The 57,671-nt window shown below is 44.6% G+C and carries 55 protein-coding genes (1 of these 55 running past the window's edge); 28 read left to right on the forward strand and 27 right to left on the reverse strand.

Going from position 1 to position 57,671, the window contains the following annotated elements; translation table 11 throughout:
- Window positions 1-351: 351 nt before the first annotated feature.
- Window positions 352-1,050 (reverse strand): uracil-DNA glycosylase, encoded by a 699-nt coding sequence (locus F6K51_RS10570; RefSeq protein WP_293020146.1) that lies wholly within the window; start codon window positions 1,048-1,050, stop codon window positions 352-354.
- Window positions 1,051-1,213: 163 nt separating this feature from the next.
- On the opposite strand from F6K51_RS10570, the gene F6K51_RS10575 reads away from it, so the two are divergent.
- Both F6K51_RS10575 and F6K51_RS10580 read left to right on the forward strand, forming a co-directional pair.
- Window positions 1,214-1,936 carry a phosphoribosyltransferase family protein gene (locus F6K51_RS10575; protein WP_293020147.1) on the forward strand — a complete coding sequence of 241 codons (723 nt, stop codon included), beginning with the start codon at window positions 1,214-1,216 and terminating at the stop codon, window positions 1,934-1,936.
- A 16-nt stretch (window positions 1,937-1,952) separates the two neighbouring features.
- Entirely contained in the window at window positions 1,953-2,258 is a 306-nt protein-coding gene (locus tag F6K51_RS10580; protein ID WP_293020149.1) for a hypothetical protein, read from the forward strand.
- Here the strand turns inward: F6K51_RS10580 and F6K51_RS10585 are convergent.
- A complete protein-coding gene (locus F6K51_RS10585; protein WP_293020150.1) occupies window positions 2,255-2,803 on the reverse strand; it encodes an RNA 2'-phosphotransferase in 549 nt (182 codons plus the stop codon). The genes F6K51_RS10580 and F6K51_RS10585 overlap by 4 nt on opposite strands.
- 223 nt (window positions 2,804-3,026) lie before the next feature.
- On the opposite strand from F6K51_RS10585, the gene F6K51_RS10590 reads away from it, so the two are divergent.
- Entirely contained in the window at window positions 3,027-3,272 is a 246-nt protein-coding gene (locus F6K51_RS10590) for a hypothetical protein (RefSeq protein WP_293020151.1), read from the forward strand.
- On the opposite strand, the gene F6K51_RS10595 is transcribed toward F6K51_RS10590, so the two are convergent.
- The 4 genes from F6K51_RS10595 to F6K51_RS10610 all read right to left on the reverse strand — a co-directional run bounded on the left by F6K51_RS10595 (window position 3,191) and on the right by F6K51_RS10610 (window position 6,018).
- A complete protein-coding gene (locus F6K51_RS10595; protein WP_293020152.1) occupies window positions 3,191-3,751 on the reverse strand; it encodes a 3'-5' exonuclease in 561 nt (186 codons plus the stop codon). The genes F6K51_RS10590 and F6K51_RS10595 overlap by 82 nt on opposite strands.
- 429 nt (window positions 3,752-4,180) lie before the next feature.
- Window positions 4,181-4,321, reverse strand: coding sequence for a hypothetical protein (locus F6K51_RS10600; RefSeq protein ID WP_293020153.1), 141 nt, complete (start codon window positions 4,319-4,321; stop codon window positions 4,181-4,183).
- Window positions 4,311-5,795: a sodium:solute symporter family protein gene (locus tag F6K51_RS10605; RefSeq protein WP_293020154.1), complete on the reverse strand. Its 1,485-nt coding sequence runs from the start codon at window positions 5,793-5,795 to the stop codon at window positions 4,311-4,313. Before F6K51_RS10605 ends, F6K51_RS10600 begins: the two co-directional genes overlap by 11 nt.
- A gap of 4 nt (window positions 5,796-5,799) precedes the next feature.
- Window positions 5,800-6,018 carry a hypothetical protein gene (locus tag F6K51_RS10610; RefSeq protein WP_293020155.1) on the reverse strand — a complete coding sequence of 73 codons (219 nt, stop codon included), beginning with the start codon at window positions 6,016-6,018 and terminating at the stop codon, window positions 5,800-5,802.
- A gap of 592 nt (window positions 6,019-6,610) precedes the next feature.
- Between F6K51_RS10610 and F6K51_RS10615 the strand changes: the two genes are divergently transcribed.
- Together F6K51_RS10615 and F6K51_RS10620 are read left to right on the forward strand one after the other, a co-directional pair.
- Window positions 6,611-7,975: a DNA cytosine methyltransferase gene (locus F6K51_RS10615; protein WP_293020157.1), complete on the forward strand. Its 1,365-nt coding sequence runs from the start codon at window positions 6,611-6,613 to the stop codon at window positions 7,973-7,975.
- A gap of 196 nt (window positions 7,976-8,171) precedes the next feature.
- Window positions 8,172-8,378: a hypothetical protein gene (locus tag F6K51_RS10620; protein ID WP_293020159.1), complete on the forward strand. Its 207-nt coding sequence runs from the start codon at window positions 8,172-8,174 to the stop codon at window positions 8,376-8,378.
- A 368-nt stretch (window positions 8,379-8,746) separates the two neighbouring features.
- Here the strand turns inward: F6K51_RS10620 and F6K51_RS10625 are convergent, their stop codons facing one another.
- The gene (locus F6K51_RS10625; protein ID WP_293020161.1) at window positions 8,747-9,028 is read right to left on the reverse strand and encodes a hypothetical protein; all 282 of its coding nucleotides are present in this window, start codon (window positions 9,026-9,028) and stop codon (window positions 8,747-8,749) included.
- Here F6K51_RS10625 and F6K51_RS10630 point away from each other — a divergent pair.
- Window positions 9,016-9,207 carry a hypothetical protein gene (locus F6K51_RS10630; protein ID WP_293020163.1) on the forward strand — a complete coding sequence of 64 codons (192 nt, stop codon included), beginning with the start codon at window positions 9,016-9,018 and terminating at the stop codon, window positions 9,205-9,207. The genes F6K51_RS10625 and F6K51_RS10630 overlap by 13 nt on opposite strands.
- Here F6K51_RS10630 and F6K51_RS10635 read toward each other — a convergent pair.
- Window positions 9,137-12,634 carry a filamentous hemagglutinin N-terminal domain-containing protein gene (locus F6K51_RS10635; RefSeq protein WP_293020285.1) on the reverse strand — a complete coding sequence of 1,166 codons (3,498 nt, stop codon included), beginning with the start codon at window positions 12,632-12,634 and terminating at the stop codon, window positions 9,137-9,139. The genes F6K51_RS10630 and F6K51_RS10635 overlap by 71 nt on opposite strands.
- A 183-nt stretch (window positions 12,635-12,817) precedes the next feature.
- Here F6K51_RS10635 and F6K51_RS10640 point away from each other — a divergent pair, with 183 nt between their 5' ends.
- Both F6K51_RS10640 and F6K51_RS10645 read left to right on the forward strand, forming a co-directional pair.
- On the forward strand, window positions 12,818-12,943 hold the full coding sequence (locus F6K51_RS10640) for a hypothetical protein (protein ID WP_293020165.1): 126 nt from the start codon (window positions 12,818-12,820) through the stop codon (window positions 12,941-12,943).
- Between the two features lie 827 nt (window positions 12,944-13,770).
- Window positions 13,771-13,923 carry a hypothetical protein gene (locus F6K51_RS10645; protein WP_293020166.1) on the forward strand — a complete coding sequence of 51 codons (153 nt, stop codon included), beginning with the start codon at window positions 13,771-13,773 and terminating at the stop codon, window positions 13,921-13,923.
- Between the two features lie 84 nt (window positions 13,924-14,007).
- Here F6K51_RS10645 and F6K51_RS10650 read toward each other — a convergent pair whose 3' ends face one another.
- Entirely contained in the window at window positions 14,008-15,702 is a 1,695-nt protein-coding gene (locus F6K51_RS10650) for a hypothetical protein (protein ID WP_293020167.1), read from the reverse strand.
- A gap of 463 nt (window positions 15,703-16,165) precedes the next feature.
- Window positions 16,166-16,312: a hypothetical protein gene (locus F6K51_RS10655; protein WP_293020168.1), complete on the reverse strand. Its 147-nt coding sequence runs from the start codon at window positions 16,310-16,312 to the stop codon at window positions 16,166-16,168.
- 669 nt (window positions 16,313-16,981) lie between these two features.
- Between F6K51_RS10655 and F6K51_RS10660 the strand changes: the two genes are divergently transcribed.
- Both F6K51_RS10660 and chrA read left to right on the forward strand, forming a co-directional pair.
- Window positions 16,982-17,992, forward strand: coding sequence for a sulfotransferase (locus F6K51_RS10660; protein ID WP_293020169.1), 1,011 nt, complete (start codon window positions 16,982-16,984; stop codon window positions 17,990-17,992).
- A 10-nt stretch (window positions 17,993-18,002) separates the two neighbouring features.
- Window positions 18,003-19,241, forward strand: coding sequence for a chromate efflux transporter (gene chrA / locus F6K51_RS10665; protein WP_293020170.1), 1,239 nt, complete (start codon window positions 18,003-18,005; stop codon window positions 19,239-19,241).
- A 38-nt stretch (window positions 19,242-19,279) separates the two neighbouring features.
- Here the strand turns inward: chrA and F6K51_RS10670 are convergent, their stop codons facing one another.
- Both F6K51_RS10670 and F6K51_RS10675 read right to left on the reverse strand, forming a co-directional pair.
- Window positions 19,280-19,426 (reverse strand): hypothetical protein, encoded by a 147-nt coding sequence (locus F6K51_RS10670; protein ID WP_293020171.1) that lies wholly within the window; start codon window positions 19,424-19,426, stop codon window positions 19,280-19,282.
- 149 nt (window positions 19,427-19,575) lie between these two features.
- Window positions 19,576-20,610, reverse strand: a complete 1,035-nt coding sequence (locus F6K51_RS10675) for a phosphate/phosphite/phosphonate ABC transporter substrate-binding protein (protein WP_293020173.1) — start codon at window positions 20,608-20,610, stop codon at window positions 19,576-19,578.
- A 484-nt stretch (window positions 20,611-21,094) separates the two neighbouring features.
- Here F6K51_RS10675 and F6K51_RS10680 point away from each other — a divergent pair, with 484 nt between their 5' ends.
- Window positions 21,095-24,553 (forward strand): GAF domain-containing protein, encoded by a 3,459-nt coding sequence (locus F6K51_RS10680; protein ID WP_293020174.1) that lies wholly within the window; start codon window positions 21,095-21,097, stop codon window positions 24,551-24,553.
- Window positions 24,554-25,190: 637 nt separating this feature from the next.
- Here the strand turns inward: F6K51_RS10680 and F6K51_RS10685 are convergent.
- Entirely contained in the window at window positions 25,191-26,438 is a 1,248-nt protein-coding gene (locus F6K51_RS10685; protein ID WP_293020175.1) for a transposase, read from the reverse strand.
- 630 nt (window positions 26,439-27,068) lie between these two features.
- Between F6K51_RS10685 and F6K51_RS10690 the strand changes: the two genes are divergently transcribed.
- Window positions 27,069-30,614, forward strand: coding sequence for an NB-ARC domain-containing protein (locus tag F6K51_RS10690; RefSeq protein WP_293020176.1), 3,546 nt, complete (start codon window positions 27,069-27,071; stop codon window positions 30,612-30,614).
- A gap of 269 nt (window positions 30,615-30,883) precedes the next feature.
- The gene (locus F6K51_RS10695) at window positions 30,884-31,843 is read left to right on the forward strand and encodes a transposase (RefSeq protein WP_293020177.1); all 960 of its coding nucleotides are present in this window, start codon (window positions 30,884-30,886) and stop codon (window positions 31,841-31,843) included.
- Window positions 31,844-32,029: 186 nt separating this feature from the next.
- On the opposite strand, the gene F6K51_RS10700 is transcribed toward F6K51_RS10695, so the two are convergent.
- Window positions 32,030-32,425 (reverse strand): hypothetical protein, encoded by a 396-nt coding sequence (locus F6K51_RS10700; RefSeq protein ID WP_293020178.1) that lies wholly within the window; start codon window positions 32,423-32,425, stop codon window positions 32,030-32,032.
- A gap of 424 nt (window positions 32,426-32,849) precedes the next feature.
- Window positions 32,850-33,668, reverse strand: coding sequence for a TlyA family RNA methyltransferase (locus F6K51_RS10705; protein WP_293020179.1), 819 nt, complete (start codon window positions 33,666-33,668; stop codon window positions 32,850-32,852).
- Between the two features lie 637 nt (window positions 33,669-34,305).
- Here F6K51_RS10705 and F6K51_RS10710 point away from each other — a divergent pair.
- From F6K51_RS10710 to F6K51_RS10725, 4 genes are all read left to right on the forward strand, one after another.
- On the forward strand, window positions 34,306-34,455 hold the full coding sequence (locus F6K51_RS10710; protein WP_293020181.1) for a hypothetical protein: 150 nt from the start codon (window positions 34,306-34,308) through the stop codon (window positions 34,453-34,455).
- Window positions 34,456-34,527: 72 nt separating this feature from the next.
- Window positions 34,528-34,755 (forward strand): hypothetical protein, encoded by a 228-nt coding sequence (locus F6K51_RS10715; protein ID WP_293020183.1) that lies wholly within the window; start codon window positions 34,528-34,530, stop codon window positions 34,753-34,755.
- A gap of 135 nt (window positions 34,756-34,890) precedes the next feature.
- Window positions 34,891-39,456, forward strand: a complete 4,566-nt coding sequence (locus F6K51_RS10720; protein WP_293020185.1) for a WD40 repeat domain-containing protein — start codon at window positions 34,891-34,893, stop codon at window positions 39,454-39,456.
- Between the two features lie 13 nt (window positions 39,457-39,469).
- Complete coding sequence (locus F6K51_RS10725) at window positions 39,470-40,162, forward strand: hypothetical protein (protein WP_293020186.1); 693 nt, start codon at window positions 39,470-39,472, stop codon at window positions 40,160-40,162.
- A gap of 205 nt (window positions 40,163-40,367) precedes the next feature.
- Here F6K51_RS10725 and F6K51_RS10730 read toward each other — a convergent pair whose 3' ends face one another.
- The 7 genes from F6K51_RS10730 to ald all read right to left on the reverse strand — a co-directional run bounded on the left by F6K51_RS10730 (window position 40,368) and on the right by ald (window position 45,012).
- Window positions 40,368-40,661, reverse strand: a complete 294-nt coding sequence (locus F6K51_RS10730; protein WP_293020188.1) for a hypothetical protein — start codon at window positions 40,659-40,661, stop codon at window positions 40,368-40,370.
- A 147-nt stretch (window positions 40,662-40,808) separates the two neighbouring features.
- Complete coding sequence (locus F6K51_RS10735) at window positions 40,809-41,762, reverse strand: asparaginase (RefSeq protein ID WP_293020190.1); 954 nt, start codon at window positions 41,760-41,762, stop codon at window positions 40,809-40,811.
- Between the two features lie 45 nt (window positions 41,763-41,807).
- On the reverse strand, window positions 41,808-42,314 hold the full coding sequence (locus F6K51_RS10740) for a CGLD27 family protein (RefSeq protein ID WP_293020192.1): 507 nt from the start codon (window positions 42,312-42,314) through the stop codon (window positions 41,808-41,810).
- 25 nt (window positions 42,315-42,339) lie between these two features.
- Window positions 42,340-42,747, reverse strand: coding sequence for a ribosome silencing factor (gene rsfS / locus F6K51_RS10745; protein WP_070392641.1), 408 nt, complete (start codon window positions 42,745-42,747; stop codon window positions 42,340-42,342).
- Between the two features lie 168 nt (window positions 42,748-42,915).
- On the reverse strand, window positions 42,916-43,527 hold the full coding sequence (gene yqeK / locus F6K51_RS10750; RefSeq protein ID WP_293020286.1) for a bis(5'-nucleosyl)-tetraphosphatase (symmetrical) YqeK: 612 nt from the start codon (window positions 43,525-43,527) through the stop codon (window positions 42,916-42,918).
- Between the two features lie 129 nt (window positions 43,528-43,656).
- Entirely contained in the window at window positions 43,657-43,866 is a 210-nt protein-coding gene (locus F6K51_RS10755) for a hypothetical protein (protein WP_293020196.1), read from the reverse strand.
- Between the two features lie 54 nt (window positions 43,867-43,920).
- Window positions 43,921-45,012 (reverse strand): alanine dehydrogenase, encoded by a 1,092-nt coding sequence (ald, locus tag F6K51_RS10760; protein WP_293020198.1) that lies wholly within the window; start codon window positions 45,010-45,012, stop codon window positions 43,921-43,923.
- Between the two features lie 708 nt (window positions 45,013-45,720).
- On the opposite strand from ald, the gene F6K51_RS10765 reads away from it, so the two are divergent.
- The 8 genes from F6K51_RS10765 (at window position 45,721) to F6K51_RS10800 (ending at window position 50,588) form a co-directional block, all read left to right on the forward strand.
- Window positions 45,721-45,909, forward strand: a complete 189-nt coding sequence (locus tag F6K51_RS10765) for a hypothetical protein (RefSeq protein ID WP_293020303.1) — start codon at window positions 45,721-45,723, stop codon at window positions 45,907-45,909.
- Window positions 45,910-46,128: 219 nt separating this feature from the next.
- The gene (locus F6K51_RS10770) at window positions 46,129-46,320 is read left to right on the forward strand and encodes a MerR family transcriptional regulator (protein WP_293020200.1); all 192 of its coding nucleotides are present in this window, start codon (window positions 46,129-46,131) and stop codon (window positions 46,318-46,320) included.
- A gap of 132 nt (window positions 46,321-46,452) precedes the next feature.
- Window positions 46,453-46,602, forward strand: coding sequence for a hypothetical protein (locus F6K51_RS10775; protein ID WP_293020287.1), 150 nt, complete (start codon window positions 46,453-46,455; stop codon window positions 46,600-46,602).
- Window positions 46,559-47,791, forward strand: coding sequence for a transposase (locus tag F6K51_RS10780; RefSeq protein ID WP_365939942.1), 1,233 nt, complete (start codon window positions 46,559-46,561; stop codon window positions 47,789-47,791). The genes F6K51_RS10775 and F6K51_RS10780 overlap by 44 nt, the downstream gene beginning before the upstream one ends.
- A 180-nt stretch (window positions 47,792-47,971) precedes the next feature.
- Window positions 47,972-48,280: a hypothetical protein gene (locus tag F6K51_RS10785; RefSeq protein WP_293020291.1), complete on the forward strand. Its 309-nt coding sequence runs from the start codon at window positions 47,972-47,974 to the stop codon at window positions 48,278-48,280.
- 73 nt (window positions 48,281-48,353) lie between these two features.
- Complete coding sequence (locus F6K51_RS10790) at window positions 48,354-48,836, forward strand: heavy metal-responsive transcriptional regulator (protein WP_293020202.1); 483 nt, start codon at window positions 48,354-48,356, stop codon at window positions 48,834-48,836.
- Window positions 48,833-49,900, forward strand: a complete 1,068-nt coding sequence (locus F6K51_RS10795; RefSeq protein ID WP_293020203.1) for a WD40 repeat domain-containing protein — start codon at window positions 48,833-48,835, stop codon at window positions 49,898-49,900. The genes F6K51_RS10790 and F6K51_RS10795 overlap by 4 nt, the downstream gene beginning before the upstream one ends.
- Before the next feature lie 265 nt (window positions 49,901-50,165).
- Complete coding sequence (locus F6K51_RS10800) at window positions 50,166-50,588, forward strand: ribonuclease HI family protein (RefSeq protein WP_293020205.1); 423 nt, start codon at window positions 50,166-50,168, stop codon at window positions 50,586-50,588.
- Between the two features lie 170 nt (window positions 50,589-50,758).
- Here the strand turns inward: F6K51_RS10800 and F6K51_RS10805 are convergent, their stop codons facing one another.
- Together F6K51_RS10805 and F6K51_RS10810 are read right to left on the reverse strand one after the other, a co-directional pair.
- On the reverse strand, window positions 50,759-51,022 hold the full coding sequence (locus F6K51_RS10805) for a hypothetical protein (protein ID WP_293020207.1): 264 nt from the start codon (window positions 51,020-51,022) through the stop codon (window positions 50,759-50,761).
- Window positions 51,023-51,258: 236 nt separating this feature from the next.
- Complete coding sequence (locus F6K51_RS10810) at window positions 51,259-51,405, reverse strand: hypothetical protein (protein ID WP_293020209.1); 147 nt, start codon at window positions 51,403-51,405, stop codon at window positions 51,259-51,261.
- Window positions 51,406-51,468: 63 nt separating this feature from the next.
- On the opposite strand from F6K51_RS10810, the gene F6K51_RS10815 reads away from it, so the two are divergent.
- Both F6K51_RS10815 and F6K51_RS10820 read left to right on the forward strand, forming a co-directional pair.
- Window positions 51,469-51,639: a hypothetical protein gene (locus tag F6K51_RS10815; RefSeq protein WP_293020211.1), complete on the forward strand. Its 171-nt coding sequence runs from the start codon at window positions 51,469-51,471 to the stop codon at window positions 51,637-51,639.
- Entirely contained in the window at window positions 51,614-53,125 is a 1,512-nt protein-coding gene (locus tag F6K51_RS10820) for a DUF1800 domain-containing protein (protein ID WP_293020293.1), read from the forward strand. Before F6K51_RS10815 ends, F6K51_RS10820 begins: the two co-directional genes overlap by 26 nt.
- A gap of 223 nt (window positions 53,126-53,348) precedes the next feature.
- Here F6K51_RS10820 and F6K51_RS10825 read toward each other — a convergent pair whose 3' ends face one another.
- Window positions 53,349-53,489: a hypothetical protein gene (locus tag F6K51_RS10825; RefSeq protein ID WP_293020213.1), complete on the reverse strand. Its 141-nt coding sequence runs from the start codon at window positions 53,487-53,489 to the stop codon at window positions 53,349-53,351.
- Here F6K51_RS10825 and F6K51_RS10830 point away from each other — a divergent pair.
- Window positions 53,488-54,717 carry a DUF1501 domain-containing protein gene (locus F6K51_RS10830; protein WP_293020215.1) on the forward strand — a complete coding sequence of 410 codons (1,230 nt, stop codon included), beginning with the start codon at window positions 53,488-53,490 and terminating at the stop codon, window positions 54,715-54,717. The genes F6K51_RS10825 and F6K51_RS10830 overlap by 2 nt on opposite strands.
- Here F6K51_RS10830 and F6K51_RS10835 read toward each other — a convergent pair.
- Window positions 54,664-55,122, reverse strand: coding sequence for a hypothetical protein (locus F6K51_RS10835; RefSeq protein WP_293020217.1), 459 nt, complete (start codon window positions 55,120-55,122; stop codon window positions 54,664-54,666). The genes F6K51_RS10830 and F6K51_RS10835 overlap by 54 nt on opposite strands.
- Window positions 55,123-55,450: 328 nt before the next feature.
- Window positions 55,451-57,671 carry the 3' portion of a hypothetical protein gene (locus tag F6K51_RS10840; RefSeq protein WP_293020219.1) on the reverse strand. Its footprint extends 2,543 nt past the window's final position, so the window shows 2,221 of its 4,764 coding nt (coding positions 2,544-4,764); its start codon lies beyond the right edge, outside the window; the stop codon is at window positions 55,451-55,453.

Raw genomic sequence — 57,671 nt, forward strand, 5'->3', positions numbered from 1 at the left:
TGATAGCTTAAATCCAATATCCCTGTTGTACTTAGATAGATTTTCTTTGGCTTAAGTGCTCTTCATGGCTTATGATACACTGTCAAGTTTTCACTGTCAAATTTTCGGTCAATTTACAGTGATTTTATCACTTTCTTTCAATGCGATTACCCTGTATTAAAAACGCTGTATAATTATTGGTTTTTCGTTAATTTACCATTGAAAGTTGTAAATTAACAATTTTAAACTTTCAATGGTAAATTAACAATTAACAATCAACAATTAACACTTAACTAATCTCTACTCCCTGTTCCCTCTTCTGAGTTCCCTATTCCCTGTTCCCTACTCCCTATTCCCTAATATCTATTGCATCTAAGAGCGAATCTCATCTAACTTAGCACGCACTTTCTGGATATCTTGCCACATCAGCCACTTTGGACTACCTTGATCTCGTTTGGGATTCCGCAGTAGGTAAGCAGGATGGAGAATTGGCATACACCACTTATGCCCTTCCCATTCCATCCAGGTACCCCGAATCTTAGTAATCCCCTTCTTGTTACCAGTTAAGCCTTTTACCGCTGTGGCACCAGTGAACAGAATAATTTGGGGGTCTACTAGGCGAATTTGCTCCAACAAGTAAGGTTTGCACGCTTCAATTTCATCAGGAGTAGGAGTGCGGTTACCAGGAGGTCGGCACTTCACCATGTTACAAATATATACATCTTGTTCACTATCGATTTTCACAGATGCCAAAATTTTCTCCAACAGTTGCCCTGCTCTGCCTACAAAGGGCTTACCAGTCTCATCTTCTTGTTTACCCGGTCCTTCCCCAATAATCATAATTAGGGCATTAGGGTTGCCACGTCCAATAACAGCCTGAGTGCGGGTAGCTCCTAATTCGCACCGTTGGCAAGATTGACAGTGTTCTGTCAAGGATTCCATGGTGTCGTAAGTGCCAGGAGGAATAGGGATTTTGGCATCAGTGGGGATTAGCTCCCTTTGGACATTGTTGGGCTGTGATGGGGTTAACTCTGATTCGTCAAAAAGACTAAGTTGTTCTCCGTTGGACATGAGGGCTCACAGAAATTTTTGCAGGCATAAGGCACCTTACTACTAATAGTAGATTCAGGAGATTGTGAGCAAGTAATTATTACAATCTTTCTTTTGATACAGTAATCTTGACAAAAATCCGTAATTATAATATATATCAGGCAACTTCATACCGGAGGAAGCCATGCACACTGCCCCGCTGTTTAGCGATCGCGCTGATGCCGGTGAGCAGCTCGCTCAAGCACTTATCCCCTTGGTGAGCAGGCTGCACGCTACAGGTATTGATGCAACGCCTATTGTATATGCACTACCTCGGGGGGGTATCCCAGTAGCAGCACCAGTAGCTCGGGCACTGGATTGTCCACTAGATATTGTAGTGGCAAAAAAAATTACCACGGCTCGCAACCCAGAATTAGCAATCGGTGCGGTGACTTCCTCGGGAGTTGTACTTTGGTCTGGGCAAAGGCGATGGCGAAACAAAAATGCTCAATGGCAGGAAATAGTATTAGCTCAAGCTCAAGAAAAAGCCCAAGCTCAGCTAGCTCAACTGCAACCGGGTTGTCCGAAAACCAATCCTACTGGTGCCCTAGCGTTGCTGGTTGATGATGGCATTGCTACTGGAATGACCATAGCAGCAGCAAGCGCAGCAGTAAAAGCCCACAATCCAGCACAGGTCTGGATTTGCACACCAGTGGCACCAGGAGGATTAATACCCTGGTTATCACAATGGTGCGATCGCATGGTTATCTTACAAACACCGGAACCCTTTCTAAGTGTCAGCCGCTTCTACCTCAAATTTCCTCAAGTTAAAACCGAGGAAGCTCTAAGCTATTTACAGGAGCATAACTATAAGCATAACTATATTAGAATATCAGAGTCTTCAGTCAACGCTAGCCTAGAGCATTAACTAGCTACTTTAATTTATGAGACTTTGGCAGTTTTGGTGGCGAACATTAGTGCTTTCAACCCAGTACAATCCACCAGAGTTCGTTGAATTAATGATGACCTCATTGGCAATGGCATTACTAGCCACCTGGGGATATTATACCGATGACTGGCCCTATCTGGTACTCAGTTCTAGCTTTGCTATGGGAGCAGCCGTATCCATGTGGGTCAGGGGTACAACCATGCCTTCCTCTAATTCCCCTATGGTTCAGGTAATGGCTATCGTGTTGATTATCTACAGCTTTTATGCTTTTTCTCACCTTGTCGATGACATTTTGACTTAAATGTACACTGCTAAATACTCTGGTGATACCCAATCGACTAACCAAATTCCATTATCAGAACAATAGAAGCTGTGACCAGCTTTGTGCATAGCTGCGGCATCAATGGCAAAAACCACAGGGCGACCATGTCTTGCTCCCACTTTTCTGGCAGTTGCCATATCTGTCGATAGATGAACATGATGTCGCGACATTTTACACAAACCTTGCCGGAGAATTGACTCAACTGCCCGGTGACCTGTGCCGTGATACAGCACATCTGGTGGAACCACAACTTCTAGTTGTAAATCGACTTTGACCGTATGACCTTGATTGGCACGAATTCGGGTACCTGTGGAGTCGAAGGAAAAGCGCTTCTTGTCATTTTTGGCAACTACTTGATCTAAATCAGCACGGCTGATCCGAAAGGAATGCTTTTTACAAGCTGCCAGTAGTTCCTCAACACCAACCCAGCCACCAGGAGCGAGTGTGATTCCAATTCTCTGAGGCTGGTGCCGAAGATGCTTACTCAAATATTTACTAATTTTGACTAACCGAGACGGATTCATATTGATATAGTAGTTTGCTATTTTTTAAGTACATATTTCTGGGTTTTTAGGGAACAGGGAATAGGGAACAGGGAACAGGGAATAGGGAACAGGGAACAGGGAATAGAGCAGTTTGTATGCAAACTAAGTTATTTATTATTGCAAATTAATAAGTCGATTTTATTTTTTTAACTTCATTTTCATAATTAAATTATCTGCAAATCGCTATTATTTTATAATAGTGGTGATAAACATTATTAAAGACCGCGCTGCATCGCTTTTCGTCAATTATTATTCCCGATTCCCGATTCCCGATTCCCGATTCCCGATTCCCGTTCCCCTCCTGGGAGGGGTTAGGGGTGGGTTCCGATTCCCGATTCCCGACTTCTGGAACAAGTCTAGTCGATATCATGGTGTAGTTCTGAATTGCGAAAGTAACCTTGAGAAGATCCAAGCAATATTCCAAGCATCATCTCCTCCCCGGTGGTGAGTACCTTCCAACGGTAGATTCAGTAAATCCAAAGCTTGTGCCATACCAACTTCATGGGGCAAAGCATAACTAATGGCAAACAAGGTCTTGATGTTGATATGTCTGGAACCGAAGGGATATCTCACAAAACGCGATGTACACTGTTTCTGAAATTGATTTCTATCATAATCCCCATAGCTGGCCCACACTCGCCGAGCAGATAAATACTTATCCTGTAGAATTGAACACGCTTCAACAAACGATATTCCCTGGTCAACTTGCTCCTGGGTTAATGTAGTTAGTTTGGTACAAAATTCACTGACCCTTGAGCGTTCTGGTTTTACCAAAATACTGTCTTTTTCCAGGGGCTTCCCAGAAACAACATCCAATACACAAATCCCAATTTCAATGATTTCGTTTTCTTGTCCTGGGGGTGGCTTCCCTTGCCAACAGGTGGCTTCAACATCCACAACAAGAATTTGGTCGAGTTTTTTGGACATATTAGCCTCCGGCTAGTCGATGTTGGTCAGAATGTATAATTTAGAATGTAGAATTAAGAATTAAGAATTAAGAATTAAGAATGTAGAATTAAGAATGTAGAATGTATAGCGTTTCTAGGATTTATTAGGTACGCTTATCAAGCTCAAAGTCCCCCTTGATAAGGGGGAGCAACGGGGGATCCATTTGTACCTGATGGCATAGCGATGCAGCGCGGTCTTGGGGGTTTCCCCCATGAGCGACTGCATCAAGACAGAGAATTGCTATAGAAGACAGAATGTAGAATGTAGAATGTAAAATTTCAAATTCTAAATTCTAAATTCTACATTCTACATTCTCAAATACTGTGTTTGTATTACATTATAATACAAATTGCCAAGCATGTCTACTCAAGACTCTCCAACTCCAGACTCAGTACGTAAGCATATGCGCTACGCGCACGCTACTTGAGGTGCCGTCAGCCGTTGGCCAATGACTGATAGCTGATAGCTGATAGCTGATAGCTGATAGCTGATAGCTGATAGCTGATAGCTGATAGCTGACCACTGACCACTGACCCACTCAAGACTCACGACTATCAACCAGTCTCCGGATCGGCTTGATTGATCCGACAATAATAATTAATCCGGAAAGGGCAACAATAGGGACAACTGGCAGAAAACCGAAGGTAAGACTTTTGGGAATAATCCCCAACTGAAAGCCAATCACTGCGGCTTCACCCACAAGAATCGATACAATACAGGTCAGAGGATGAATAGTTCTGCTATACAATACTGCAATTACCGTCGGAAACAGTACTGCTAATCCGGTAAAGGCTTGGGTTGCGATCGCAGTAATCGTATCTGGGGGATTTTTGGCGATAATTAAACCAATAATTGCCAATAAAACAATCAGTAGTCTACCAACAAAGGTTTGTTCTTTGAGGGAAGCGGTTTTACGGAAATAAGCAAAATAAATATCTCTAGTTAGCATGGAACTGAGAGCCAAAAGCTGGGAGTCTAAGGTTGACATCAAAGCAGCTAATGCTCCGACCATCACTAAAGATGCTAGCCAGATTGGTGTATGTTCTGCTAGCATCATCGGAAACACTTGATCAGATGCTTTTCCTGTCAGGTCAGAAAAGGAAATATGTCCCCACATTCCGATTAGTACCGGACAAATAAACATGATAGCGCTTACTAGGGGATAAATCACTACCGAAACTTTTAGGGAATTGCTAGTTTTTGAGGTATAAAATCGCATGAACATCTGGGGAAACATAGGAACACTAAGCATCCAGAGAATCATGAAGCTAAACCACTTACGATAGGTAAAAAAATTATCTATACCCTGTCGAGAAAACAATTCAGGTTTGAGGGTGTAGACAGTACGGTTAGCTTCAGCAATCCCTCCTAGACTAGAAGCAATTGCTGCTACTGCTGCTAACATTAAGGTAAACATTAAAACCCCTTGGATAACATCGGTTAGGGCAACGCTTCTCATTCCCCCCATGAACACATACAGCACGATTACAACTGTCAAAAAGGTAGCCCCTGTAAAATAGGGAATTTGTCCATTGGTTAACGTTTCAAGAATATAGCCAGCTCCAATCGGTTGTAGGGTTAAGTAGGGAATGGTGAAAATTACCATAACCGCCAGAAAAATTAATTTGAGGGTATTGCTAATCCCAGGGGATACACCTGTGCTACGGAAACGAGCTTCCATCAATTCAGAAGGGGTGATTAAGCCGTGTTTGTTGCCTAAAAGCCAGACTCGATAACCGATAAAATAAAAGGTTAGTGCGATTAAGCCAGTTCCAAACCCCATCATTCCGTAATAACTCAGACCAATGCGATACCCTGATCCTGAAAATCCCAGAAAAGCAAAGGCGCTGAAATTGGTAGCAATTAGGGTGAAAAATAGGAGAATTGCTCCCATGTTACGGTCAGCTAAAAAATAATCGTCAGGGGTGTTTTGTTGTTGGCGATAACCAACTAGTCCTACCACAAGGGTTACTAATAAATACCCGGCCAGCACAACATAGGGAATAATCGAGTCTAGTGTCATCTCCTTAACGGTCTTCCTTAGACGAAGTTTCCCAGAAATTTAGCACAAATAGTAACAATGCGATCGCGAGGAGAATTTGTAAGGCAATAAAATAGAATACCCAGGGGGGAAGATGGAGCAAGGAGAAGGAAATGTCTTGCTGCCAAGACCAGAAATCTTGGGATAGCAGGAAAATTACCGTAAAGCAGAAAAACCAGAAAAATGAGGATTTTAAAATTGGCATCAGCACTTTAGGAAAGGGAGTAGGGAGTAGGGAGTAGGGAGTAGGGAGATGGGAGATGGGGAGATGGGGAGATGGGGAGATGGGGAGATGGGGAGATGGGGAGATTTTTATTAAGGGTAATTGTTACAACATGATATTATAATTCTATTTTTATGAGTGTTTTTGCATCCATTGAGATCCACCCTTAGGGAGTAGGGAATATGGAATCAAAATTATCACAATTCCTAAACGGATTGCTATTACTAGTCGCGACATTAATGTGAATCGTAAAAAAGAGCACTAACTAAGGTATGGTAGACAATAGTGTTTTCTTACTGATCAACCATTATAGATAAGCTAGTGTCCATTTAATTTGCCTATTTTCTAGTTTCGGGAAAAGTCGTCAATCCCTCTTAGCCTCTTACCCTGCCCCACTCTCCTCTCATGTTGAGTATTTAAATTAGATGGGTTACAGCTTACTAAGGGTTACAGGTACTATAGCAATGTTCCCTATTCCCTATTCCCTGTTCCCTATTCCCTGTTCCCTATTCCCTGTTCCCTAAAATCCCAAAATTGTGTACCTCACCCAATTGAAAACCGCTCTATAAACGGCATGGCCAATTTCCCTCATCGACCGTTAGCCGTTGATTTATTTGCTGGTGCTGGTGGTTTCTCCCTAGGGATTGAGCAGGCGGGGTTTGATGTTGCCCTCGCCGTTGAACAAGACCCAATTCATGGGGCAGTGTATGCCTTCAATTCCCCCCAAACCAAGGTTTTATGTACCGACATTGCTACCCTGTCTGGTCAGGAAATTCAGAAAGCCCTGAGGGAGTGGGCAACTGAAAGGGGGCAAAACCAAGACTGTAATCAAGACTGTACAGAGGTTTCATCGAAGGTTTCTACCATTGATCTAGTCATTGATCTAGTGATTGGTGGACCCCCTTGTCAGGGATTCTCCTTGATCGGTAAGCGTCAAGTAGATGATGCACGCAATAATTTAGTGTTTGAGTTCTGCCGTTTGGTCAAAGAACTCCAACCACGCTATTTTGTGATGGAGAATGTTCCAGGCTTAGCTCAGAAGAAATACCAAGACCTGTTCGAGCAGCTAATCAGCGAGTTTAAAGCAGCTGGCTACACCATAACTGAGCCAGTCAAGGTCTTGAATGCAGCAGATTTTGGCGTGCCTCAAAAACGGCGGCGGTTGTTTTTACTGGGTTCTAGGCTTGGGGAAACACCAGTGGCTTATCCTGACTCAGAACTAGGCTCTCACCAATGGGTAACTGTTAAGGATGCGATCGCAGACTTGCCTAACTTAGATGATTTTCCCGAACTCCAGAAAACCGATTGTGTTGAACTAACACCAGAACAGCTAGACCTGCTCCAAGCTTTAGCCATGCCCTATGTAGAAAAGTTAAGGGATATAATCACCGATCCTGGTAACTTTGCCTATCCCCGCCAGTGGAATCCTCAACTATTGACCAGTTCCCTGCAAACCCAGCACACGGAAGCCTCTATTGAGCGGTTTAGAAACACACCCATGGGCGAGGTAGATACTACCAGTCGCTTACGACGCTTACACTGGGATCAACCATGCCATACCCTAAGAGCAGGTACTGGTTATAAAAACGGTCGCTACACCTCTCCTCGCCCCATTCATCCTGATTATCCACGGGTCATCTCGGTGCGAGAGGCCGCTAGACTGCACTCATTTCCAGATTGGTTTCGCTTCCACCAGACCAAATGGCATGGATTTCGACAGGTCGGTAATGCTGTACCACCACGATTAGGACGGGTTTTGGGTAAACAAATTATGACAGCCTTGGCCCTTGAACCATCAGTGCCAACCACAACTATCAAGCTCTCAGATACGAAATTATTAGCCTTTAGACAGTTCCAGGCATCTAAGTATTGGACTATAGTGATATTTATTCCTTTTTTAGTCTGCTGCTTCCCATCTCCGATCGTTCTCTTCTCCTAGAATCAACATGCTGTATATCACGACCGTCAACGCTGATCGGCTACTAGTCTGCCATCGTTGTAACTCAGATCACAGGTTAACCCCTATCCCATCACCACAAATTTTGATCTCGAATCACTACTAGCTAGGACTCTCTCTCACAGACTATCTCTTCAAAATTGCCGATAGTTAAAATTACAGAGATTATGTGGAGCCCATGAAACCCTCTCAAGTGATCTTCCCCAAATTCCCAGTGCAGCACATAGCTAAGCGTATTATTCATATGCGCCAAATTACCCGCATTGACCAACAGCTCTTTATGTCAGCTTTACTAGCCAAGGCATCACTTTCACTAGAAGAGCAAACCCTAGTCCAAGAGATTTATGACGGTTTGAACCGTGGATTGATTCGAGTAGTGGAATAAACTATATCACTTCTGATCATGAGGGTCAAACCAATCAATTCTAGGGGCGCTTCCCTTGCGCCCGAACCCTGTGCGCTCTTAAACCTGTGGTCGGCAGCAAGTGATATCATGTGCGGTTGAATACTTACACGCTTGCGCCGAATCGAAGGCAGAAAGCAGCTATGCTGAAGTAAAGGAGTAAGGTTTAATCCCAGAAGGTTTTTTATCACTAATTATCCGGACATAATATCAAACAACCCCCAACCTGGAATTATATCATCTCCGCATAATTACTCTTAATACAAATTTTTCCGAGCACCTGAGCACCCGATCAACCCATCTGCTAGTAAAGCATGACTACCTAGATCTAAAAGAGATCAGTGTTTATCTCAGTTTTTGTTATTATAATCTTTTGTGAGTTGATAGTTGCATTGAACTCTGGCTGATCGTGTATTGTCAGCCAGGTGCAACTTTTCTTGGCATTGCTGAATCGAGGGATGAATATCAGTGGGGTGGGCATCCTGCCTGCCGGATAATTGTAACGGGCAAGATGCCCGTTCCACAAAAGATGCCCGTTCCACAAAAGATGCCCGTTCCACAAAAGATGCCCGTTCCACAAAAGATGCCCGTTCCACAAAAGATGCCCGTTCCACAAAAGATGCCCGTTCCACCGATTCCCAAGGCGGGATACTGGCAAGATGCCAGTTCCACCGATTCCCAAGGCAGGATACTGGCATCTTGCCCGTTCTACCGATTCCCGATTACCTACTCCCTACTGCCTACTCCCTACTCCCTACTCCCGAATGGCAATCAAGATTGGGCAATATCTGATCAACAGGAGTACCCCTAAACGGATGGGCGGTCAGAATAATCGTGCCATCCTTTGCTGTTACCCAGCCTTGGGCTTCGATAATCACTTTTTTTTCTTGGGGAGGTTGAGGCTGTGTTACTGAAGGTTGCTGCTGTAATCGTTGTCTGCTGGTGCTGGCTAAGCCAGGACGAGTTCGCCACCCCACTGTTCTGTGGGCATTAATCACCGGATCTTCTGGAGTCGGTGGTAAACCCCCTTTTCCGGTAATGAAAAAGGAACTCCCGCCAGCAATCCGATTATTCTCAAAGCCACAAAGGTCATTGGCCAGGATCGCTTCTGCATCTACAGGGCTTCCTGGCAATTCGGTTAAGCCTGAGGTGGGGTCTACCTGTGAGATGTTGAGGATTACGTCACCGTTGAAGGATGAGCCAAGGTTGGAGGTGGAAGTGATGTCATTGTCTGGAGTGAGACGGTCGCGAAACTCTAAGCCAAAGATGCCTTGGGCATTAATCTCAACACGACCTCCTCGACCTTCTTCAGCATTGGCGGTAATGTCGCTATTTCCCAGACCGACTAGGGTATCAGTATCAATAAATATATTGCCCCCATCGGTATTCTGGGCGTCAGTATTAATTTTGCTTTCGTTGAGGAGTCGGATGTCACCAGCTTCTAGGATAATATTGCCTTCTTGTCCTGCTGTTTCTGCTGTGATGATTCCTTTGTTGTCAAGGAAGATGGAGTTAGCATTAATCTCTACCTTGCCTGCTGAAGTTCTCTGTTCAAAACTTCTAGCACTAACTTCTGCTCCATCAGAGATTATTAACTTGTCAGTGGTAATATTCAACAACTCTCCGGCATTTCCTGTGCCTTCAGTTAGAGTAAACAAGCCGCTGGGAAACTCACCATCGGCTGAGGTACTAGTACCAATGATTTGAACACTAGAGGAGGCATTGACAGTCACATTTCCCCCGTCCCCTTGACCAAAAGTGGCAGCTGAAACTTGTGCTCCATCTTTGAGAATTAACTTGCCAGTGGTAATATTGAGATCTCCCGCTTTTCCTTTCCCTTGAGTTTGAGTAGACAAGCGACTGAGACGCCGACCATCAGCTGAGGTACCAATCACTTGAACCGTAGAGGAAGTATTCACATTCAAATCTCCCCCATTCCCTTCACCAAAAGTGCCAGCTGAAACTTGTGCTCCATCAGATACAATTAATTGCCCAGTGTTAATACTCAAATTTTGCGCATTTCCTATCCCTTCAGTTTGAGTAAACAAGCCGCTGGAAATCCTGCCATCGGCTGAGGTACCAATCAGTTGAACAGATTCAGAGGCATCCACAGTCAAATTTCCCCCATCCCCTTCACCAACAGTGGCAGCTGAAACTTGTGCTCCATCAGATACAATTAATTGCCCAGTGGTAATATTTAACTCTCCCGCATTTCCTGTCCCTTGAGTTTGAGTACGCAAGCTGCTGCCAATCCGACCATCGGCTGAGGTACCAATCACTTGAACCGTAGAGTCGGCATTCACAGTCAAATCTCCCCCGTCCCCTTCACCAAAAGTACTAGCTGAAACCGCTGCTCCATCAGATACCATTAACTGCCCAGTGGCAATACTCACATTTCCTGCTTTTCCTATCCCTTCAGTTTGAGTAAACAAGCGGCTGGTAAACCCACCATCTGCTGAGGTACCAATCAGTTGAAAAGATTCAGAGGCATCCACTGTCACATTTCCGGCGTCCCCTTGACCAATAGTGCTAGCATTAACAACTGCTCCATCAGAGACGATTAACTCCCCAGTGGTAATACTGACATCTCCCCCTTTTCCTATCCCAGAAGTTAGAGCAAGCAAGCCGCTGCGAGACCGACCATCGGCTGAGGTACCCATCACTTGAACCTTGGAAGAGGCATCCACAGTCAAATTTCCGCCGTCCCCTTCACCCCTTGTGCTAGCATCAAAAACTGCTCCATCAGAGACGATTAACTCCCCAGTGGTAATACTGACATTTCCCCCTTTTCCTATCCCAGAAGTTAGAGCAAACAAGCCGCTGGGAATCCTACCATCGGCTGAGGTACCAATCACTTGAACCTTAGAAGAGGCATCCACAGTCAAATTTCCGCCGTCCCTTTCACCCAAAGTGCTAACTGAAACAAATGCTCCATCAGAGACGATTAACTCCCCAGTGGTAATACTGACATCTCCCGCTTTTCCTATCCCAGAACTTAGAGCAAACAAGCCGCTGGGCAACTGACCATTAGCTGAAGTACCAATCACTTGAACAGTAGAGTCCGCATCCACTGTCAAATTTCCGCTGTCCCCTTCACCAAAAGTGCTAGCTGAAACTTGTGCTCCATCAGAGACCATTAACTGCCCAGTGGTAATACTCACATCTCCCGCTTTTCCTGTTGCTCCTGGAAGAACTAGGGCTCCCAAGAGGCTGCGAGTACCATCAGACGCACCAACCACTCGCACAGATTCAGTGGCATCCACTGTCAAATCTCCCCCCTGTCCTGAGCCGGATACATTAGCACCTATAATAGAACCATCCTCAAGACTCAACTGAGAAGCATCAACAACTATGCCACCGCCACTGCCACTACCTTCGGTATTCGCAAACACAAAAGAGCGATCGCGTAAACTCACATTAGCTCCCTGCACCTGGATACTGCCACCACTTTCGCCACTGGTAATAACAAAAGCACCGTCAGACAAACTAATATCCTGAAACGCTGGAACTGCTGAATAATCCAACACAAAACTAGTATCGGTTGGGGTCAAGTTCACCACACCATTACCCACACTCCCCAGCTCAATCCGTCCATCCAATGCAGCTATCAAACCACCAGGAATAGTAACCTCACCACCAATCAGCCCTAAGGTTTGACCATTTGGTACCAAAAACAGACTAGACTGATTAGTAATACTTCCGGGATTTGAGCCATATTGCAACCCAGATGGAATATTAATAGTTAATAACGGTTTATCATTGGGATTTTTTGCGCTGAATACTGTGCCATCGTCAAACAATATACTATCAGCAGTACTCCCAAAAAATGAGCCTCCCAGATCGAGTCTGCTATTGGACCCGAATACAATACCATTGGGATTTATCAAAAATAAATTAGCATTTCCCAATACTCCCAGAGTCCCCAAAATATTAGAAACATTTGTTCCAGTTACCCGACTCAGGATGTTGGCAACTCCTGCTGGATTCGCAAAATAAACTCGCCCAAACTCGGCCACATTGAAATCCGAAAAGCTGTGGAAGAGATTACTGTCTCTAATCGCTCCACCTTCTATCAAATCTGCCAGGGCACCATTAATAGTCACATTGGGTGTTACTACAGAACTGACCTTACCGAGGGTATTATCTGGGGTTATTTGCCCTAATGCCGTAGTTGCACCCAGTAGAGAACAAAGAACAAAAGGACTTGCTGCGACAAGTTGGTCAATCCGAGGTTTCATGTTAATCAATAAAGATGCTCCCGATTTCTCGGATTATTTCATAAACTATGAATTAAGCTTTATTGATGTAACAATTCTTGAAAAGACTTTACTTGAACTTCATAAAAATATAGCAAAGGGAACAGGGAATAGGGAACAGGGAACAGGGAATAGGGAGTAGGGAGTAGGGAGTAGGGAGTAGCGATGCAGTCAACTATTATTACTGTTCTGGATTACCTGTTCTGGATTACCTATTTTGGATTACTTGTTCCCGATTCCCGATTCCCGATTCCCGATTCCCGATTCCCGATTCCCGATTCCCGATTCTAAATTCTAAATTCTTAATTCTAAATTCTAAATTCTAAATTACCTCTATTTAGTACCCTTTAAACTATCAAACTTATTATTTAAAAAGCCAGTAAAGATAGTAATCACTCGATGCTTTATATCCTTAATATTCACACTTACCGACATCCCTGATGCTAGGGGAAATGATTCTCCCAAACGTAAGCATTGAGCTGACGGCTGACAGCTGAGAGCTGTTGAGGTTAATGAATTGTTTCTCAAAGATGAATTCGCTATAGTCCGCTAGGTCATCAATTCCTACCAAGTTTAAAATAATTTCAGTTATAAGCCAAACGATGATTTTATGCCACATTACCCTGTCCTCTTTACCTGTCTAGTTTTAGAGTAATGAGCAGAGCCAGGAATACTGTCTCATTTTTTGCATCAGTTTTTGAATCAAGTGTTTTTATTAAGCTGATATTTGTGATTTTTATTAGATTAATTTAAGGCTGTATTCAGATTAAGTTTAAGTTACTTTCAGATTGACCAATAAATAGAGATACTCAACAAGCTTAGGGGTGGTTATAGCATAGTAATCAAGACTATTTATCTCAGTTTTTGTATCAGTTTTGCGATTTTATTCAGACTTATATCATTTTGAGCTCATATTACAGCGTTTTTTAATTCGGTGAGGTACACAGGATTTTTTCCCTGTTCCCTGTTCCCGGGAGCATGTCAGTTTTGTTAATTCCTGGTTTAGATCCCCCTAAATCCCCCTTAATAAGGGGGACTTTTGAATTGAATCGAATTCTTAATCACAGGGAGTTTTTCATCTAATTCCCCCCTTTTTTAAGGGGGGTTAGGGGGGATCCATGTACCTAATTACAAAGGTGACATGCTCCCCCTGCTCCCTGCTCCCTACTCCCTACTCCCTACTCCCTAGGAATTTATACCTCACCCAATTGAAAACTGCTATATGGTTTTTATGTAAGCTATTGAGCTTAGATAAAAAATGCGATCGCTAATCTAACTAGCGATCGCTAACAGTCTTGGGTAAACACCTTTTATGTAAGAACTAATCGGAACAGTCTTGGGATTAAACTAATGTGTTACACAAATGCATTAAATGCCTGCTCAGCAGCATCAAGATTGCCGAATACAGTCAGATTATCCTCGCCGCCAAGGATGGCTACTACCGCTTCTTGACCACTAACTGTTTCGCGACCGAAACTAATATTGCCCAAGAACTCATCAGCGAAATCAAAGCTATCCCCTGCCTGAAAGTCAGTGATTTGGTCAAAATCCTGGAAACCGTCTTGGAAGATTTCACTGCCGAAGGCGAAGATGTCTGCACCTGAATTGCCAGTTAACAAGTCATTGCCAACCCCTCCGTTCAAGACATCATTAACGCTACCACCAATGAGAGTATCATTGCCTTCATTACCGAAAACAGTACCATTAACAGTGCCTGCGATACCATCATAGGTATCATCACCCGCACTGAGTAGAACATCGCCGTTGATAGTGCCTTGGTTAACAATAGTTACGTCACCCTCAGCATCCTGAACATCAATAGCCACCTGAGGGCTGCCTGCAACAACACCACCGTTGATAGTGCCCCTGTTAATGATTTCGCCGTTGAGTTCGACTCCGTCCTCAATCAGTACTGCCGCATCAGTTTCTGAGGTCAAGGTGCCTTCATTGACAATATCACCATTGAAGACTGAGAGGTCAGTATTAGTACCCTGTCTGAGGCGAACAGCAGTAGCTCGGTTGTTGCCCACCGGCACACCACGTCCGATCACCGTACCTCGATTAATTACGCTACCTGTGACATCAGCACCGAGTTGTAGAGAAATGGCATCTCCATCATTGCCTTCACCCACATCGATCAGACCACTACTTTCGTTCACAATCGAGTAGGAAAGCGCACTCTGGTCAGTGTAAACCACACCATCCCGGGGACTGGCAGAGGTGAGAATCTGACCGAAGTTTTGAAGGCTAATATCTTGACCACCGATATTTACGGCACGACTAGCACTAGTGATAGTACCGAAATTTTGCAGCGCCCCAGAAGAGGTACCGCCATTGCCAAAGCTGACGCCATTGAAAGCACCATCAATCGTACCGTTGTTAACGATTGTACCGTTGAGTTCGACTCCCGACTCAATCAGGACACCACTGTCAGTTTCTGAGGTCAAGGTGCCTTCATTGACAATATCACCATTGAAGACTGAGACATCCGCTCCTCCGATGTCAGTACCCTGTCTGAGGCGAATCGCAGTAGCTTGGTTGTTACCCACCGGCACACCACGTCCGATCACCGTACCTTGATTAACCACACTGCCTGTGACATTAGCACCGAGTTGTAGAGAAATGGCATCTCCATCATTCCCCTCACCCACATCAATTACAGCATCAGGACCGTTGAAAATATCATAGGATGTAGCAGTCTGGTCAGCGTAAACGACACCATCCCGAGGACTTGCAGAGGAGATAATCTGGGCTAAGTTATCAACCCTGATGTTCTGACCACCGATGTTGACGGGACGACTATCACTGGTAATCAAGCCTTGGTTGGTTAATGTGCCAGAAGAAGCACCACCATTAAAGAAGTTGACACCGTTGAAGCTACCATCAATTGTCCCTGTTTCTGCGTTAAAAATGCTGGCATTAGTGCCGGTGATATCAACAGCACTACCATCAACATCTAATGTACCGAATACGGTTAAAGAATCCCCTACTCCAGGTAGTACTACGGGCTCGGTTAGAGTTTCTCCAGTGGGAATAAAAGTGTTTGACATCAAAGTTCCTCCGAATGCAAGTGAATGAAGTTGGTGAATGAAGTTGAGACTGGAAGTAAACACTGGTCTACCGGCAATAGACCAGTGTAATGTTTTTAACCTCAGGCAAACATTGACCCTTAGGCAAAAACCATAGCTTTCAACAGGGCATTAGCGCTTTTGTCTAGCCGCTAAGGTGTCTATATTTCTACAATGGCATTCGGATCAGAGCCTAATGTCTCAGTTTTTGTCTCAGTTTTTTACCTCAGTTATTTTAACTAGGCTTAGTTGTATAATTTTTTTCATACTTAACCCAGGGTGAGCTTAGATTTTTCTCAGAGTAATCTCAGGTTGAAGCATAAACCGATGAAATTAATCCTATTCAGAGCCGCTATATAGCATAAGTTTGAATAATAGTTGTCTCAGTTTTTGTCTCAGTTGTCTCAGTTTTGCTTTTTTTTCTCAGTTTGGCTTCAGTTTTATTTCATTGATACAGATTTTTTGAAGTCGGGAGTCGGGAGTCGGGAGTCGGGAGTCGGGAGTCGGGAGTCGGGAGTCGGGAGATGGGGAGATGAAATTGATGTTTAGCGGTGTGAGCGCTAAGAATTGGTATGACACAGGACTTACGCACTCAGATATATAAAATGTCTGTCACCCTCTGTTCCCAGATCCGCTGTTCCCAGATCCGCTGTTCCCAGATCCGCTGTTCCCTATAGCTAAAACCCTTGATTGTTGGTTTAACTGCCTAAAATGTCAATCATTTAACCTATCTACTTTAGTGATAGTGCTTAATTTTCGGCTGTTATCCCGGATCGGGTAATCAGTTAACGAAGGTGTGATCTGGTTGATAGGGTTTATAAATCAGATCTAAACATAGGAGGTCTTTTTTTATTGTCCAATAAAACTCCGTATCTCTTTCCCCTCTTGCCTTTTGCCTCTTGTATGCAAGCCTTTTCCGGCAATAATTTTGTTTACAACCCAGATATAAACGCGCTGATCGGTTGTTAAACCATTTATTGCTGCCTCAGTTTTAGTCAAGGGTGTAAGTTTCTGTAGCATTGCTACTCAAACCCCCTATTGCAGCAGTAAGTCAAGAGTGATTTCTGTGCATTTATCCACTAGACAGAGCTTGGTTAGTTAGCTAAACACCGCTCCACTCGCAGCTAGGGAGAGTTGGTTTGGTGAAGACCAAGCTTTTATTGTGCTGCTTTGCAACCACAACGTTTTCTGATGGCTGCTTCTACTTAATCGGTGATCAAGGTCAGCAATTGGAATTCAGTGATGAGGATAGCTCAAAGTTATGTCTATTTTTATGATCGGCACCCAACGCTCAGGCTCTAATTTATTGCGCCTGATGTTGAATCAGATCGGTGATCTCGCTGCTCCCCACTCCCCTCACATATTGCAGCGGATGATGCCATTACTACCTAGCTATGGGGATTTGAGTCAAACGGACACCTTTACCCTCTTAGTAAATGATGTGTGTCGTTTAGTGGAACTCAATCCCGTCCCTTGGGAGGGTGTGAATTTAGATACAAAGGAAGTAATTTCCCTTTGCCGAGAGCGGTCTTTGGTGGCGATATTTGCCTCTGTCTACGATATTATGGCACAAACTTGGGGAGCAAAGCAATGGTGTTGCAAAAGTTTAGCCAACGTTTACTACCTGCCAGAGATTACCGCCTATTTGGAAAACGCTAAATTTATCTATTTGTACCGGGATGGTCGAGATGTGGCGGTTTCTTTTAAGAAGGCAGTGGTTGGAGAAAAGCACTTCTACCATATTGCTCAAGAATGGGCAAAAGCTCAGCGTTTAGCACTCCAGATGCGCTCTCGCCTAAGTCCCGAGAGGTTTTTCAGTATCAGTTATGAAACCCTAATCAGCTCTCCTGAGACGACTCTGCAGGATCTGTGTAATTTCCTAGGGGTGCAGTATACTCCTGAGATGCTGGATTTCCATCAATCCCAGGAAGCTTCGAATGCTGCAACGTCTAGCTCCCTATGGAGTAATGTAACCCAACCTGTCATTAAACAAAACACTAAGAAGTTTCTCCAGGAAGCTACGGATGAGGAAATCCTGATTTTTGAATTGGTGGCGGGAGATGTACTTGATGCTCTCGGTTACGAACGGGTTGGGATTCTTAAAGGCAAAGAAATCAAATTCAGCAGCACTGCGATCGCTAAATTTAATGCGATTAACCAAAGGTTAAAAGCAGAAGTACGCCAAAAGATGGATCCTGAGGACTTAAAGCGACGGGATCGCCAAGCCACTTTGCTCAAAGAGATTAAAGCACGCCAGACCGTAGTGGCTTAAATAACTGACTATGTTAAAAAAACTGCATGTAAACTCGGAAAATCCCGAGTCGGTATCCCTTTGGTTTCTGTTCTGGAACTTTTTCAAGATCGGAAGTACAGCCTTTGGCGGTTTCATGGCTCTGATTTCCGTAGTTGAGAATCGGATGGTGCGGCGGCACAAGCTCCTCACCCATGAAGATATGCTAGATGGCATTTCCTTAGCCACTGTTTTACCTGGCCCAGTTGCTGCTAATGTAGTAGCCTATGTGGGCTATCGCTTGCGGCGGACTAATGGAGCTGTAGTCAGTGCTATCGGTGTGTTGCTCCCTTCTTTTATCCTGGTAATTGGTCTCACCATTGCTTATCTCCAGGTCGGGGAAATTCCAGCACTTCAAAAAGCCTTTGCGGGATTTATTCCTGCGGTGGCGGCGATTATCTTGAGTGCCGCCAGGCGCATGAGCAAAAAAGCGATCAAAGGCTGGCGGGAAGTAATGATTGCTTTGATAGCGGCAGTCCTACTCAAGGTAATAGGAGGATTCTACATTACTGTACTAGTCGTGGTGGGTTCTGGATTGGTAGGATGGCTTTGGTTAGGTGACACTAAGCAGTCGGGACAGGAGAATTCCCAAGCTCAACCGATTCAGGAGTCAATTCAGGGGATTTCCTGGCTGAAGCTGTCAGTCACCTTGCTCATCCTCCTGAGTTTTCTGTTGCTTTCTCTGATTCCCCTACCCTTTTTGGGGGAAACCAGCCTCGCGAAACTATTCGTCACATTTTCCGGCATGAGCCTAATGCTATTTGGTGGAGGCTACGTGTTCATTCCCCTGATTCAAGAAGTGGTGGTGAATAATTACGGTTGGGTGACTCAGACAGAATTTGCTAATGCGATCGCAATCGGACAAATTACTCCTGGACCAATTCTGATCAGCGCTGCCTTCATCGGTTATGTGGTGAAAGGGATTTCGGGAGCAATAGTAGCAACAGTAGGAATTTTTTTACCACCAGGACTGCTGATGGTAACCTGTTCCCACTTATTGAAACATATCAAAGAATCTACAGTCATTCAGGCGGCGCTCAAAGGAATTCGTCCTGCCGTCATTGGCATGATCATTACCGCTGCTATTGTAGTAGCTGGGAGTGCTGAATTTCATGTTGGCAGCCTGGTGATCTTTGCCGCAGCTTTAGCTGCCATGTGGCGGTTCCGCGTGAAGGTGCTGTTAATTATCCCGATTGCTGGAATTTTAGGCTTAGTACTTTACTCAATCTAGAATGGGTTGCTATAGCAAAGGGAACAGGGAACAGCGGATCACCGGAACAGGGAGCAGGGAGCAGGGAGTAGGGAACAGGGAACAAACATTCTCTCAATTGATTTAGGATTGCTATAATATAGAGTTTTAAAACAAGTTGTAAAGTTATAGATTGTCGAAAAAGGCAAGAGGCAAGAGGAACCCACCCCTAACCCCTCCCAGGAGGGGAAGGCAAGAGGGGCAAGAGCTCCAGAGTTTTTTAGTAAAATAAAATAACACCTTCTCGGTTTACATCTCAAATACAAATGCTATAGCAATCCGTGTAGGAATGGTGAGAATTTTTGTTCCCTACTCCCTACTCCCTACTCCCTACTCCCTGTTGCCTGTTCCCAGAATTCCTAAACGGATCCCTATTAGCATGCCAACTTTTTAGCGTCAACGTTTCAATCAGCTTATCCAGGGAGCCATAATCCTCTGCCGGTAAAAATTTTTCTATCTTAGCAGCTACGAGGGCTGGATGGTTTGCTGGGATATTCAGAAGCGCTTCAGTCACTGCTGCGACTAATTGCGGGTCAGTACCCTTAACCGCAGCAATTGGCCACTCGGGATAGAGCTGGGTGGTATGAGTATAGAAGAATTCGTCCTTAGCCGAATCTAGGATTCTCAGCTGTTCCAGGTTTTCCAACAAGCCTTGGTTGAGCATCTTTTCTAATTGACCTGTACGGATAAACCCAACATCAATTTTGCCGTTGACTACGTCAAGCACGATCTTGTCTTGTGATTTGTTTTCCACAAAACTGCTGAAGTCCAGGAACGGGTCAATACCATGTTGAAGCAGATGATAGATTTGGAAAGTGCAGCCAGCCGCCGCCGTTTGAAAAGCCACGCAGGCTGCCTTCTTACCCTGCAGATCCTTCAGCTTGTAGATATTGCTATCGCTTCTGACGATGATCAGACCACCAAATTTTGTACCCACCTGAGGTCGAGAGTGGGTAAGTAGAAATTCCGTATCGTAGAGCCGACGGATTTGCACAGCTGCCAGAGGATTGTTGGTGGTAAAGTGCAAATTACCTTGGGCTACTTCAATGAATTGACTTTCTTGGGTAACAGGTACTAAGGAGAAAGGGCGATTAATCACCCCAGAGAGGTAGTTTAGGAGTGGCTGATACCGTTGTTTGACAGAATCCACGCTATCAATGATCAGCACACCCACCCGGACAGTATTGTCCGACACTTGTTGATGGGAAGTATCAACGGGTATCACTGATGGGTTTGCAGACTGTTTCTTCTCGCAGGCGGTAAGCCCTAGGATAAGAGCAATAGATACACCAGTCAACAGATGAATTATTGTCTGTTGATAACTTATTGAGTTTACTAGATTTTTAACCATCAAAACCGATTAAATTCTTCAATAATAAGAATCATAAAAATAATTTAAAATATATCTTATTTTTTATTTAGCAAGAGTTATTTCAATTGATGGATACTTTGATAAATTTTCGATGAAGTTTCGATGAAGTTTTAGATATCTCTTAGCCAGCCTTAGTTTTTACTGTCAGCAGTTGCGAGCATACACAAAAACTCCAAAAAACTCTACCTGTAGAGTTAGATATGACTATATCACTACTATCCATAGCGTATATTAATTAAATTGGCGTAACTCTTAAGGCATAAAATTCAGTTAATTGACTGAGATTAATTCCTAGATAAATATGGTTACATTAAAAACTGTAGTCAATCTATAAATTATAAATAGGTTGTGAACTCTCACCCGGCCAAGATTCCTGTAATACCAAGAATTTTTGGTTTATGGATTTTCACAACTCGTTTATAAACCCTATAGTTATCCTGATCGGAAAAATAGTCACAGTCCTATGCATTGTTCAAAAGACTTACCCTGGGAATTACCAGTCATACCTCAAGGGATAACCCAAGATCGACAACAGCACTACCATCAACAATCAAGTCAACCCACCGATTCCAACAATTCCCAACCACAAAGGAAAAGTAATGATCTGCGCACTCAATTATTGAAGACCATTCTCCCAGCGGTTTTAACCCCTCTAGGTCTGGCTGGACTATTCAGCTACAGTGCTATTTCCCGCAGCTCCCAACAGCAAGCTGAGCAACTATTAGAGAGTGAAACCCTAGTTGCGGGCAGAGTTTTCTATATATTTTTGGAGGAAGCAAAAAGAATACCTGCTACTTTGGCAGCTAGCCCTCTAGTAGTTGAGGCGGCTAGCACTGCAGCCAAAGTTTCTCAAGATCAAAACCTTTCCAAATTACCCTACGACGAGGTTGAAGAGTCTTTCTCGGCTACCCGGTTAATCCAGCCAAATCAAGCTCTCAATGATTACTTACGTAAAACTACAGAAATGTATGAGTTTGCCGAGATATCTTTCACCGAAAAGCACGGGTTTAATGTGGCTTACAACAGTCCTACTCCTGACTTTCTCCAACGGGATGAATACTGGTGGCAATATGCAAAAAATGATCCCAGTCAGCAGGTGATTAAAACGAAATTTGATCACACTGACGATAGGTTCGTGATTGAGTTCAGCAAAGCGATCACAGACCCAGCAACTGATGAATTCCTAGGGGTTGTTAGAGGAGTTTTGCCTGCCTCGGTTTTCAGCACCATATTTAAAAACCTGCTGAAGGATTTGGAAATTGGGGATTCTCAATCTATGCAGCTACTAGCCCTGAATAAAGACGACACTGTGGCTGTTGTTGATACCATCTACCAAGGGAAGAGTAAAGACCAGCCACAGAAACTGCTCGGGGCAAAGGATCAAGTAGTTGTACAGAACGTAAAAATTTTGCTCGAAGCTGTTAAAACTGGGCAAACAGTGCAGCAGAAGGGACTGACCATAAAGTCAGCTAATTCAGAACTTTTCCCAAACTTAAAGCTGGCCACCTTTGATCATAATAGCAGGCACTATATATTGGTTGCAGTTCCTGATAGCAATTGGACTGTGGCCGTCTCGATCAAACTTAGTGAACTCAGAGCAGCGGGTAGAAAAGCGGCAATAGGCTTTGCTAGTGTGTTCGTGCTACTGGGCATTATTATTACCTTGGTAGTGAGAGCTTTATCCGATCAGTTAGCAAAACCCTTGGGTCAGTTGGCTAATACTGCTAAGGCGGTGATTGCAGGCAACCTGAACGTTCAGGCGGAGCTTGTTGGTGCTACCGAGACGCAGCTATTGGCTCAAGTCTTTAATAACCTGGTGACACGGGTCAAAGGTCGATTACAGGAGCAAGAACAAGAAACTGAACAGGCGCGGACACTAGCGCTAGTCAGCAACCAGCTTCAGCAATCCTTAAACTTCGACAATATCCTACAAACTTCCGTTTATGGGGTACACCTTGCCCTCAAGACAGACCGTGTGTTTATCTATCGCTTTAATCCTGACTTCAAAAGCGGGATAATTGCAGCGGAGGTCGTAGATTCTGGTATGGTTGAAGCCCTAGGGCAAACTATTTATGAACCAATCACGACCGGGGAAATTAGACAGTTTAAGTTGGAGAAGCTTGTGAGTGTCGAGAACCTTCAACAAGCTACTCTAACTGGTGCTCCTGGCCAGTTCCTTGAACGCCTTGGTGTCGTAGCCAGCCTAGTTGCCCCAATTATAGTTGGGGGTGAACTTTTCGGCTTGTTGTATGCGAATGATTGCTCAAAACCCCACCCTTGGCAGGAGTCAGAACGTCAGTTAATGCAGCAGTTAACTAGACAAATCGGTGATGCCCTCACCCAAGCCCTGCTCCTGGAACAGCAGCAAGCCACGGTGGACATTTCCCAAACGTTAAATGAGATTACCGCTAGCATGCTTAAATCCCTAGAACGGGAAAAGATTTTCGCAGCTACGGTGGTGGGAATTAAAAGAGCGCTCTCGTGCGATCGCACAATCATTTACCTCCTCGAACAGAATCATAAAGGCTCAATGGTTGGCCTTTCAGTAACTCTGGATGGCTCTGTTACCCCAGAAACACAGAAGGAAGAGTTGGATTTTGCCCTAGAGGATGTTGATCACTACCAGTCACATCAGGTTCTAGCCATTGATAATCTTGAGGGTGAGTTGACCTACTACCAGCAGTCCCAAGTAGAGAGGCTTGGCCAAACTTCTCTACTGCTTGGAGCTAAGGCAAGTTTAGTGGCACCGATTTTCGTGGCAGGGAACTTGATTGGCTTTCTGGCTGCCCATCAATGTTCACAGCCAAGAGCTTGGCAGGAAACGGAGATTAACGTTTTGACTCAGGTGGCGATTCAATTGGGCTTTGCTGTAGAGCAGGCTAATCTCCTGGAAAAGACGGAAAGAATTTCTCAAGAGCAAAGACAGGAAAAAGAAGCACTCCAGGAGCAACTGCTGGTACTGCTTGAAAATTTGCAAGGGGCAGCACTAGGAGATCTGACAGTGCGCTCTGACCTGACTTTGGATGAGATTGGTAAAGTTGCTGATTATTCTAACACCATTATTGAAAATTTGCAAACTATCGTAACCCAGGTCAACAACTCAGCGGTTGAAGTCAATACCTTACTGGGAAACAACGAGGTGGTAGTCGGTCAACTAGCAGAAGATGCTCTTAAGCACGCTTCAGAAACCAATCACGCCCTGGATTCAGTGGAGCAAATCACCGATTCGATTCAAGCAGTGGCTGAGAATGCTGATCAGGCGGCGAGGGTGGTTGATGGAATTGCAACCACTGTTGAAGCTAGCAGCAGTGCTATTCATCTAACTCAGGAGAGTATCCTGGAATTGCGAGACACGATTGGCGAAACCACGTCAAGAGTGAACCAGCTAGGTAAATCTTCCGAGAAGATTGCTAAGGTGGTTGCCTTGAGCAACATGCTCTTGGTCCAAACCAATGTTTTGGCTATTAACGCTGAGATTGAGGCTGGGCGGTCTGGTAATGGGATTCAGGGTTTTGTCGTGATTGCCAAAGAAGTAAATCAGCTTACCAACCAATTGATCAAAGCTACCCAGGAAATTCACAAGATAGTAGATGAGATCGACCTAGAAACGTCTCAATTAGTGAAGGTAATGGAACAGAGCACTGCTGTGGTGGAGAAGGGGACAAGTCGAGTTGAGGAAGCTAAGCAGAATCTGAAACAGCTGAGGTCGGCTTCGTGCCAGATCGAGCAGCTAGTAGCAGCCATTTCCCAGGGGAGTGTTTCCCAAAGCGAAACCACTCAGAGGGTTGCTATGTTGATCAAAGAGATGGCTCAATTCTCGGAACGCACCTTTGATTCCTCTAGGGAAATTTCAAGTTCCTTAACCTCAACTGTAGCCGTAGCTCAGGAATTGCAGGAGTCGGTTAGTGGTTTAAAAAGTTAACAAAAATTTTTCAAACCCCTAGAATGCTTTAGGCTTTAGGCTTGAGGTTTTAGGTTTCTGACCTAGTGTCAGGGTGCCTAGTGTCAGGGTGCCTAGTGTCAGAAATGGGCTTTCTTCGATAGGATTTTTTTGTAGCAAAACCACTACATCTTTACCACTACTCTACTCCTTACTCCCTACTACCTACTCCCTACTACCATTAACCTAGGACAAAAGTCCCTCACCCAATTTATAACTGCTATATAGCCTTGAAAAATATATCATCAACCCCACTATTTATCATAACACCAAAAAATCATCGTATCACTTTTTATATAAATCATAGTTTCAAATTAAAATGCTATAATTAACTGGACATATAGCGTTTATCCTAGTAAGCTCATGTCCTGAATACTTATACTAAGATCCGAATCGAAGGCAGAGGGAATCCCCCCTAAACCCCCGCCCGGAAGGTGGGCAGGCAGCTATGCTGAAGTAAAGGAGTAAGGTTTCATCGGATCAGGTTTTTTATCACTAATTATCCGAACATGATATAATGAGGTAAACAAGATTTTTTACCAATTCCGTACCCTCTTGATTAAGGGATTCCTCTTGTGACATACTCCCACACTGAATCGTAGATTACAGTGTGGGCTTCTTACCAACTCCACCTACTGGTATCGGCTTTCGCCTCCGCTGCGCGAACGGATACTCGGTAAGCTTTATTTCCGACGGGATGCCCCACCGCCAACTTCAAAACATTTTTTGCCGCATTTACATCACGATCCTCGGTGTAACCACAGGAATGACAGGAATGGATGCGGTCTTTTAATTTCTTGGGAACTTTTGTTCCACAATTGGAACAATTTTGGCTGGTATTTCGGGGGTTTACTGCAACTGTGACCAAACCAGCATTTATGGCCGTAGGCCACGCTACGCGAACGGCTTTGCTTGATAATATAGACAGAAATTGACCCCATCCAGCGTCTAGTACGGATTTAGCTAGTTTAGTCCTAGCCAAACCTTTGATGTTTAGCTTCTCATGAGCAACCAAGTCATGGTTATCTAGTAAACTTTTAGCGGTCTTAAAATGAAAATCTTTTCGAGTGTCAGCAACCTTCTTATGAGCTTTTCCCAGTTTACCTACAGCTTTCTTTCTGTTGCTACTACCTTTCTTTGATCTACTGACAACTTTTTGAATTTTTTTTAGTCGTTTTTGAGCCTTCCGGTAGTACTTAGGAATTGGTACCTCTGAACCATCAGACTTAACTAAGAAAGCCTTGAGACCCATGTCTATGCCAACAGGATTTGATACTTGCTCTATTGGGAGCACTTCAGGGACAGTATCATCCTGTAAAGACAAAGTTACATAATAACCGTCAGCCTTTCGAGTAACCGTAGCAGTCTTGATCTTGAATCCATCCGGAACTGGCCTGTGGTAGACCATTTTAACCCATCCGAACTTTGGCAGATTCAATTTATTTCCCTGAATAGGGTTTTTAGAGAAAGCAGAAAAAGTCAAAGATTTGTAGCTGTTTCTACTCTTGAACCTGGGTCTCCCACTCCTCTTTCCGTTAGAGTCACCTTTTAAGTACCTTTTAAAAGCTAGGTCTACCCTCTTGACGCAATCTTGCAATACATTAGCATGAATAGCTTTGTACCAATGTCTGTCATTCTTTAGCTGAGGGAGAGTCTTTTTTTGGGAAAAGTAATCAGGATTATTTCTTAGCTCTGGTAAGTAACAGGTCAAAGGACAGGAGTTAATAGAGCAGCGGTTTTGTTCATACCAATTGAATCTATCAGCAAGTAAATAGTTGTACTGGTGGCGCAACATATCTAACCACCTCTCTATTTCTAATTCTTGTGACTTGGTTAACCTCAACCGATATTGGTATGCCGTTCTCATTGACTTCTCCTGTTTTTCGACCTATTATTAGTCTAACAATTGTAGCGACAGGTGTCAACCCAATATGAAAACTCAAAAGCTTGTAGTTAGAGTTACCGAATTCGAGAAAAAGCAGTTACAAGAAGAGGCTGACAGGAGGGGGATGACTTACTCCGAATTACTCAGAAGCTTTATAGCTCGCCTCCCCACTCCGAAAGGCTCTGTGCAAAATTCCTCCCTGGAGACGAAACCTTAGATAGTGGAGCTTTATTACAAAAGATTTAACCCTTTTGCGCATAACCGACTAATCATAAAAGCTCCACTATCTTACGGTAACTTTAAGCACTCATACTACGTATTGAGATGTGGGGCTCCTTTTGCCGGATTGCTGACTTCCCTACTCCCTACTCCCTACTCCCTACTCCCTACTCCCTAGGACGAAAGTCCCTCACCGATTTGAGAACTGCTATTAAATTATATTAACTGTGTTCAAAAAACTTAAAATTCCTCAAACCCTTGCTGTTCTAAGATCCGAAGTTACCTGTGCCCTTGTTTAAGGTTATTATGTCAATTGTCTCAGATTGACTTCATGGTACTCTCAGATTTTGGCATAACAATTGGCGTGGATAGTGAGCAGAAGCAGATTGGGCTATGAAGAATTCAGTGCGAGCTTCTGAATTAGGACTCAAATGGGTTGACCAGGCTAGACGCCTGAAAAGATGGAACAAAACCGCAGAAGTTTGGTGTAGCAGTGCCTTCACCTCTAGGGCAACCTTAAACCGATTTTGGGCCAGACAACCGATTCGCTGTGACAACTTCATTGCTATTTGTACTGCTGTAGGGGTTGATTGGGAAAAGGTTGTTGAGCCAGATCAGATTAAGCCAGATCAAATCAATAACGGCAAGAGTCCCAATCTAGCTCAAATTAGACGTGTTGATTGGGGACAAGCACCAAAGCTAAGAGATTTCTACGGTCGTACTGAAGAACTCAACACCCTACAGCAATGGATTCTTCAGGACAACTGCCGCCTGGTGACACTTCTAGGGATGGGGGGAATTGGTAAAACCTCTGTGGCTGTGACCTTAGCCCATCTTCTGGAAGATAAATTTGAGTTTGTGATTTGGCGCACTCTACGCAATGCGCCTCCCCTAGAAGAACTCCTGGCAGACCTGATTCAATTTCTGTCTCGACAGCAGGAAACCAATTTACCCTCCTCTGTGGATGGCAAAATTCTGCGATTGATTCGGTATTTACAACGGGGGCGTTGCTTGCTAGTTCTAGATAATGTTGAGTCGATTCTGCAAAGTGGCGATCGCACCGGTAGTTATCGAGAAGGATATGCTGAATACGGTGAGCTGCTCAGAAGTATTGGTGAAACCGCCCACCACAGCTGTCTATTACTGACGTCTCGGGAGCCACCCCAGGACTTGATTATCCTGGAGGGGGAAAACTTACCCATTCGCTGCTTCCCACTCAAAGGGTTATCAGACACCGATGGACAGGAAATCTTGAAGGAAAAAGGAAATTTTGCTGGGGATGACACCCAGTGGCTGACCGTGATTGAGCACTATGCTGGCAATCCTTTAGCCTTAAAAATGGTGGCTTGTGTGGTCAGAGACTTTTTTTATGGCAATATTGCTCAGTTCCTGAATTTTTTAAAGCAAGGCTCATTCATTTTTGATGATATTCGGGATTTGCTAGACCGGCAGTTTCAGCGCCTGAGTGCTACACAACAAGACCTGATGTACTGGCTAGCTATTAATCGCGAACCGGTTTTTTTTAAGGAGTTGGAACAGGACGTTGTCTGCCACCGATGCGCTCCTGACATTTTACAGTCTTTAGGGTCTCTACAACGGCGCTCATTAATTGAGAAAACCTCGGCTGGGTTTACCCAACAACCTGTAGTGATGGAATACATGGTTAATCGATTAATTGAGCAGATTCCTGAGGAAATTACTAGTCAAAAGTTTGCTCTGTTGCGCACTCACGCATTAGTCAAAGCCACTGCCCCTGAGTATGTTTGGGATACTCAAGTGTGTCTAATTCTCGAACCGATTATTGAGAGATTACTCGCCAGTTTTGGTTGCACAGAACAGCTCACCAATCACTTGCTAGAAATTATCTCAATGGTGCGCTCCCCAACTTCCACGGTTAAAAAAATAACTCAATATACTGCATATATCTGCGGCAATATAATTAATATACTGCGCCAATTACAGGTGGATTTAAGCAGCTATGACTTTTCTAATCTAACAGTTTGGCAAGCTAACCTACAGGGGATTAAATTACACAATGTCAATTTCGCCCATGCTGACTTAACCAGCTCATTATTTACGGAAACCTTAGGAAATATTTTATCAGCAGCATTCAGTCCAGATGGTAAAGTATTAGCAACCTGTGATACAGATTGGAAGGTTCGCCTTTGGCAAGTACCAAGCGGTAAACTAGTTTTGATGTGTGAAGGTCACACCAATTTGGTACGAGACCTTGCTTTCAGCCATGATGGTAAAATTTTAGCTAGTTGCAGTGCGGATCACACCGTTAAGTTTTGGGATGTCAGTGATGGTAAGTGCTTGAAAACTTGTAACGGACATAGTAATGAGGTATGTTCAGTCGCTTTTAGTCCAGATGGTAAGACCCTAGTTACTAGCAGTGGCGATCACACCTTGAAAGTCTGGGATATCACAACTGCAGAATGTCTCAAAACTTGCACCGGACATAGCAGTTGGGTTAGATCCGTTGCTTTTAGTCCAGATGGTAAAACTATAGCCAGTAGCAGTGACGACCACACGGTGAGATTCTGGGATAGTGGCACTGGTGAATGCCTGAACACTGGCACTGGACATAGGGATTGCGTTGGGTCAGTGGCATTCACCAGTGACGGGAAAACCTTAGCCAGTGGCAGTGCCGACCACACGGTGAAGTTTTGGGAGGTAAGCACAGGTCGCTGCTTAAGAACTTACACTGGACATAGTAGTGGTGTCTACTCAGTGGCCTTTAGTCCAGATGGCAAAACCCTGGCTAGTGGCGGTGGCGACCACATCGTTAGGCTCTGGGATACTAGCACCAATGAATGTTTGAAAACCTTGCATGGACACAGCAATCAGGTATTTTCAGTGGCCTTTAGTCCTTATGGAAAAACCTTGGTTTGTGTGAGTTTAGACCAAAAGGTGAAGCTGTGGGATTATCAAACCGGTCAATGCTTGAAAACTTGGTATGGACATACGGATTGGGCAATGCCCATCGCGTTTAGTAGTGACGGTCACACCCTGGCTAGTGGCAGTAACGACTACACGGTGAGAGTATGGGATTATGATACTGGTAGCTGCATCAGAACTTTGCCCGGACATACTGACTTTGTCTATTCAGTGGCATTCAGTAGTGACAGGAAAACCTTAGCCAGTGGCAGTACAGACAATACGATCAGGCTGTGGGATGTCAGCACAGGTCGCTGCATGAGAACACTGCATGGCCATACTGATTGGGTATTTTCAGTGGCATTCAGTAGTGACGGGAAAACCTTAGCCAGTGGCAGTGCCGACCACACGGTCAAGCTGTGGGATGTCAGCACAGGTCACTGCATCAGAACGTTTCAAGAACATACCGATAGACTATGTTCAGTAGCATTCAGTAATGACGGGAAAACCTTAGCCAGTGGCAGTGCCGACCACACGGTGAGGCTATGGGATTGTGAGACCGGAAGCTGTGTAGGAATTTTGCGCGGACATAGTAATCGAGTCCACTCGGTCGCCTTTAGTCCCAATGGTCAGCTCTTGGCTAGTGGTAGTACAGACCACACGGTGAAGCTGTGGGATATTGGTGAGAGTAAGTGCTGCAAAACCTTGATGGGACATACCAATTGGGTATTGTCAGTTGCTTTCAGTCCCGATGGGAAAACCCTAAGCAGTGGCAGTGCTGACAAAACGGTCAGACTTTGGGATGTTTCCACAGGGGAGTGCCTTGACATTTGCACCGGACATAGCCATCTGGTCTCTTCAGTCGCCTTCAGTGTAGATGGTCAAATTATGGCCAGTGGGTCTCAAGACCAAACCGTAAGACTAAAGGATGTAGAAACAGGGGAGTGTTTGAAAATTCTGAGAACTCCTAGACTCTATGAAGCTATGAATATTACTGGAGTTAGAGGGTTAACTGAAGCACAGAAAGCAACTCTGAAAACGTTGGGGGCGATGGGATGAAGTTAGAAGTTAGAAGTTAGAATTTAGAATGTAGAATTGAGAATTGAGACTTGAGACTTGAGACTTGAGACTTGAGACTTGAGAATTGAGAATTGAGAATTGAGAATTGAGACTTGAGACTTGAGACTTGAGACTTGAGACTTGAGACTTGAGACTTGGATTTTTTTTCAGGCTTCAGGCTTCAGGCTTCAGGCTTCAGGCTTCATTATTCATTCTTAATTCTTAATTCTTAATTCTTAATTCTTAATTCTTAATTTATTCCATGAATAATGACCAATCAACGTGCAGACTACGATAATCCATGGAAAGAGGCAATTTCCTTATATTTCCAACCCTTTATGGCATTTTTATTCCCCGAAATTGAGGAAAATATTGACTGGGACAAAGGCTATGAATTTCTGGACAAGGAATTCCAACAGATAGCTCGGGATGGGGAAATTAGCACTAGGGAAGCAGACAAATTAGTTAAGGTTTGGCGCAGGGATGGCCAGGAAACCTGGGTATTAATTCATGTGGAAGTCCAAAGTCAATACGAATCCGTGTTTGCTGAGAGGATTTATGTGTACAATTACCGCATTTTTGACAAATATCGGCGTCAAGTAGTCAGTTTAGCTGTTTTAGCTGATGAAAGCAGATCCTGGCGACCGAATGAATACAGTTACACTATTTGGGGGTGTGAGGTGTTGTTGCGCTTCCCGATTGTGAAACTGCTGGATTATTCGTCCCAGGTGTTGGAAGAAAGTAACAATCCGTTTGCTGTAATTGTGGCAGCTCATCTGGCCAATCAGCAAACTAAACAAGATGTTGAGCAACGATATCAGATTAAATTACGAGTTGCTAAACGTTTGTATCAACGGGGCTATGGCAGGCAAGATATCCTAGAGTTATTCCGGTTAATTGATTGGCTAATTAGTTTACCGGATAACTGGCAAACCGGCTTTACAGAAGAAATTAGACGTTATGAACAGGAGAGTAGTATGCGTTACGTTACTAGTTTTGAACGCCTTGCTCGTCAAGAGGGGGTTATACAAAAGGGTCGAGAATCTTTGCTGGAAGTACTTCGGGTTCGTTTTGAAGATGTGCCTAGGGAGTTGGTGGAAACAATCAACCAAATTAAAGATGACTCGATGTTGACAATGTTGCACAGACAGGCAATTACCATTGCTTCTGTAGAGGAGTTTATGGTTGTGGTTAATCAGCAGCTAGCTTCTGGTGAGCAAAGTTCTTAGGTGCGCTTGACCCATTAAGAATTAAATTCGCCACGGGTCGCACCTGAGGATACTTAAAATTTGATAAATTCTTGGAATGGTGAATTTAGAATGAAGAATTAATAATTTAGAATTGGAAATTTATAATTACAAATTTATAATTCTTCCTTCACCATTCTGCCTTCTCAATTCTACATTCTTCATTCTTTAAACTTTAACCTTTGAGCAGAGTCGATTCAATAAATCCTTTGGAATTGCTTCAAAATTTTCTAATAGAAAGTCCATTAACGCGAGATGATGTAAGGAATCGGAAGAGGGAGATTTATAGCGAGGACCTTGGGCGAGCCAGGTGTTTACGGCGTGGGTTGAGCGGTAGCAGATGTTACCGATGTCTTCTTGGTTAACTTGCCATTTGCCATAAAACTCTTGGGGGGTCATGGACAATGGGCAGTAGCTGTATAGATCGATCAGGATTCGCTCTCGCTCAGTGATGGGACGAGGATAGGAATGTGGGCGTGTGGATTGGCTCCTGGCAAGTTGGGCAAGGCGGTCTAGGGCTCGCTGACACTTAATCAGATGGTCATTTGAGCGATTTGTTGGCATGATATAGTTACCTCACACATAGCTTGTGACTGGGGACTAGAGCCGCGCTTTAGCGTGCAACTGGGAAGCGCGGCTCTTTGTCCACAAATGCTAGGGAAATATTGGACATCTTTATTATTACTAATATCTCGGGAAATGTCAAGTAAAATTTTAAAATTGCAATATTTTTTTACAATTACAAAAAAATGTTTAGTTTGGGGTTTTATCTATAAATAATATGTAAACAATCAGCAGTCATCAGTCAGCTATCAGCTATCATAAATAGCTTACAATAATATCAATTGTTTGAGGTAATTTATTCCTGGTTTTTAGGGAACTGATAGCAACGATTAAGGAGTAGTAAATCCCTACTCCCTACTCCCTACTCCCTACTCCCTACTCCCTACTCCCTACTCCCTACTCCCTACTCCCTATTCCCTATTCCCTATTCCCTATTGCTGGTAATCTCTCTAATTGCTGCTAAATTGGGATAGGGTAATACACTATCCATGGCTAGCCAAAGTAAGTACTCGATATTTCCGGCGGGGCCAGTAATGGGAGAGGAGATTAATCCTTTGTACTGCCAACCCAGCTGTTTGGCGGATTCTAGAACGTTTGCGATCGCATCCGCACGGTGATTGGGGTCCCTGACTACTCCCTTTTTCCCGACACGGTCACGACCAACTTCAAACTGAGGCTTGACTAGGAACACTACCTCACGGGGAGGGGATAGCAGTTGCCACAGAGCAGGAAGAATTTTGGTTAAGGAAATAAAGGAGACATCCACTACCCCTAAATCAGCATAGACTTGACCCTGATTCGGGACTGGTGAAACACCGTACAAGTCGGCTGGCTGAAGATAGCGTAAGTTAGTACGTTCTTTCAACACCACCCGCTGGTCATTGCGCAGACTCCAGGCTACTTGTCCATATCCCACATCAACACCATAAACCTGTTTTGCTCCAGCTTTTAGCAAGCAGTCGGTAAAGCCACCGGTGGAAATGCCACCATCTAGGCAAATGCGTCCGTTTACTGAAATTCCAAATACCTCCAAGGCTTTGGCAAGTTTTTGCCCTCCTCTGGATACAAAAGGGGGTTTCTCTTTGACCTGAATCTGAGCGGTGGTCTTAATTTCAGTGCCTGGCTTATCTAATATTTGTCCATCTACCATGACTTCACCCGCACGAATCAGCACCTGAGCTCGCTGTCGTGATTCACACAGGTTACGGTCTACTAATAATTTGTCGAGTCGTTGTTTAACCAATGGGATTGGAAGGTTAGGAGGTTAGGAGGTTAGGAGGTTGAAGGTTGAAGGTTGAAGGTTAGAGGGTTTGAAGGTTGAAGGTTGTAAGGTTGAAGGTTAGGAGGTTGAAGGTTAGGAGGTTGAAGTTAGTGCGTAGGGTGCGTTAGGGAGGGGCGAGCCCTAATTTTCCGCCTCGTAGCCAGTGTTGGGATAGCCCGTCCCGTAACGCACCGCCACCTTTGGAATAGTCCGCCTCGTAGCCAGTGTTGGGATAGCCCGTCCGATTGTAACGGGCAAGATGCCCATTCCACCCACCGGGTCAAACAGCAAACATGAGATTCACCCTTCCCAACAGCCTTATCCCTAGTGACTGCACTTGTGATCTGTTTGCAGTCTACCACTGAGATACTGTGGTTTGGGTTGTTGTGTGACTTTCGCTGGTGCAGAAACTAGAATCGAGTACTAAATGCGATCGCGTAGCGTAGCCCAAAGGCTATAGTCACCCAGTCCCATCACTGAGTCGAACGTACCTAAGCCAATTCATGGATGTTCATTTATTTTATCAGAGTTAATCTGGATTACAAATAATTTTTCTGTATTTGTTCCTTGTATTCCTAGTTAATCTCGCCTATTTTTCACTCAGTAAGATATGGAATCTATGTCTGCTTTAGCTATTGTCACTCTTGCTTTTATCGGTACGAAAGCTGCGGAAACTACAGTAGAAAAGTTCACTGAGGCAGCCCTAGAAAAAGTTAATCTACTGCGCCATAATATTATTGATAAGTTAAGTAGTAATCCCAAGGCATAAAAAGCTTTACGCTCTGCTGAATACGGTTCAGATACTGATGTAGAAGTTGTATCTAAATATTTAGAAGAGGCGATGGAAGCAGATTCTCAATTTGCCCAGGAGATTAAAGCATTAGCCAGAGAAATTAAGAATTTGAACCACCTGGAAGGGGAAAACTGGCAAGTATCTGGTGGTGAGGTGAATTACAACAAGGTATCTGGTGGTGAAGTCAATAACAACAAGGATAATAAATCTCCTGTGATTCAAGGTGGTAGTGGTCATACAGTAACCATTAACTACAATAATCCTCCTGAACATTAGCCGAAGTCGCCTGGGGAGCAGGTTAAACAAATCCAAATTATCAATTATTACCATTACCAAAAGGAAAGCAGCACTACTCCCAAAGATTTAGATCAATCTACAGCAAGTGACAACCTACCATGCCCTTATCAAGGCTTGTTTCACTTTAGTCCCAAGGAAGCTGAGTATTTCTTTGGGCGTGATGTTTTTATAGAAGAACTATTCCAAGCGACTCAAACTCGTAACTTTATTCCGGTATTGGGGGCATCAGGTAGTGGGAAATCCTCCGTAGTTCTAGCGGGATTAGTGCCGAAATTAGTAAAAGCCGGACATTGGCAATTTACCCATTTTCGTCCTGGTAAAGACCCTTTTCTGGCTCTAGCTCAATCTTTGGTTCCACTATACAGATCTGACCTGGATTCTACTGACACAATCATCCAAGCTCGTAAGTTGGCTAGATCTTTTAGTGATGATGAATTACCTTTATCTGATGTCTTTGCCACAATTCACCGGAATCATCCTAACCAGAGAATTTTACTAATTGCTGATCAATTTGAAGAACTCTACACCCTTTGTAGGGATGATAAAACCCGTCGTCTATTTCTTGATATTATCTCAAAAACATTTCAATCTAGCTCAGCAGAGTCTTCTTCATCAACGGTGTTAGTAACCACCATGCGGGCAGATTTTTTAGGGAATGTGTTGTCCTATCCTCCCTTAGCGGATGTCTGGCGCAAGGTGAACGTTCAAATCCGTTCCATGAACCCAGAGGAACTCAGAGAAGTAATCGAAAAGCCAGCCCAAAAAGTAGGGGTTAGCTTTGAGGGCGGACTGGTGGAACGCATTCTCAAGGATGTGGATAAAGAACCAGGGAATCTACCATTGTTGGAATTTGCCCTAACTGAACTTTGGAAAAAACGCACCAGCAAACAATTAACCCACCAAGCCTATGAAGAAATCGGTGAAGTTTCTGGTGCATTAACCAGCTATGCTGATCGGGAATTTAGTAAACTCAAGCCAGAGGAACAAGAAAGGGTAAGACGAATATTTATCCAATTAGTGCGTCCCGGTGAAGGAACCGAAGATACTAGACGAGTCGCCACCAAAGTAGAATTAAAGGAGACCAACTGGAAATTAGTTAAACGATTAGCTGATGCCCGGTTAGTGGTTACCAGTCGCACCGTTGTTACCAGTGCTAAAAATGCTGAACAAGAAACTGTGGAGGTAGTCCATGAGGCTTTAATTCGTAACTGGGGGCAACTGAAAGGATGGATGGAAACAGACCGAGAATTCCGTAGTTGGCAAGAAAGAATCCGAGCAACTATGGGTCACTGGCAGGAGATGAACCGGGATAAGGGACTGTTATTGCGGGGAGCTGCTTTAGTCCAGGCACAGGAAAAACTTAAAGAACGTGGGGAGGAACTATCCCAAGCTGAACAAGAGTTTATTGGCTTGAGTGAAGCGTTACAAGTTAGGGAAGAAAAGCAAAAGCAGCGTCAGCGTCAAACACTAATCGGGGGATTGGTTGGGTTTTCTGTGGCTATTTCTGGGTTAGCAGCAACAGCATTTGGGTTATGGCGTAACGCCGTTATTAATGAGCAAAAGGCTAATCTTAGAGCCACTATTGCTAGATTAGATTCCCGCTTATTATCAGGGGAGAAAAGTTTAGATGTTCAGTTGGATGTCATTGAAAAAAATCAAGAATTACAGCAAGCTAAGAAACCAACGACAGATGTTCTGATGCAAGGTACAGACTTGCTACGACAGACTGTCTCTCAACGAAGAGAAATTAACCGTTTGAATGGGCATCGGGATTTGGTTCATGATGTAACCTTCAGTCGAGATGGTAAATACCTGGCTTCTGCTAGTGGGGACAAGACGGTGAAATTGTGGACAGCAGAGGGGCAATTGGTTAAAACCTTGAGGGGGCATCAGGATGATGTCTATCATGTCACCTTCAGCCCGGATGGAAAATACCTGGCTTCTGCTAGTTTGGACAAGACGGTGAAATTGTGGACAGCAGAGGGGGAATTGGTTGAAACCTTGAGGGGGCATCAGGGTGAGGTCTATGATGTAATCTTCAGCCGAGATGGAAAGTATCTTGCTTCTGCTAGTTCTGACAAGACGGTGAAGTTGTGGACAGCAGAGGGGGAATTGGTTGAAACCTTGAGTGGGCATCAGCATTGGGTCACAGATGTAACCTTCAGCCGAGATGGAAAATACCTGGCTTCTGCTAGTAGGGACAAGACAGTGAAATTGTGGAGACAAGATGGGAAATTGGTTGCAACGTTGAGTGGGCATCAAGGTGGGGTCTCGGCTGTAACCTTCAGTGGAGATGGAAAGTACCTGGCTTCTGCTAGTTCTGACAAAACGGTGAAATTGTGGACACGAGAGGGAAAATTCCTTAAAACCTTGACTGGGCATCACTCTGGGGTCACAGATGTAATTTTCAGTCCCGATGGCAAGTACCTCGCTTCTGCTAGTAGGGACAGTACGGTGAAATTGTGGACGCGAGAGGGAAAATTGCTTAAAACCTTGACTGGGAATCAGGCTCCGCTCATAAATGTAAGCTTCAGCCCGGATGGAAAATACCTCGCTTCTGGTAGTTATGACCAGACGGTGAAATTGTGGACGCGAGAGGGGGAATTGGTAGATACCTTGAGTGGGCATCAGTCTTCGGGTTATCGTTTTTTCTACAGCCCGGATGGAAAAGACCTCACTTATGTTAGTGGTGTAATCTTCAGCCCCGATGGAAAACACCTGGCTTCTTCTAGTTTGGACAAGACGGTGAAATTGTGGACAGTCGAGGGGGATTTGGTGGAAACCTTGAGTGGGCATCACTCTGGGGTCACAGATGTCACCTTCAGCCGAGATGGTAAATATCTCGCTTCTGCTAGTAGGGACAAGACCGTGAAATTGTGGACGCAAGAGGGCAAATTGCTGCACACCTTCACTGGCCATCAAAGTTCGGTCAATCATGTCACCTTCAGTCCGGATGGTCAATACCTGGCTTCTTCTAGTTTGGACAATACCGTGAAATTGTGGACAGCAGAGGGGGAATTGGTTGAAACCTTGAGGGGGCATCAGCTTTTTGTCAATCATGTAATCTTCAGCCAAGATGGAAAATACCTGGCTTCTGCTAGTTGGGACAATACCGTGAAATTGTGGACTGCCGAGGGGGAATTGGTTGAAACCTTGAGTGGGCATCAGGGTTCGGTCAATCATGTCACCTTCAGTCCGGATGGTCAATACCTCGCTTCTGCAAGTAGTGACAATACCGTGAAATTGTGGACAGCAGAGGGGGAATTGGTTGAAACCTTGAGGGGGCATCAGGATAAGGTCACAGATGTAATCTTCAGCCGAGATGGAAAATACCTGGCTTCTGCTAGTAGTGACAGTACGGTGAAATTGTGGACTGCCGAGGGGAAATTGGTGGACACCTTGAGGGGGCATCAGGGTGAAGTCACAGATGTAACCTTGAGTCGAGATGGTCAATACCTCGCTTCTGCTAGTTATGACAAGACGGTGAAATTGTGGACTGCCGAGGGGGAATTGGTTGAAACCTTGAGGGGGCATCAGGGTGAAGTCACAGATGTAACCTTCAGCCGAGATGGTAAATATCTCGCTTCTGCAAGTAGTGACAAGACGGTGAAATTGTGGACTGCCGAGGGGGAATTGGTTGGAACCTTGAGGGGGCATCAGGGTGAAGTCACAGATGTAACCTTCAGTCGAGATGGTCAATACCTCGCTTCTGCAAGTAGTGACAATACCGTGAAATTGTGGAACTTTAACCGAGATGAACTCCTCAAACACGCTTGTAAAGGGGTGAATGACTACCTAAAAAATAACCCTGATGTCAGTGATAAGGAGCGTTCTCTTTGTGGGGTGGAAGCTTCAGCAACAGTTTTCCTTTTACAAGGAGATAAATTAGCAGATAATGGTAAGATTGATGAGGCTATTACTAAGTTTAAAAAAGCCTTAGAACTTGACCCCAGTTTAGAGTTTGACTCTCACACAAGAGCGAGAAAAATTGCAGCACTATTTTTTGTTAGAGAAGGGGAAAGATTAGCAGAATGGAATGGTAAGATTAATGAGGCGATTTCTAAGTTTGAAAAAGCCTTAGAACTTAACCCCAGTTTAGAGTTTGACTCTCAGACAAGAGCGAGAAAACTTGCAGCAAAATTTTGGGTTAGAGAAGGGGAAAGATTAGCAGCATTGAATGGTAAGATTAATGAGGCGATTTCTAAGTTTGAAAAAGCCTTAGAACTTGACCCTAGTTTAGAGTTTGACTCTCAGACAAGAGCAAGAAAACTTGCAGCAAAATTTTTTGTTAGTGAAGGGGAAGAATTAGCAGCTCAAGGTAAAGTTGATGAGGCATTATCAAGCTACAACAAAGCTCAAGAACTAGATCCTAATTTAGAAATTTCTGCCAATTCTTGGAATGCACTCTGTTGGGATGGTAGCCTGTATAACCAAGCTGATAAAGTAATGTTTGCCTGTGAAAAAGCTGTTGAACTCGCACCAGATGAAGGATATATACAGGATAGTCGGGGTTTAGCTAGGGCGTTAACGGGTAATATTAAAGGTGCGATTGAAGACTTTGAGGTGTTTATCACCTGGACAGATAATCAGAAAATGAAAGCACAACGACAGGGTTGGGTTGACGCTCTCAAGAAAGGTGAAAATCCTTTTACAACAGAGGTGTTAGAAAGTTTACGGTAATAGTAAGCGGTCAGTGGTCAGCAGTCAGCGGTCAGCGGTCAGCTATCAGCCGTCAGCTTATGCGCTATGGACATGCTTAGAGTTAGGTCGTCCCAGCGTCGAAGCCTGTGCCACGAAAATATTGATAACGGGCATCTTGGTGGAATGGGCATCTTGGTGGAATGGGCATCTTGGTGGAACTGGCATCTTGGTGGAATGGGCATCTTGGTGGAATGGGCATCTTGGTGGAATGGGCATCTTGGTGGAACTGGCATCTTGGTGGAATGGGCATCTTGGTGGAATGGGCATCTTGGTGGAATGGGCATCTTGGTGGAACTGGCATCTTGGTGGAATGGGCATCTTGGTGGAATGGGCATCTTGGTGGAATGGGCATCTTGGTGGAACTGGCATCTTGCCAGTTTCATGCTTATTTTGGGGCGGGCAGGATGCCCACTCTACTGTTATTGATCCGGCGGGCAGGATGCCCACTCTACTGCTATTCATTCTTTTCCCGATTCCCGACTCCCCACTCCCCACTCCCCACTCCCCAAAATCACAAAACCCCGCAAAGATAAAACCTTGCAGGGCTTCGCGATATTCTATTTGGTGGCGGGAGGCGGATTTGAACCACCGACCTTCGGGTTATGCGTACCAACTACAACTTTCGTTGCCTGGATCTTCCAGTTTGTGGTCTGGACTGTCCCTTCACCCTCGCCTTAAACGTTAGGGTGCCTGCCTAACCAGTCTCTACACCTTCTCCTTTTCGGAGCTTGGCTCGGGATTACCTCGCTACAGGCTTCCCCGAATTTGACAGGTAAACACACGGAGATTTATCTTCGTGCCGCCCATGCTCAAGCTCGCTATTAAGCGTCTAGCTAACTTGATTGTTGAGCCCGACGAGCTACCAGGCTGCTCTATCCCGCGTCGTCTTTTTAACTATAACACCTAATTTCCAAATGTGGCAAGGGGAAATGGGAAATTTCTGAAATTAATTCTATCAGTGCTCTGGGAGTAGGGAGTAGGGAGTAGGGAGTAGGGAGTAGGGAATCGGGAATCGGGAGTCGGGAGTCGGGAAAATACAAGCGGGGTGTGGGGAGTAGGGAGTAGGGAATCGGGAATCGGGAGTCGGGAGTCGGGAATCGGGAATCGGGAAAATACAAGCTCGGAGCTATTGGCCCTATTGCTAGCATGCCTATTGCCTTTTTTGCCAATTCCCATATTGACAACCGAGATACAAAAGCTATACAGCGTTTTTCATAACTATCTTCCCACTTCCGACTTCCCTCTTACCTGCTCCCTGCTCCCTGCTCCCTGCTCCCTAAAACCCAAGAATTTGTACCTGACCGAATTGAAAACCGCTATAAGCTCACCTCTTAAGGCATAGATAACTCACCAACCACTTCTAAACGTTTGTATTTACTGAGATTAATAAACATCGACTCCAAGGTATCTGCCACCGAAGGAGTAATCCAAGCCATTTGCTTAAGTAGGGCAATGGCTGCAGCATACTTAGCAGATTTTGCGCCATCGAGGACTTTAATGGCTAGACCCATATTCTGCCCAACGCGACCGATACATTGAACCCCTTGTGCTCCCGATTTACTGACCAGTTCCCCTTCGGATAATCGCATCAGTTCTGTATCAAATCCCCCATCCCCGGACACCATCTGGGGATGACTGATCATGGCGCGGACAATACGCTCCATGGCCAGATTATTACCAGAAGAGAGCAGAGCGTACAATAATGCCATTTGCCGTAGCTGTAAAAAATAAGTCGGAGCGCCACAGTCGTCGTGAGCGAGAATTAACTCTTGCTCCGGCATCTGTAGCAGCTCCGCTACTTGGCTTAAGATTAACATTTGCACGGGATGATTATACTCCAAATAGCTCTTGATTAGCCACTGCCTTTGTTGACAAACAGCCAACATTCCAGCATGTTTACCAGAACAGCAATGCTGGAGTGAGCTTTCCTGGCCTGGGGGAATGGGACACTGTAGTGCTGATGGGTCAACATCACAGCGCCAAAGAATATTAAAGACCTGCCTTACCTGCTCCATCGTGCCGTGATGGGAACTACACATAATAGCCAAGTCTCGGTCCGTGAGATTGTAACGCTCAAGGGTACCTGTGGTAGTGACCGCTAAGGCTTGGAAAGGTTTGAGTGCAGAGCGAATAAATGTTGAGGTTTCTGGGTTACCCGCAACATATAACATCCGTCCCCGGTCATCACAAACAACCGCTTGAGCTGAATGAACTGATTCGATAATGCCTTCCCGTAGTAAACGGACTTCTAAGGCTCGTGTTTGAGTACGTTTTCCCCTGGTCATGGATTAGACTTAAAGCTACCCTATAGCTTAGTTGGAGCAATCGAGCTAGGTGGCTGATAACACATGCCAAATTATGTTGCCACCAATCACGACTATAATCAAAAATCCGAACGTCCAGTGTAAACGTCGCAAAATTGGTTGGAGTTCATAAGAAACAATTAAGCGATCGCGAGCCAAAATTTCTGGAGTTTTTGTCCAGGTTTGACCGTCATACCAGCCTGACTCCTCGTAGACTATGGTTTCTCTGATCAAGCGATCGCCTACATAGAACCAACCCAGGTATAACCGCAGCAAAGTTAAAATCAAGAAGATACTTGCTCCTGCTCCACCACAGAGCAGAAACTTGATTATAGCTTTTTGGGGTGGAAAACTCACGGCTGCTATCGGCCCTGAAATCAGCCAGCTCAACCCCCAAACCCACGCCAGCTTGATCACATAATTTGGTAGTTCCAGCCTTGCCCAGTTAAAAAACCAAGATTCTTTTAGTTCTTGGTATTCATTTATGGGTTGCTGCTCTTCTGGAACAGGACATACATAAACAGGAGATTTCATGATTATTCTTTTGTGAGTGCTGCAATTAGGATGCCTGAAACTCAATCTGCTCCGCGTGGCCCCAGAATGCTTCGAGATTATAGAACTTCCGTTCTTCAGGCAGCAAGATATGGACAATCACGTCACCGTAATCTTGAAGTATCCAGATTCCCTCTGCTTTTCCTGCTGTTCGCACAGGTAAACGGTTCCATGCCTCTTCTACTTGCTGTTCAATCGACTGAGAGATTGCCCTGACCTGTACCCTAGAAAACCCGGTCACAATTACAAAGTAATCTGTGATGTACGATACCTCTGACACCGACAGAATCACAATATCTGCACCCTTGCGGTCATCTGCTGCTTGAGCAACGGTTAGTGCTAACCCATAGCTAGCATCCTGGTGTTCGGTATCAGGGGTTACTAAGGTGGAGGGCTTATTATTTTGATCTCTCATTAAGCGTTTGATTCCTCGCTCTACAAAACAATCTGTTCTAATAGTAATTAAGTTTTCTTGTGGTTAATCACTTGCTGTACAATTCTTTTCATTTCTTTTCGTTGCTTCTTCATTTGATACTCACACTGCTATTGACGAAACGTTCCTGAAAGCTAGGCACATGGGACTTTAGGCATTTACACAATCTGTCTTACAGTCTCTTTTAGCTGTTGTCTTCCTGGACATCTGTTGCGCCCAGTTTCGAGTCAATATCATACGTTTGTGAATGGGACGAGGACTCTCTAGCAGGAATTTTAACGAGTAGTCACAGGCTAACCAAACAGTCTTGTATAGGTCTTGCTTAGAGAGATTTCGTAAGGTTTGTAAATCCGGTGTCTCACCACGACCTGGCTCAATCGTATCAGCAATAAACACCACACAACTGAGGGGTGTCATCCCCTCACGTCCTAAAGTATGAAGAGCGATCGCTTGCAATACTGCTTCATCTTTGACTCCAAATTGCTCTTGGGCAACAATAGCACTGACATCTGCATGCAATAAGTGAGGCGCGGCTTCACAGACTGGATCGACTTCTATGGCATTATCTCTAGCCATTTGCAACAAGCGCTCAGGCTTAAAGCATTTGGCTAGGTCGTGCAACAACCCTGCTTGAGCTGCCTGCTGAGCATTGATATGATGAAGCTCAGCGAGTTCAACGGACATTTGTTCAACTCGCAATATATGCTGTAGCCGAGAAGACGGCACATTATCTGCTAACCAGGTTAACACCTGATCACGCATCACCTTAAAAAGCTCCTAAGACATGTAATTGGTAACAGTCGCTAATTCTTTTTTTAATAAAAATTTAACAACTTTTTTTAAGCTAGCGGACACTAATCGATATTTCTATTAAAACATTTTCTCAAGACTTTAGCAAGAAAATGTTAAAGGAAAGGGAGTAGGGAGTAGGGAGTAGGGAGTAGGGAGTAGGGAGTAGGGAGTAGGGAGTTGTGGAATGAGCATCTTGCCCGTTCCAATTTTCAGGCGGGCAGGATGCCCACCCCACTCATATTCATTCCGCCCCTCAGCAATGCCTGATAGCTGACGGCTGATAGCTGAATGCTTACGAAAAATTCTCACAATTGATTTAGGATTGCTATAGTAATCATTTAAGATTGCTATAGCAATAAAACCTTAGCCATCAGCTAAATCGGGAAACACTTCTCGGACTGCTGGATGAACCAACTGGTGATTCTGGACATTAACGCCCTTGGCTAGAGCGGGATTATTTTCCAGAGTGCTCAACCCCTGATTGGCCAGACTGAGTACGTAGGGGAAAGTACTATTGTTTAGAGCCACAGCTGATGTACAGGGAACAGCTCCAGGCATATTAGGCACCCCATAGTGAACGACACCCTCCTCGATATAAATGGGATTGGTATGGGATGTGGGTCGTAATGTTTCAATACAGCCTCCCTGATCCACAGCAACATCTACAATCACTGAGCCAGTAACCATTTGTTTGACCAGAGAGCGCGGGACTAAAATGGGAGCACGACGACCAGGGACTAACACTGCCCCAATCAACAGGTCAGCATCAGTAACAGCCGCTTCAATTTCTGCTGAATTGCTGTAGAGGAGTTCAATTCTTGAGCCAAAGATAGTTTCTAAATAACTCAACCGTTGAACATTAATATCAAAAATCTGTACTCTCGCTCCCATCCCCACAGCGATTTTGGCGGCTTCTGTACCGACAACTCCGCCACCAAGAATTACCACCTTACCTGGTTTAACTCCGGGAATACCGCCTAACAGCACCCCTCTTCCCCCCTGCTGACGCTCCAGAAATCTGGCTCCAAATTGTACGGAAAGACGACCAGCAATAATGCTCATCGGGGTTAGCAGCGGTAGGGTGTGGTCTGGGAGTTCTACTGTTTCATATGCGATCGCAATCACCCCCGATTGCAGCAACTGCTCGGTTAAAGGGCGGTCAGCGGCTAAGTGTAGATAAGTAAACAACAGCTGTCCTTTTTGAAGCAAGGGATACTCTGGCGCTAGGGGTTCTTTGACTTTGACTACTAGTTCCCGATTCCAAGCCTCAGCCGCGTCTAAGACAATTTTGGCTCCCTGACGCTGATAGTCTTCATCGGTAAAGCCAGCACCAGTGCCAGCATTAGTTTCAATGAAAACTGTATGACCCGCTTCTTGTAAAACCCTGACACTACTGGGGGTTAATCCCACACGAAATTCCTGATCTTTCGTTTCTTTGGGAACACCTATTTCCATGCTTTTACCTCTTTAGCGTACTGGTGCTGTATTTAAATATGATCTAAATGTTAAAATTAGTAAAGTTAACAAAACTCGCGGAATTCCCCACCCTCTTCCAGGGTGTTGAAGTTACCGTAAGGATAGGGTCGCCTTTATGGTTAGTCGGCTATGCATAAAAGAGGTGCGACCCGTGGCGAATTTAATTACGGGTCAAGCGCACCTTTGGTTAAAACTTTTTGATTAAGGCGACCCTATCTATCGGTTTCGTCTCTAGGATGGATAGCGAGACGACAACTTTTGATGACAAATCATCACGGTTCATGTTAGAATAAAGATGGTTGCTGACCCGCCTGACTGACTAAAAGGCTACCTTACAAATGGTCTAATATCCTATCAGTTTTTAGGCCATTAGGTGTACAAAGTACTAGCAGAGCTCAGGGAAGAGACTTGCCCCGGCTGGTTAGCCATAGTGCTGTAATTCCAAGGTGAGTCTGTCGAGTAAACTATACGTCTGCGGAAGGCGGATGTCTGCCTGTGGACGCTGAGTAAGACCGTATTGCAGCTTGCTGTTTGAGGCATCGGCGGATGAAACGGGAAACCCGAAAGACGAATAAGACCGTCCCTGATTGAGTTGAGAATGCGAGCAATCCCATGGCCGTAGGCCACGCTACGCGAACGCATTCTCAGCGAAGCAGGCTAGGGTACTTCACGTAACTCTACTATAGCTTGGCAACTTTTATCACTATGACGCAACCCCAACCCTCTAAAGTCCCTCAACTCCAGTCACCTAAGTTTGGGTTTAATGATTACGCAGAACGCTTGAATGGTAGAGCTGCCATGATTGGTTTTATTTTGACTCTGGCAATTGAATACTTTACTGGTCAAGACTTATTAACCTGGTTAGGCTTACAGTAGAACTAGTCCCAGAGTCAGTCAGTGGGAGAGTCGGTCAGTAGGAAAGTCGCTGAAGCTACTGGCCTGCTCCTGTAAGCGCTTTCAAGAATAACTGCTGCCATAGTTCCCAGGATTGGCAAAATTAATCTTGAACTTCCCGGTTGCTCTGGGGTTAGTGAACAGTAACTAAAAGTGCCACAGATTATCTCAAAGTCTATGATTGTTTGGTAGACTTAAGTCATGGCACTAATACCGTTTCGTAAGGCAGTCGAACTTACAGGACTCTGTAAAAACACTTTGAGGAAGTACGCAGACAATGGCACTATCAAATGGGAGCGAACCCCAAGGGGATATAGACTATTTGATACAGAAAGCTTACTCACCTTTAGGCCTACTAATACTGCTACGCCTACCACTCTTTGTTATAGTTAGGTCAGCAGCAGGAAACAAAAAGACGACCTTGAGGGATTTGTCGCCTATATGCACTCCCTCTAACCAGAAGCGGAAATCATCCCAGACATCGGATCAGGACTCAACTACAAAAGAAAAAGTCTTAAAACCATACTGGAACGACTTATGCGCGGAGATCAGCTCACGATTATTGTTGCCTGTCTCGACAGACTTACCCGGTTTGGGTTTGAACTGTTTGAGTACTTGGTCAGCCTTAACGGTGGAAAAATCCTGGTTCTCGACAACCCTAAAAGTTGCCCATAATCAGAAATCACAGCCGATATTCTATCCATCATTCAGGTCTTTTCTTGCCGAGTCCACGAACAATAAAATTACGGTTCAAAAATCAAAAAAGATCCGACTATTCCTAAAGACTGAGCAGCGTCAATTAATTAATCGCTGGTTTGGAGTATCTCGTTATGTATTCAATAAAACCGTAGAGATTCTCAAAGATGGGAATATTAAAGCTAATTGGAAAGCCATTAAAACCGACATTATCAATAACCTCCCTGAATGGTGTAAGTCAGTACCTTATCAGATAAAATCGATAGCGATTAAGGATGCTTGCACGGGTGTCAGGGAGGCTAAGAAAAAATACAATTTGACTGGAGTTGTTAATCGGGTTCGTTTTAGGTCTCGAAAAAATCCTGTTCAGTCTTGCTATATCCCAAAGTCGGCTGTTTCAGCAAAGGGGATCTACCCTACAAAATTAGGAGAGTTAACCTTTGCTGAAAGGCTACCAGATCACATATGTGACTGTCGATTAACTAGCACTAATGGGAACTATTACCTAGTAGTTCCCTATAAGACCACTAGAAATAAAGCCGAGAATCAAGGTAGAATAGTTGCTCTCGATCCAGGTGTTAGAACCTTTGTAACATTTTTCAGTGAGAATTCTGTAGGCAAGATTGGCGATGGTGATTTTTCTAGAATTCAACGTTTATGTGCCCACTTGGATGCGCTAATCTCAAAAATCAGCAAATCAAGAGGTAAGCAAAAACGTCGAAGGAGAAAAGCAGCTAGAAGAATGACCATTAAGATCCAGAATTTAATCAATGAATTACATCACAAAACTGCCCGATTTTTAGTGGATAATTTTGATGTAATTTTGCTGCCTAGCTTTGAGACATCTCAAATGTCAAAACGACAAGAGAGAAAAATTCGTTCAAAAACAGTCCGCAACTTGCTTTCCTTTGCTCATTATCGGTTCAAGCAATTCTTAAAACATAAAGCTTTTGAGACAGGCAAGCTTGTGGTTGATGTCTGTGAAGCCTACACTAGTAAAACTGTTAGCTGGACAGGGGAACTCGTAAAAATTGGTGGAAGTAAAATCATCAAGTCTCAAATTGATGGTAAAAAAATGGATAGAGATATAAATGGCGCTCGTGGGATATTCCTGAGAGCTTTGGTAGATACACCCTGGGTGAACGATCACCTTGCATTGGCGGGCTAATGTCTATCTTGGTAGACTTTGGTAGCTAAAAAGTATCGGATGTCGAAGAATTATATATATCAGATATATCTCAGTAACAGTGAAGTCTCCCAACTAACGTTAGTGCTCTAGTTGGGCAATTTTGACCTATTCTGTTACAAAAGAAGTAAATCTGTGAAATAGAGTAAGTAGTAAGCCGTGATAAATGCTTTATGGCATCGAGTGTTGAAGTCAGCTTACCGTAAAGAGCCAATCTCAGGCTTCATCGTGATTATCGGAGCGGTGGATGCTGTCATTGGTGGTGTCGGCGGACGCTGGTCATTATTCAGTTTTGGACTGATGATGGTGGGAATAGCAGTGGTAGTCCGTTGGTGGCAAAGCCAAAGTCAGCAAACTGAACTGGCTGAGCAACCTGTGGAGCGGTATCTTCCCCCCAGTTCTTCCCGTCCACCATTACCGATGTTGAGTGCTGTCAAGGGTCAATCACATCGACGTCAACCACCTCGATAGGTCAAGCTGTTTTAAGATCACACTGTTCATCCCTAAGGGAATAGGGGCAACAGAGGGGAGAGGATAGTCAACAGTGGTCAGTTACCAATTACCAATTACCAATGACCTTTTGGCCAATTCAGAGGACTGGCTCAAAATTGGTCAGGTAGCTAGTCATAGCGGGTTGCCCGTGAAGACCATTCGCTATTACGAAGAGATTGGTCTGCTTACGCCAGTCACAACCCGCTCCCCTTCTGGCTATCGCCTGTTTACCAACCAGGTGCTGAATCGACTGGCTTTTATTAAACGCGCCCAATCCCTAGGACTTAGCCTTAGTGAGATTCAAGACATCCTCAAAATCCATGACTTTGGTGAGTTACCTTGTGGAGCGGTTAAGCAGCATCTACTGCACAAAATTGACGCAATCACCGAACAAATAGAAGCATTGGAACTACTAAAGTCCGAGTTGTTGGGTATAATTTCGGGTTGGCAAGAACATCCCCCTGACGCGGTGAAAAGTAAGACGATTTGCCCTAACCTTGGCCAAAAGGCCACGCTACGCGAACAACCAGAATGAAAAAAACACCGTTGGCGATTTTGGGAACTGTGATCGGGATCATGACAGTGGTCACCAGTACCACCTACGCTAGGGAACCAAGACTCGGGCTAATGGTTGCAGCTATACCGGAAATGGCTTCATCCCAGGCTCAATCTTGGAGAACTCCTCAATTGCTGCGTACCATTGAAGCCCATTCTACCGCTGTGGATGCTCTGTCATTTAGTCCCAGTGGGCGAGTGCTACTCAGTGGGGGTAGCAGGAGTGATGCTCATCTGAAATTATGGTGGCTGAAAACCGGTCGTGAAATAGATAGCCTGCGAGTACACCAAACCTCAGTGTCCGACCTGGCTTTTAGTGCTGATGGAACAATTCTGGCTAGTGTCGGGGAGGATGGTCGAATCAATTTGTGGCAATGGAATCAGGAAGAATACACAGGAGACTATACCCGTACTTTTCTAGGGCATACTAGCAATTTACTTTCCCTAGCTATCACCTCAGATAGTAAGGTATTAGTGACTGGGGGATTGGATGGTATTCGGGTGTGGGACATCAGAAACCAACGTCCCCTTTACACTCTGGCAGATTTTGATCATCCAACCTATTCCCTAGCGCTTCATCCCAAGGCCGAAACCCTGGTAAGTGGACTCAAGAATGGCACGATTAAAATTTGGAATCTGAACACAGGACAACCCCTTTACGTTATTCGAGCTCATCAAGGTATCACTAGTGCTCTAGCCTTTACCCCTAATGGTAGAACCCTAGTCAGCAGTGGTTATGACGGTAAGATTAGGGTCTGGGATACGCAGACTTGGCAGCTTAAGTATACCTTGACTAAACATACTGGAAAGATTCGTGCGATCGCAATTAATCCAGTTAATGGCACAATTCTCGCTAGTGCTAGTCGTGATGGGGTGCGGTTGTGGAATTTGAACACTGGTAAGCAGATTGCTTGGTTGACTGGACATCAAGATTGGGTACAATCCCTTGCCTTTAGTCGGGATGGGCGTTTTCTGGCTACTGGGGGATTTGATCGGACGATTAAAATTTGGCAGGCGAATAGAACAGAGGTGGCTCGACAGTAAAAAAATACCAATTAAAGTAGGGTTGGAACAGGTAAGCGATCAGCTACAGCAGTCGAAGCCTAGTTTAGGACAGTCACTTTTCCTCAAACCTAGATACAAAGCTAGTTTAACTTCTGACTTCTGACTTCAAACTTCTGACTTCTGCTATATCAGCGATCAGCTATCAGCTAAAGGCTAACCACTGACCGCTGACTACTGACCGCTGACTGCTGACCGCTGACGGCTAAATGCTTACAACCAAACTCCCTACAAGCTAAAGAATATTATGACAGATAAATCGAATAATATTGCTATTATTCATTTCGATGGTGTCAGCAAAAGACGAACTAATCAATCCGCCTGTGGTGCTATAATTCAGTACCAAGGTGAAGTTTATCCAGTCTCTCAATACTTAGGATTTACTACTCAGAACCAAACTGAATATATGGGGCTAATCCTTGGACTACAGAAGACTCTAAAGCTGGGAGCAAAAGAAGCCAAAATCTATGGGGATTGCGAACTAGTAATTAACCAGCTCCATGGGGATTATATGGTTAAAAACAACAATTTGGTTAGCTTTCACACCCGAGCCAAAACCCTTCTTGATAAACTGGATTTCTACGAATTAATCTGGATTAACAAAACCCAAAACCTTGAAGCTGACCAGTTAGCTAATGACTGTATTGATTTGGAAAAGTCCCAGAAGTAAAGAATGCGTGGGGTTTGCAGTAATTTCAATAGGAAAGGGAATAGGGAACAGGGAATAGGGAATAGGGAGTAGGGAGTAGGGAGTAGGGAGTAGGGAGTAGGGAGTAGGCAAGAGGAATCCCCCCTCTCCCCACACTCTTGGCTCTTGCCAATCCCAATGGAAATGGAATATCAGTTCTCTTTTGATGCCTGCTCCTCTTGCAACAGTTGCTCTTTGGAATCTCCCCAGTAGGCTGCGTAAGTCCAAACTTCGTGGTTATCGTTTTCTTTGCTTTCTACTGACCATCGATAAATAGCTGATTTCGGCTCAACCCCAATTTCTATAAGCTTGGCACCCATATAGTACTCCATTTGGTTTTTGGTCATATACTTGACCCCAGTAGGCTCATTCTTTTTTACGGTTCGGGACATGAAAGCTTTAGTATGTTTTGCCATTTTGTTTCTCTTTTGGGTGTGAATATTAAGAATTGCTGATGTCTTGCATCTATTCTTGACTAATCTCTAGCAAGAGTTAGACACAATTCTTAATATTCTAATGCTTGAAGCGATAACAGAGTTAGGTAAAGTACCCTACTTCCGGTATTTTCGGGCTGAGCAACGGCTGAACATCTAGTGATGGGATGGGCTTGATCGTTGCCAGACTTTGCTGCTGCTACACCATGCGATCGCTTTTAGCGGAAGCGAAGCTTCATCGCGTAGCGTGACCAAAGGTCAATCGCAAATGAGATCCCATTAGTATGAAGAAAAGGATGAAGGTCAGCAGTTGCATCCAGACCAGTGTACCAAAGGCACTGCCAACGGCAATTGTGGCTGATCATCCACTGGCCAGATCCCTCAGTGTTTAGTAACTAATCAAGTGCAATTCTCATCTCTCATCAAGAGTGAGGTGCACAGGATTTTTTTCCACTCCCCCCTCCCCGTGCGGTGAAACCACTACTAATAAAACTCTTCCCCCTACTCCCTACTCCCTACTCCCTACTCCCTACTCCCTACTCCCTACTCCCTACTCCCTACTCCCTAAAACCAATGTATCTGGGAAAATTGAACCTTAAGCCTGTCTACTGGCTCTTAGGGCTAATCTTGGCAGTCATCCTCCTCTGGGCACTACCCAAGCCTTGGCACGCTGCCAGTTTATCCACTGACCCGAAAGTATTGCATGTCCTCAATCGCGTTAGTTTTGGTCCTCGCCCTGGGGACATCGAACGGGTGAAATCCATGGGAGTTGATGCTTATATTCAGTCCCAACTTTCCCCAGAATCTATTCCTGAACCGCCACAACTGAGGAAACAACTCAAGAATTTGGATACCCTGGAACTGAATCCAGTGGAGCTATGGAAAGGCTATGCACCACCACAAGGTAAAAAGAAACGGCAGCTGACTCAGCAACAACGGAAGCAGGCTCAAAAGCGATCGCAAATACCTAGGCAGCAGGGATTAGAAGCCCGTTTAATCAAAGCGATCGCTAGCCCTCAACAGCTTCAGGAAGTAATGGTAGACTTCTGGTTCAACCACTTCAATGTTTTTGATAGCAAGGGATTGAATCGGATCTGGGTTAGTTCCTTTGAACAAGATGCCATTAGACCCCATGCCCTTGGTCGTTTTCGGGATTTGTTAGGTGCTACAGCTCACCATCCCGCCATGCTCGTCTATTTAGACAACCACCAAAACACTGCACCAGGAAGTCCAGGAGCTCGTGGTCGATACAAAGGGCTTAATGAAAACTATGCTCGGGAACTGATGGAACTCCACACCCTAGGAGTAGATGGTGGCTACACCCAAGAGGATGTAATTACCCTAGCGCGGATCTTGACTGGCTGGACTACTGACCGTGAGGGTAAGTACGGTGACAGTAGAGGATTTTATTACGAAAGTAAGCGCCATGATTACAGTGATAAGGTTTTGCTGGGTACACCGATTCCAGGTAGCGGCAGCCTAGAGGGAGAGCAAGCGCTAGACCTCCTAGCTCGTCATCCCTCCACCGCCCATTACATTAGCTACAAATTAGCCCAGTACTTTGTAGCTGATCAGCCACCAGCAAAGCTAGTAGACACTCTAGCCCAACGCTTTTTGAAGACCGATGGGGATATTCGTAAGGTTCTCAAAACCCTATTTCAAAGCCCTGAATTTTGGGACACTCAGTATTACAACAGTAAATTTAAATCCCCCTATCACTACATCATCTCAGCAGTGCGAGCTACAGGCAGTAAAAAGCCCAAATGGAAAACCCTCTCTGGTATTATCCGTCAGCTAGGAATGCCCATCTACGGCTGTCCAACTCCCAATGGTTACAAAAATACTGAGAAGGCTTGGCTCAGTCCAGATGGGATGATTCGCCGGGTCAGCTTTGCCACCGCATTAGCCAATGGTAATTTCGAGCAGCGTCAACCTAAAGAAAAGCGTAAACCTGTGGATGCTGTCCAACTCAGGAAAACCCTAGCTAATCACTTTTCTGACCAAACCAAAGAAGTCATCGACACTAGTCCAGCTAAGCTACGGGCCGCCTTGATTTTAGGGAGTCCAGAAATGATGTATCGGTAATCTATTAGGGAGTCGGGAGTCGGGAGTCGGGAGTCGGGAGTCGGGAGTCGGGAGTCGGGAGTTGGGGGAATAAAATTGATTGCACCATACTTTTTGAAGTATGAAGTATGAATGATTAATTATAATTTTTGATGTTTAAATAGCCATTTAAAAAATATGCTTTTAAATCAAATTTTAATAAATTTGCTATTTTTATAAAAGCAAATTATATAATATTAATTTATTATAATACCAAAAACTCCTCGAAGCTCTTTCCTACGATTCCCGATTCCCGATTCCCGATTCCCGATTCCCGATTCCCGATTCCCGATTCCCGATTCCCGATTCCCGATTCCCTGTTCCCTATGCTATAAAAACCAACCATGAAAAGACGCAAATTATTACAACAAGCTAGCCTTCTAACTGCTGGGGGACTTATCTCTATGGGAAGTTGGGTAGCTAGAGGATTAGCAAATACGGCAAATACTAATCACCGTAAGCGATTGATTGTTATTTTTCTGCGGGGTGGCATAGATGGATTGAATGTAGTTGTGCCATACCAAGATGCTGATTACTACCAAGCGCGACCGAGAATTGCCATTCCTCGCACCGGCGAAAAAGGGGGAGTCTTGGATTTAGATGGTTACTTTGGCTTACATCCAGCTTTAGCTGATCTCATGCCTCTTTGGAAACAGAAAAGTTTAGCCTTTGTTCACGCCAGTGGTTCACCAGACTCCAATCGCTCCCATTTCGATGCTCAGGATTACATGGAAAGTGGCACCCCAGGCATTAAGAGTACAGATGATGGCTGGATGAATCGACTATTAGGGACGATTCCCAAGGAAATACCAACTCAAGCCGTGAATATGGGCACCACAACCCCACGGATTCTATCGGGTCAGATGCCAGTGGCTAATTTACCGATGGGGAGAAATTATAATCACAAGCTGCCTGTAGACCGTCCCCAAATTGATGCTGCTTTTGATCAACTCTATCGTGGTAATAATGCTATTAATCGGGCTTATCAGGAAGGAAGTGAGGCACGGAAGATACTGCTGGCTGAGCTAAAGGAAGAAATGATGGCAGCTAACCGGGGAGCACCACCTTCCTCTAAATTTGTTGGTGATAGCCGCAAATTAGCCAAGCTGATGGTGGGGGATGCTAAGACCCAACTGGCATTTTTGGCCTTAGGTGGCTGGGATACCCATGTTAACCAGGGCGGTAGTCAAGGACAGCTGGCTCGAAAACTTAAGCCTATTGGACAAGGGTTGGCTACTCTAGTCAAAGCCTTAGAACCGATTTATGCCGATACTGTGATTGTGGTCATGTCAGAATTTGGTCGTACCCTGGCAGAGAATGGTAACAAGGGTACTGACCATGGACACGGGAATGTGATGTGGATCTTGGGTGGAGGCGTTCGCGGTGGTAAGGTCTATGGAGAGTGGCCCGGTTTGGCGGAATCCCAGTTGTATGAAAAACGGGACTTAGCCGTAACTACGGATTTTCGTGAGGTGCTGATGCCTGTGCTCAGGGAACATATGGAGATTGGAGACTCGAATTTAGCCCAAATCTTTCCTGGTTTTAGGTCTAATCAGAGTTTGGGGCTTTTGTAGGGAAACAGAAGTGTCCGAGGAGGGGAGTGCGATCACGTTTGGCCTTTTGGCCAAACGCGATCGCATTTTCTCGACCATGAGGTTCAGAGGTTCGTTCACGAGGCTCAGAGGTTCGTTCACGAGGCTCAGAGGTTCGTTCACGAGGCTCAGAGGTTCGTTCACGAGGCTCAGAGGTTCGTCCACGAGGCTCAGAGGTTCGTCCACGAGGCTCAGAGGTTCGTCCACGAGGCTCAGAGGTTCGTTCACGAGGCTCAGAGGTTCGTCCACGAGGCTCAGAGGTTCGTCCACGAGGCTCAGAGGTTCGTCCACGAGGTTCAGAGGTTCGTCCACGAGGCTCAGAGGTTTATGCGATCGCTTTTTAGGATTAATCACACTGGTACCAGTGCGTTCGCGAAGCGTGACCATTCGCGTAGCGTGGTCTTTTGGCCAAGGTCAATCGCGTTTTAGTTGATGCCGATACTTTTTAGCTACCAAAATCTACTTTGCAGATTTTAGCCCACTAATGCAAGCTGCTCTCGCAGCCAGGGGGTATCTCCCAAGGCTAAACCCAGACAAAGCCCGGCTTAGCGCATAAATGAAACTCCACTCTGGACAATTAACGTAACTACCAAAACCTTGGTTATCGGCTTTAATTTAAGTTACAAAGTATCTTTAATGGAATTAAATCTATGCTTAAAGTCTAACTCATCTTTGTAGATATTGCAATGTTTTTGTAGAAAATAACCAACAGCAGCTAGCCTTCACAAAGAGTGCGATCGCTTTTACTTACATTCGGGTTATTCTTCAGATAATCCCCAGCCCAATCGCAACCACGTCGCAGTAGCTCATCTAGATTATTTAGAGCTAGATCGATATTATTGATATTCCATAACATTACAGTTTTATTATCACTAGCAGAAGCAAGGTACTTGCCATCCGGGCTGAAGCTAACACTATTGATCCCAGCACCACTATTCTGGAGGGTTTGGAGTAGTTGACCGTCTGTAGACCAGAGTTTCACGGTTCCGTCACTACTACCACTGGCAAGTGTGATACCGTCGGGTTTGAAACTGACGCTATTGACTTCCCCGCTATGTCCTTGAAGGGTAAGGATTTGTGCTCCTGTCTCTACATCCCAGAGTTTTAGGGTTCCCTCTTTACCAGCAGTAGCAAGAGTTTTTCCGTCAGGGCTGAAACTGACGCTATCGACCCAGTTATCATGTCCTAAAAGGGTGCGGATTTCCACTCCTGTCTGCACATCCCAGAATTTTACGGTTCCATCTCTACCAGCAGTAGCAAGAGTTTTTCCGTCAGGGCTGAAACTGACGCTGTAAACATCACCTTTATGGGCATAAATAGTTGTGATTAGTTTACCGTCGAGACTCCATAGTCTTATCGTTCCGTCTAAACTAGCACTGGCAAGGAATTTGCCATTTGGGCTAAAACTTACACTATTTACCCAGTCCTCATGTCCTTTGAAAATGGCTATTGGTTCACCACTTAATTTCCAAAGTCGAACATCTCCACCGAAACCAGCACTAGCAAGGGTTTGACCATCAGGGCTGAAACTAACACTTATGACTGCACCTTTATGTCCTTTTAAGGTACTGACTAGTGCACCGTCTCGTTTCCATACTTTAACAGTTCCATCGAAGCTAGCACTGGCAATTAAGTTACCATCGGAACTAAAGCTGACTCTATCAACCGCAGCCTGATGCCCAAATAGGGTTTGGGTTTCGAGATCATAGCCCTCAACGCTCCAGAGTCTGACAGTAAAGTCTCTACTGCCGGTGGCTAAAATTTTGCCATCGGGACTAAAGCTCATACTTATAATCCTTCTCTTATGACCCCGCAAGATTTGGAGTTCCTGACCTTGCCGACTCCAGAGCTTAACAATTCCATCTAAACTGCCAGTGGCAATTGTCTTACCATCAGGACTGAAGCTAACGGTGCTGATTGTGGCACCAGAACTCTGGAGAGTAAGAATTTTCTTTCCTTGAAGATTCCAAAGTCTAACAGCTCCATCCAGACTAGCAGTGGCAAGGGTCTGACCATCAGGGCTAAAACTGATACTTGTGACTCCAGCTTTCTGTGCTGGAAAAGGTTGCCCAATTGGGTTGCCTTTTCTGTTCCACAATCTTACTATTCCGTTGCGACTACCACTGGCAATCACCTTACCATCAGGACTGAAACTGAGACTCGTAATATCAGTGTTCTGTATTGGAAAGGGTTGCCCAATTGGGTTGCCTTGTTTGTCCCACAATCTTACTATTCCGTCACTACTACTAATGACAATAAGCTCACCGTCAGGGCTGAAACCGATACTTGTAACCCCAGCTTCATCTCCCTCGAAGGTTTTGAGTAATTTACCGTCTCTATGCCAGAGTTTAACTGTGCCATCAGCACTGCCAGTGGCAAGGATTCTACCATCAGGACTAAAACTTACGCTATTGACTATATCTGTATGTCCCTGGAGGGTATTTAGTAGTTTACCATCTCTATTCCAGAGTTTGACGGTGCCATCAGCACTGCCAGTGGCAAGGATTTCACCATCAGAACTAAAAGTGAGGCTATTAACCCAACTGTCATAACCTTCTAAACGATTGCGCTCTCTGACTCCATAAAGGGCTTGCTGTAATGCAGCTAAAGTCTGAGTGCGGGTATCGGTTCCTACTCCAATTGCTGATTTAAGTTGTTTTCCTGCTCTTAAAGCTGCTATTAGAGGATCAAGTGACTCCCTATTTACACTATAAAGAACTTCTGAGGATTTAGTAAGGGTAATAATTTGATTCTTTTTGGCTATTCTCAATGTCAAGGAGGCTAAGACTGATAGAGAAATTATTGCTGTAGTTAAGCCAACGAGTGCCCTTCTATATATCTGATTCCGCTTGAATTCGATAAGTTTTCGCTGTTCTCTCTCCTGTTCCAACTCAGTACGTAATTCAGCAGATTCAGCAATTTGTTGTCGTCTGCGA

The sequence above is a fragment of the Moorena sp. SIO3I8 genome, from assembly GCF_010692325.1.
Taxonomy (GTDB): Bacteria; Cyanobacteriota; Cyanobacteriia; order Cyanobacteriales; family Coleofasciculaceae; genus Moorena.

Bases quoted from the DNA above. Each gene is read 5' to 3' on its own strand.
- F6K51_RS10690 (WP_293020176.1), top strand. From the start codon at position 27,069: ATGAAGAATTCAGTGCGAGCTTCTGAATTAGGACTCAAATGGGTTGAC.
- F6K51_RS10820 (WP_293020293.1), top strand. From the start codon at position 51,614: ATGTATCTGGGAAAATTGAACCTTAAGCCTGTCTACTGGCTCTTAGGG.
- F6K51_RS10825 (WP_293020213.1), bottom strand. From the start codon at position 53,489: ATGGTTGGTTTTTATAGCATAGGGAACAGGGAATCGGGAATCGGGAAT.
- F6K51_RS10660 (WP_293020169.1), top strand. From the start codon at position 16,982: ATGTCTATTTTTATGATCGGCACCCAACGCTCAGGCTCTAATTTATTG.
- F6K51_RS10640 (WP_293020165.1), top strand. From the start codon at position 12,818: ATGCAGTCAACTATTATTACTGTTCTGGATTACCTGTTCTGGATTACC.
- F6K51_RS10570 (WP_293020146.1), bottom strand. From the start codon at position 1,050: ATGTCCAACGGAGAACAACTTAGTCTTTTTGACGAATCAGAGTTAACC.
- chrA (WP_293020170.1), top strand. From the start codon at position 18,003: ATGTTAAAAAAACTGCATGTAAACTCGGAAAATCCCGAGTCGGTATCC.
- F6K51_RS10700 (WP_293020178.1), bottom strand. From the start codon at position 32,425: ATGCCAACAAATCGCTCAAATGACCATCTGATTAAGTGTCAGCGAGCC.
- F6K51_RS10615 (WP_293020157.1), top strand. From the start codon at position 6,611: ATGGCCAATTTCCCTCATCGACCGTTAGCCGTTGATTTATTTGCTGGT.
- F6K51_RS10605 (WP_293020154.1), bottom strand. From the start codon at position 5,795: ATGACACTAGACTCGATTATTCCCTATGTTGTGCTGGCCGGGTATTTA.
- F6K51_RS10800 (WP_293020205.1), top strand. From the start codon at position 50,166: ATGACAGATAAATCGAATAATATTGCTATTATTCATTTCGATGGTGTC.
- F6K51_RS10595 (WP_293020152.1), bottom strand. From the start codon at position 3,751: ATGTCCAAAAAACTCGACCAAATTCTTGTTGTGGATGTTGAAGCCACC.
- F6K51_RS10830 (WP_293020215.1), top strand. From the start codon at position 53,488: ATGAAAAGACGCAAATTATTACAACAAGCTAGCCTTCTAACTGCTGGG.
- F6K51_RS10635 (WP_293020285.1), bottom strand. From the start codon at position 12,634: ATGAAACCTCGGATTGACCAACTTGTCGCAGCAAGTCCTTTTGTTCTT.
- F6K51_RS10805 (WP_293020207.1), bottom strand. From the start codon at position 51,022: ATGGCAAAACATACTAAAGCTTTCATGTCCCGAACCGTAAAAAAGAAT.
- F6K51_RS10715 (WP_293020183.1), top strand. From the start codon at position 34,528: ATGGAAGCAGATTCTCAATTTGCCCAGGAGATTAAAGCATTAGCCAGA.
- F6K51_RS10585 (WP_293020150.1), bottom strand. From the start codon at position 2,803: ATGAATCCGTCTCGGTTAGTCAAAATTAGTAAATATTTGAGTAAGCAT.
- yqeK (WP_293020286.1), bottom strand. From the start codon at position 43,527: ATGCGTGATCAGGTGTTAACCTGGTTAGCAGATAATGTGCCGTCTTCT.
- F6K51_RS10695 (WP_293020177.1), top strand. From the start codon at position 30,884: ATGACCAATCAACGTGCAGACTACGATAATCCATGGAAAGAGGCAATT.
- F6K51_RS10685 (WP_293020175.1), bottom strand. From the start codon at position 26,438: ATGAGAACGGCATACCAATATCGGTTGAGGTTAACCAAGTCACAAGAA.
- F6K51_RS10575 (WP_293020147.1), top strand. From the start codon at position 1,214: ATGCACACTGCCCCGCTGTTTAGCGATCGCGCTGATGCCGGTGAGCAG.
- F6K51_RS10735 (WP_293020190.1), bottom strand. From the start codon at position 41,762: ATGACCAGGGGAAAACGTACTCAAACACGAGCCTTAGAAGTCCGTTTA.
- F6K51_RS10645 (WP_293020166.1), top strand. From the start codon at position 13,771: ATGTACCTAATTACAAAGGTGACATGCTCCCCCTGCTCCCTGCTCCCT.
- F6K51_RS10770 (WP_293020200.1), top strand. From the start codon at position 46,129: ATGGCACTAATACCGTTTCGTAAGGCAGTCGAACTTACAGGACTCTGT.
- F6K51_RS10810 (WP_293020209.1), bottom strand. From the start codon at position 51,405: ATGATCAGCCACAATTGCCGTTGGCAGTGCCTTTGGTACACTGGTCTG.
- rsfS (WP_070392641.1), bottom strand. From the start codon at position 42,747: ATGAGAGATCAAAATAATAAGCCCTCCACCTTAGTAACCCCTGATACC.
- F6K51_RS10710 (WP_293020181.1), top strand. From the start codon at position 34,306: ATGTCTGCTTTAGCTATTGTCACTCTTGCTTTTATCGGTACGAAAGCT.
- F6K51_RS10795 (WP_293020203.1), top strand. From the start codon at position 48,833: ATGAAAAAAACACCGTTGGCGATTTTGGGAACTGTGATCGGGATCATG.
- F6K51_RS10620 (WP_293020159.1), top strand. From the start codon at position 8,172: ATGAAACCCTCTCAAGTGATCTTCCCCAAATTCCCAGTGCAGCACATA.
- ald (WP_293020198.1), bottom strand. From the start codon at position 45,012: ATGGAAATAGGTGTTCCCAAAGAAACGAAAGATCAGGAATTTCGTGTG.
- F6K51_RS10680 (WP_293020174.1), top strand. From the start codon at position 21,095: ATGCATTGTTCAAAAGACTTACCCTGGGAATTACCAGTCATACCTCAA.
- F6K51_RS10835 (WP_293020217.1), bottom strand. From the start codon at position 55,122: ATGGTCACGCTTCGCGAACGCACTGGTACCAGTGTGATTAATCCTAAA.
- F6K51_RS10610 (WP_293020155.1), bottom strand. From the start codon at position 6,018: ATGCCAATTTTAAAATCCTCATTTTTCTGGTTTTTCTGCTTTACGGTA.
- F6K51_RS10740 (WP_293020192.1), bottom strand. From the start codon at position 42,314: ATGAAATCTCCTGTTTATGTATGTCCTGTTCCAGAAGAGCAGCAACCC.
- F6K51_RS10675 (WP_293020173.1), bottom strand. From the start codon at position 20,610: ATGGTTAAAAATCTAGTAAACTCAATAAGTTATCAACAGACAATAATT.
- F6K51_RS10630 (WP_293020163.1), top strand. From the start codon at position 9,016: ATGCCCGTTCCACCGATTCCCAAGGCGGGATACTGGCAAGATGCCAGT.
- F6K51_RS10580 (WP_293020149.1), top strand. From the start codon at position 1,953: ATGAGACTTTGGCAGTTTTGGTGGCGAACATTAGTGCTTTCAACCCAG.
- F6K51_RS10650 (WP_293020167.1), bottom strand. From the start codon at position 15,702: ATGTCAAACACTTTTATTCCCACTGGAGAAACTCTAACCGAGCCCGTA.